Origin of the sequence: Streptomyces sp. NPDC001502 (genome assembly GCF_042894785.1) — a bacterium.
Taxonomy (GTDB): Bacteria; Actinomycetota; Actinomycetes; order Streptomycetales; family Streptomycetaceae; genus Streptomyces; species Streptomyces kutzneri.
Genome location: NZ_JBIAVW010000017.1, coordinates 109,522 through 164,441, shown reverse-complemented (window position 1 = coordinate 164,441; position 54,920 = coordinate 109,522). Strand labels below are relative to the sequence as shown.

The following is a 54,920-nucleotide window of genomic DNA, read 5'->3' as shown; positions in this document are numbered from 1 at the left end:
CGGCAATGGGCGTTGCGGCAGGTGGCGGGATCACCGGCAGGTGATCGACGGGATTCTCAACCGGCTCAGGCAACGCCGAGTACACCGCCCGGCTGGAGACGGCCCTCCGACGCACGTCCTGCCGGTGTGCGGCGTTCGCGCACCTGACCACGGGCGCCCCGCCAAGGCCCTGTCGCGGATGGCACCGGTCGGCGGCGCGAAAGGCGTCGGGGACGGGTCGGCGGGCCCGCATCGCGGTCGGCGCCGCCGGGGCGAATCGCCGATCGTGCCGCTGGTCGAGGGGCCTTCTCGCGGCGGTCCTGTTGCCGTCAACCCGAGCTCCGTCAGGCCCCGTTGCGCCGCGCATCCGGTCGTCCGGGGTTCCGGGATCACGCGCTGATTTCTTAGCAACAGGGGCCAATAATTCTCTTGATCGCTGCCCGGACGGCTAGAAAGGAGCGCATCGGACCGAACCCGGCACCGACGGGGTGATGAACCCGTCGTCGGATTATGGCGAAGGTGGTGATGTGCATGCGTGAGTGCAGCAGGATCCAAGCGGTTGCGGTCAGATCGCTCACGGGAAGTCCGAGTTCCGGACCTCTCCCCCGATAGGCCGGCCATGCTGATACCGATGCTGTTTTCCCCGGCACTCGCCTCTGCCGACGAGTATCGAACCCTGACGTCGACCATCCGGTCGAAGGCGCAAGATGCGCAGGGATTCTTCGGCGGAGCCGGGCGCAAGCAGGGCGAGATGCCCTATCTTCCGCTCCACGTCCAGCTGCGCGGTCTGTTCATCGAGCTCTACATCGAGCTCCGCCCACGCAATACGAGCCTCCGGATCGCCGGCTTCCGGAACATCTTCGAGAACGGCCAGGCCCCGCCTGAAGCGTACGTACGCCACGTGCGGGACTCGGTCGCGCCGCCGGGTCTCCGCCGAACGGAAGCCCTGCCGTTCGGCGGAGGCCGCGCCGACCTGGAGAGGGCCGCCGCCGTACGGCGTTCGGGGATCCTGCTCGGGCGCCGGCCCTTGAGCGACGCGGTCATCCGGCTGCACCAGAACCGCGATCCGCGGAGCACCGCTCACGGAATGCTCGTGCTCTCGGAAATGCTCTGCGAGGCCGCCCGATACCCCGCCCTGGCGGATGCGATGTCGCGGATCTGGATGACCGGAGGGCGACTGTAAGTCCGTAACAGTCGCCGGGAATTCCCGCACGCCACCCATCCAAAGGTGTTGGGGCACCGAATAAGGCCGAGCATCTGTTGAGAGGGCTCGTAAGAATGCCCGCACGGGCTGGGGCGGGGCGGTCGCTGGATGTCCGAGGGCGCACGGTGAGCACGCGCGCCAGGTGGCCGTGAGCAGCCACGGCGACATCGCCCTCACCCGGCAGCGGACGGATGCGGTCCAGCACCGCGTCCGTGCATGCGGCCACCTGCGTGAGCTCCTCGCCGGGGTGGTCGGCGGCGCCCGCTTCGGTCAGAGCAACGTCGGTCCGTCCAGCGTGCCAGGCCCGACAGGACGCTGTCCTGTTCGGCCTGGCCTTTCCGCCGAGGGACCGCCGATCGGCGGTTCCCGCCGCTCCCAGCGGGTGCACTCGCCGACCGCGGATGTGGGGTAGGGCACCCCCGTACGGCCGATGGGGCCGATGGGGCCGATGGGCAGCCTGACGCAGCCGACCGTCCCGAGGCGCCGTTCCCCATGCCGGTGCGGGGTCACCCAGAGCCGGCCGCAGGGCCCACCCGTGCCTGGCGTCGTACGGGACACTGAGCCGAACAGCCCGGAATCATCGCCTCCAACTCAGCACGAGCCCTGCCTGGTCACTCGCCTGGCCAGGCAGGACCGACCGACCCACTCGCACACACCTCGGGAGTTCAGCGAATGCCGGAACGGCCGACCCTCGCGGTGGTCAGCGGACCGCCCGCCACCGGTAAGACCACCCTCGCCCACGGCCTCGCCCGTGAAATCGGCTGCCCCGCGATCATCCGCGACGAGATCAAACAGGGCCTGGTCATGAACGCCGCGGCCCACCGGGCCGGTCGCGACGACCCCCTCGACATCGCGGCGATGCACGCCTTCTTCGACACCCTCGGCGTGCTCCTCCGAGCCGGCGTCACCGTCGTCGCCGAGGCCGCCTACCAGGACCGGCTCTGGCGCCCCGGCCTCGAACCCCTCATCGAGATCGCCGACCTCAGGGTCATCCGCTGCACCACCCCCACCCCGACCGTCGTCGCACGCGTCACCGAGCGTGCCGGGTCCGACAGGCACCGCGCGGCACACGGCGACCGACAGCTCCTCGCCGACATCGCCACCGGTGCCTACAGTCCCGAGGCGTTCGTCGGCATCTCCCTCGACGCGCCTGCCCTGCTCGTGGACACGTCCGACGGCTACCGTCCCGGGGTGGCCGAGATCGGAGCCTTCGTCCGAGCGCGCTGACCTCCGAAGCGTCAGGCAAGGACGCGGCCGTGTTCACACGTCGGCGGGCGTCGCAACCCGGTGAACCTTGCCGGTCACAGCACCAGCCGCCTCTCAGGGCGACGAGGACCGTGCCGGTGGACGGGTCGATGTCGAGCGCGGTCGCGGTGCGGTCGACGCGGAACACCCGCCGAGGGGTGCCCGAGGAGTCCTCGCCGACCGGACGCCGGGGCACGAACCCTTGCTTCGGAGGCGTTCGGTGCCGGGCCGTACGAGGTGTGCCGGGTCGGTGGTGCGGTCGGCGTCGACCACGGTCCACCACTCCACTTCGTCCACGACGTTGCACTCGGGGCAGTCGCAGCCGCACGTGCAGTCCTCGTGGCCGCCCGCAGGGCAGTCGCAGGCACAGGGGGTCGTGGCAGGTACCGGAAGACCGCGTCGGGGCCGTGCCGGAACAGGCTCCAGGCCCGTGCGGCCGAGCCGGGGGTGGTGTGCCGTTCGAGCCCGGTGGCGTCGGTCAGGGCGACTCGGAGGAACGCCCCGACGGGCCCGCCCGAAGGGTCGGGGGCCTCCACCCAGGCGCAGGACCCGTCGGGGCCCCGGCTTCGCCCCTCCGGATCGAACAGGAAAGGCCTGAGCGTCCGGCTGCGGCCGGCCCGCACCAGCAGGGCGGCGTGGGCGATCCGCCTCAGGTGTGGGTGCCGAGCCCGAACCCCAGTGTTCGCCGGGCCGTTACGGGCTCGGCCTCGGGCGGGTCGGCCGGGGTCGGGTCCTCGATGGCCCGCTCGGCAGCCGTGCGGCCGCGTGCGACGCGCTGCTCCTGATCCTCGCGGAGGGGAACCGGTCCTTGCCCGAGAGGGCGGCGCCTTGTGCTCATCACCCAAGTCTCGCAGCCTGCCTGACGGACCCTCCGGGGAGGGGCCCCGGTCTCCGTGGTGACCATCCGCGGAGCCCAGCACCGTCAAGCTCCCTGAGCACGGCAGCAGCCGCTCGTCACCGCACCCCGAGGTCGCTCGCGGCGGAGGGCTGCCCGGCGGTGCGGACGCGTCGCCGCCTGAAGGCAGGGACACCCAACAGCCCGAAGCCGAGGACCGCCGCTATGAGATGGCCGACCGTGGTGAAGTCCGGCAGCGGCCCGGTCGTCCAGTCGGCACCGCCGAGGGGCCATGCGAGAACGAATACGGCCCAAGGGAGACGGCCCCAGCGCGGCAGGGCGAGTGTGGCGACCGCCAGCACGGTCTGGGCTCCGTAACTGACCCCGTAGTCCAAGGACTGCCGCACGACCGTCGGATACCAACCGTGCTGCAGCGCAACGGTGATGACGGCGGCGGTGAGCAGGGTGGCCGCGACATGGCCGCCGAGGAACACGGCTGCGGCGCGTCGCTTCCCCCACCGGTACTCCACCCAGGCCAGGAAACAGCAGACGCCGAGGCCCAGGGTGATCAAGGTGCCGATGAAGTCGGTCGAGGTGACATCCGTGAGGGTACCGTCGAAGAACAGCGCGCTGCCGAGCAGCGCGGGCAACGGATGGTCCTGCAGGTTGTCCAGGTTGGTGCTGAGGTAGCCCAACACGGTGTCCGCCCGGTCGGCGGACAACCCGTAGACGACCCACGCATGGCTCGCCAGGAGCAGGCAGACGTAGGCGAGGGTCAGCGGCGCACGGCGCGGGTACGCCCGCACGGCGCGCAGTGGTCCGTCCCAAGGGCGCGGCAGTGACTGAGAGTTCATACCGTGGCATTCTCCAGGTCGAGCCGAGGGCGGGGACCGGCGGGTGACGGCAGCCGTCCCGGCCGGGGCCGCGCCACCGGCCCGCGCCGCCCGGTCGGCCCGTCGACCGCCTTCCATGACCTCACGAGGGGAGCCCTCCTCCGCGTCAGTCCTCCAGACGGGACAGCCAGGTGGCGAGCAGCGTTTCGAGCACGGCGGCCTCCTCGGGCGTCACGAGGTCCAGCAGGCGGCGTTCGTTGCGCATGTGCTCGGTGAACGCCCGGTCCACGAGGTCGCACCCGGCCGAGGTGAGGGCGACGATCCGGCCGCGCTGGTCGTCGGCCGAGCGTCGGCGGGTGACGAGCCCGGACCGTTCCAGGCGGTCGATCCGCTTCGTCATCGCGCCGGTGGTGACCATGGTGTGCGCGGCGAGCTCGCCCGGCGCCCGTTCGAAGGGCTCACCTGCGCGGCGCAGTGCGCACAGGACGTCGAACTCCCCTTCGCCGAGGCCGTAGCGGTCGTAGACGAGGCGGAGTTCTGCGCCGAGCCGGTCGGCGAGGCGGTGCAGTCGGCCGATCACGCCCTGGGGCCCGACATCGAGGTCGGGCCTTTCGCGGCGCCAGTCGGCCTGGATCCGGGCCACCCGGTCCAGGTCCCGGGGTGGGTCGTGCTCCTCGGACGAGACGTTTGCTTCCATGGAAGCTATATTACCTTCCATGGAAGCAAATATGCGCTGGGTGGCGCTCACGGCCGTGGCGCCGGTGGCCTGGGGGGCCAACTACTTCGTCACCCACGAGTTCCTGCCTGCGGACCACCCGCTGTACGGGGCCGCCCTGCGAGCGCTGCCGGCCGGCCTGGTGCTGCTGGCGTTGTGCCGCCAGCGGCCGCACGGCGCATGGTGGGGGCGGTCCGCCGTGCTCGGGCTGCTCAACGTGAGCGTGTTCTTCTTCCTCGTCTTCACCGCCTCCCAGCTGCTGCCGACGAGCGTGGCCTCGACCGTCATGGCGGTCTCCCCCTTGATCATGATGCTCGCCGCCTGGCCGCTGGTGGCCGAGCGGCCCAGCGTCGCTCACCTGGCGGGCGCCGTGATCGGGCTGGGCGGGGTGTGCCTCATGCTGCTCGGAGGCGCGGGCGGAATCAGCACGCCGGGCGTCCTGGCCTCGGCCGCAGCGGTGCTGGTGTCGTCCGTCGGCCACGTCCTGGCCAAACGGTGGAACACCGCCACCGCCGGCGCCGGTGTGCTCGCCTCGACCGCTTGGCAGCTCACCGCCGGAGGCCTGCTCCTGCTGCCGGTGGCCGTAGCCGTGGAGGGCGCCCCGCCACCGGTGTCACCGTCGGCGCTCCTCGCGTTCTGCTACGTCGCCCTGGTCGCCACCGCGCTGGCCTTCGCCGTCTGGTTCGCCGGGCTTCGCCGTCTGCCCGCCGGGACGGTCGGCCTGATAGGGCTGCTCAACCCGGTCACCGGGGTACTGCTCGGGACGGCGGTCGCCGGGGAGGTACTGACGGGCCGGCAGCTGTGCGGGCTGGCACTCGTGCTGGGCGGAGTCGCTCTGGGCCGGCCCCCGGGCACAGGCTGGCGGGCAAGCCGCCCGGACCGGGCGGCTTCCCGCCGGACCGACTGCCCACGGCGAACATCCGGGCACTCCGGGCACTCCGAACGCAGCGTGTGACCCGGACGCCAAGAGCCTCAGTCCCCGAGCTGGATCGATCTCCGCGCGGCGTCGGAGTCCGGGCACGAGGAGGGGCAGGCGCAGGAGGGCGGCAAGGACCGGGAGTACCGGTAGCCGGAGCGGCTGTCGCTGCCCGCGCCACCCGCAGCCGCCGAGCTCGCCGGCCGGGTGGGCGTTCACCAAGTGGTCTTGGCTATCGTTTCGATTGCCGGGTTGAGGATGGTGACACTGCCGTGGTCCTGGAATTGTTCGGTACGCCAGGCGGTGAATGTCTTGGCCAGCCGATCCGCTTTCTCCTTGTCCGGGGAGTCCGGGCCACGCAGCTCACGGTCCAGCCCGGTGACGATCTGTACGTCCAATGGGGAATCAGTGCCCTGCACCAACACATCGAAGAAGATTGCCGTGAGATCTTTGGCGGCCTCGTTCCCCGGCAGGAATGTGTGGAATTCCTTCGTGCGTTGATTGGGTTCCTTTCCCTGCTGCAGGGCGCGGGGCGTATCCAGATAGGACGCCGAAGGTTTGCCGCCCGGTTCGCCCTCGGCGGCGTCGCAGCCGAGCAGAGCCACGAAGAAGAGGGTTTCCTTTCGTCGACGGCTGCTCCCGGAGGAGGACCGCAGCCGCCCTCAGGGGGTTCCCATCCTGTTTCACCTGTCGCTCGACGCCCTCCCGCACGACCTGCCGCAATCCTCACCACCTGACGTCAACTCACACCGACTATCAGACAGGCCATTTCGGGCCATGGGGTCACCATATTTTGCAGCGGGAACCCATAATGCGCCGCTACGATTCGATTATGGGACCCCTGAAACCGAATCTCATCGAGCTCATAGTCGGCCTCATCACCTTCTTCGCCGTCTTCACCGTTCTGGCCAAGGTCCTCCTTCCGAGGATCGACATGACCCTCGCCGAGCGGGAAGAGGTCACCGCGGGCACGTTCGAGCGGGCCGAGGCAGTCCAGGTGGAGGCGAAGCGCGTGCGGACCGCGTACCAGGCGGAGTTGAGCGCCGCTCGTCACGAGGCCGCTCGGATTCGCCAGGCCGCACACGAAGAGGGCCTCGCCCTCGTCGCCGCCGTTCGCTCGGAGGGGCAAAAGGCGCGCGAGGACATGATCGCCGCGGCCAGCGTGCAACTGGAGGCCGACCGGGTGATCGCCGAGGCAGAGCTCCGCGAGCACGTGCTCGGACTGGCGACCGAGCTGGCCGGGCGCATCCTCGGTGAGCCGCTCACCGACATGGACCGTGCCCGCGCCGTCGCCGACGCGTTCTTCGCCGACGCCGAGGCCGATACCACGAGCTGAGATCGAGGCGGCTGCCGCGCGGTGACGGCGGAGGTGGACGCGGGTGGACCCGGGTGGGTGCACGGGCGTCCGGGACGGGCGCGTGCTCCGTCACCCCGCCGCCCCAAGGGCTGTCCCGTAATCTCCGGTGGATCAGCGCGCGGCGCCAGATGCGGTGCCTCGCAAGGCGGAGGGGCGCCCGCGTACCGGGCGTATTCGGGTGCTCCGACAACGCGGCGAGGTGCCGTAGCCGGCGTCGCGCGCCCGCCGGGGATTACGGGACGGCCCTTAGAGTGGGGTGTCACCGGGCCCCGAACGGAGAGGTCGGCCATGACGAACCGTCATGCGGTGGTGGTCGGAGCCGGAATCGGCGGCCTCACGAGCGCCGTCGCACTGCACCGCCGGGGCTGGCGCGTCACCGTCTGCGAGCGCGCCCCCGAACCCCCCGTCACCGGCGCCGGGATCGGCCTCGCCCCCAACGCCCTGCGCGCGTTCGAGGCCGTCGGCGTCGATGTCTCCCGCGCGATCGGCGGCGCCGTACCCGCGACGATGGGTGTGCGCCGCCCCGACGGCCGGTGGCTCACCCGGGCGGCCACCGCGGACATGGCGGCCCGCTACGGCATGGCGCCCCTCGCCGTCCCGCGCCCGGCCCTGACCGCCGCCCTCGCCGCCGCGCTGCCGCCGCAGGCCCTGCGTTACGGCACCGAGGTGACCGGCGTCGACGATGCCGAGGGCCGCCGTCCGGCCGTTCGCACGGCGGCGGGCCCGGACCTTCCCGCCGATCTGGTCGTCGCCGCCGACGGGATCCACAGTCCGCTGCGCCGCGCGCACTTCCCCGCGCACCCCGGACTGCACTACCTCGGTGAGACGGCCTGGCGGACCATCGTGGACGCCCCGGACCTGCGGATACCGGCCATGAGCGAGACGTGGGGGCGGGGGCAGCGGTTCGGGGTGACCCCGCTCGTGGACGGCCGCTACTACCTCTACGCCACCGCGGTCGTCCCGCCGGACACCCGCTTCGCCGACCCGCGCACCGAACTACGGCAGCGCTTCGGATCGTGGCACGACCCCGTTCCGGCCCTGCTGGACCGCGTCGGGCGCCTCGACGCCGCCGATGTCCTGCGGAACGACCTCTACGACCTGGCGGCCCCGCTCCCGTACCTGCACCACGGCCGGATCGCCTGGCTGGGCGACGCGGCCCACGCCATGGCCCCGAACCTCGGCCAGGGCGGCTGCCAGGCCATCGAGGACGCGGTGATCCTCGCCCGTCTGCTGCCCGCCGGGGAGCGCGGCGACGGCAGGGAGGGCCACGACGGCGGCGACGCCGCTGTTCCGGCCGCCCTCGCCGCGTACACCGCCGCCCGCCTCGACCGCACCGACGCCGTGCGTCTTCGGGCCCGCCGCGTCGGACGTCTGGGCGTCGTGCGCAATCCGGTCGTGGTGGCCGTCCGTGATCTCGCGGTCCGTGTCACCCCGGCCCGTCTGGCCCTGCGCGGCATGGACGACCTCTTCGACGGATTCCGCCTCCCCGCCGCGTAGCGGAGAGGCCGGCCTGATCGGCAAGAGACCCTTCAGGGAGTGGTGCGGGCCGGGAAGGAGAAGCCGTAGCCCTGCTCCTTGAGCCAGGGCAGGTACTCCTTGAGCGCGGCGACGGTCTCGCTGCGGTCACCGCCCCCGTCGTGGAAGAGGACCGTCGGCTGCTGGGGGAGCTTGCCCTCCACGGTGGAGAGGATGGCCTCCAGGCCCGGGCGGCTCCAGTCCTTGGGATCGACGCTCCAGCCCAGCGGGCGCATGCCGCTCTCGGCGGCGATGGCGCGGCTGTCAGGGGTGAAGGCTCCGCCCGGCGCGCGGTAGTACGTGACGGGGACCCCGGGAACCGCCTTCTCGATCATGGCCTTGCCGTCGAGGATCTGCTGCCGCTGGTAGGCGACGGGCTTGTGGTCCATCGTGACGTCGTGGTCGACGGAGTGGTCGCACAGCTGGTGCCCGTCGGCGGCGACCGCACGCGCCAGCTCCGGGTACTTCTGCGCCTTGGTGCCGATCATGCAGAAGGTGGCCTTGACGTGGTTCTTCCGCAGCGTCTCCAGGACCTGGGGCGTCCAGCGGGGGTCCGGGCCGTCGTCGATGGTGATCGCGACCTGACGGCCGGCACCCTGCGCCAGCCGGGAGATCCCCAGCGGGACCCCGGAGGCGCTCAGGGCGGCCCCCTGGGCGGCGCCTGCGGTTCCGGCCGGTGCGGAGTGGCCGCCGGGGGGGCCGGGGGGCGCGTCCGGGGTGCGGCCCACCGAGCCGTCCGTGGCGGCGTACGCGGGAGTGCCGGCTGCCGCCAGGAGGCCGAGGAGGGCGGCCGCAGCGACGGACCCCGCCCGTCGACGACGTGCGGAAGTGGTGGTGATGCGCATGGACGTGCTCTTCCTTTGCCCTCAGCCCCCGGATCTCGCTGGTCGGTCCAGGCTAGGTCATCCGTTCGGACCCCTCCCTCGACCGAATGGCCCGTTTTGTGTGGTTCAGTGCACACGGGCCCTCCGGCGAGAGGCCGACAACCTCGAAGCGCCAACGGTTGTGGCCGCGTCCGTGGTGCCGCGCCGCCTGTGAGCAGTGTCACGGCCCGTAGACGCCGTGCGGCCGCGAGGAGCTTCTCCCGGTCGCGCCGTGCGGCGGGCAGCGGCGGCGGCCCCGGTCGGCCGGTCGGCCTACGGTGCCGTCGCGGCTCCGCAGTGCTTTCTGATGAGCGCGTACGAGGCGATGCGGTCACCGAGGTCGTAGACGGGGGTGGCCAGCATGAGCTCGTCCGCCCCGGTCTCGGCGGCCAGGTGCGCGAGCCGCCGCACGACGGTCTCGGGCGTGCCGACGGCCTGCTGGGCGCGGAAGCCGGCCAGCGCCTGCCGCTCCTGCTCCGTGAAGGGGTGGCCGGCCGCCTGCGCCGGGGTCGGGAAGGGCGTCTGGCTCTCTCCCTTCAGGAGGCCGGCCTTGACGACGTTCATCGGCCCCGCACGCCGGACGGCCTCCTCCTCCGTCTCCGCGCACACCGCCTCCACGCACAGCAGCACCCGGGGCCGCTCGCACCAGCGGGACGGGGTGAACGCCGACCGGTAACGCTCCAGAACCGCAAGGGTGTTGTCCGGCCGGATGTGGTGCGCGACCGCGACCGGCAGGCCGAGTTCCGCGGCGAGCGCGGCCCCCGCGGGGCTGGAGGCCAGCAGCCACGGCTCCGGCAGCGGACCCAGTGCCACCTCGTCCACCAGGAACGACAGGATCGCGGCCACGTCGTCCCGGTACTCGGCATCCGTCGCCGGGCCGGCGCCGCGGCGCAGCGCCCGCGCGGTGGCCTCGTCGAACGTGCCGGGACCGCGGCCGATGCCCAGGTCGATGCGGTCCTCGTGCAGGGCGGCCAGCGTGCCGAACTGCTCCGCCAGCGTGATGGGGGCGTGGTTGGGGGCCAGCACGCCGCCCGAGCCGATACGGATGGCCGAGGTCGACGCGGCCGCGTGCGCCGTCAGTACGACGGGTGGGAACGCGCCGATCGCGGGAGAGTGGTGATGCTCCGCGTACCAGATGCGGTGGTAGCCGAGGTCCTCCAGTCCTTGGGCGAAGGCCGTGGTGTCCCGCAGGGTGTCCGCGGCTCGGGTGCCCGTTTGCACCATCGCGACTTCCAGCGCTGAGAGAGGTATGTCGAGCAGCATGGCGTCAGCATAGGGATCGCGGGTGGCGGCGCGGGCGAGCGTGATCGTTTTCGCGCCACACCGCCGCGCCGCCACACCGCCACACCGCCGCGCCGCCGCGCCGCCTCCACCCCGCTGCAACCGGCGTCGCGACGACCGGAGTCGCCGCTGCGGCTCAGTGCCCCTTGAGCAGGGCGCAGACGAAGTCCTCCTGCACGGTGCGCAGTCGGGCCAGCAGTGCGGGCTTGTTGCCCTTGCTGGTCTGGGTGTTGATCGAGAAGGTCAGCGACCGGGTTCCGTCGGGCGTGGTGGCGGCGAGCTGGGTGTATCCGGGGAAGTTCCCGGTGTGGCCGTAGAGCACTCCGCAGCGGGTGGTGTACTGGAAGATCGCCAGTCCGGCGGCGTTGGTGCCGGGGCCGGCCGGCTCCGAGGAGTCGCCGGGACGGAAGGTCAGTTGCTCCTTGCGGGTCTGTGGCGACAGCAGGGCGGGACCGCCGTAGGCCCGGATGAAGGTGCCCAGTTCCCTGGGGGTGGAGACGATGCCGCCGGAGGCCCAGACACCGGAGGCACCCAGGGCCTCGCTGATGTCCTCCGGTTCGGCCGGCGGCTGGACGTCGTAGCCGTGCAGGTACGGCTGCGGGAGCCGGTAGCCCAGGGGCAGGCTGGTGCGGCGCAGCCCCAGCGGGCGGTACACGAGCTCCTTGAGGAGGTCCTCGTAGCGGCGGTCGGTGACGGCCTCGGCCATGAGGGCGACGGCGATGTTGTCCGAGTTGGAGTACTCGTACAGGGAGCCGGGGTCGAAGAGCAGCGGCTCGTCGGCCACGAAGTCGAGGAGGGTGCGCGGGTCGAACACGTGGCGCGGGTCGGCGGTGAGGATCTCCAGGAACCGTGGGTCGGCCGAGTAGTCCGGCAGACCGCTCGTGTGCTGGAGGAGCTGGCGCAGCGTCACCGCGTGCCAGGCCTCGGGCCGGCCGGGCAGGCGCTCGCCGATGGTGTCGTCGAGGGAGAGCAGGCCCTGGTCGACGAGCCGGAGGGCCACGGCCCCGCTGAACGCCTTGGCGATGCTGGCGATGCGCATGTGGTCGTCGGGGTGCGGTGGGCGGCCGGTGGCGATGTCGCCGACACCGGCCGTGTACACCTCCGTGCGGTCGCCGCGGGTGAGCATGGCGATGACTCCGGGAGGGCCGTCCTCCTGGGCGACCAGTCCGTCGAGCTGCCGCTGGAGGCGCTTGTCGTGGTGCGGGCGGCCGTCGCCCGGGCCCGGGTCACCGGCCGCCTGTGCGGGCTGCAGCAGCCCTCCGAGCGCGGCGGCGGTCAGGACGGTGGCGGACAGCCCGGTGCGGAGGCGGCTTCGGCGGGCTCGGGCTCGGGCGCGGGTCGGCATGTACGTGGCTCCTGGTGGGCTCGGGAACGGGCGGGACGGCCGGGACGACCGGGACGACCGGGGCGGGCGGCGCCCGGCCCGGCCCAGCAGTAGCAGCCCGAGCAACCCGCCGGGTCCGCGGCGCGCGCCGCGACCCCCCGGTTGGCCGCGCAAGTCGCCGTCGGATTCGGGTCGCCGCAGTGCCGGGCGGGCATCTGCCGTCCGTACCGCGCGGCGTGGTCCGAACAGGTCACCAGGAACGGCGTCGCGGTCGCGCTCCACCTGCCACGCCCCTGCTCCTGGTAGTCACGGGAGCGAGACCCCATCCTTCCGAGCGACGGAGAGAACATGCACGCACGCCGATTGGTCACTGTCCTCGCCTCCACGGCCGTCACCGTGCTTCTCGGCGCCGTCGGCGCACACGCCGAGGGGGTGACCGGATCCGATGGCCCGGTGCCCTCGGTTCCCGTACAGCACGGCGACAAGGGCGGATCCGGCATCTCCGGCTACGAGGTCGTGCGCCAGGAAGGCGCAGTCGTCGAGCCGAACGCGTTCGAGCAGGTCGTAGCCACATGCCCGGCCGGCAAGAAGGTGATCGGGGGCGGGTTCTTCGGCAACGGGGCCAAATTGCTCACGATCCGGTCGTTCCCCGGCAGCGGCAACACCTCGTGGATCGTCACCGTGCAGAACACCGACACCGTGCCCCTGGGGTTCAGCGCCTACGCCATCTGCGCGAACGTTCAGAGCTGAGACCGAAGGACCCTCCCCGGCATCGAGGCCGCCTTCGGCGGGGAACCGCCCTGTCAGTGCTCTCATGCATGCTCGTCCCATGACGCACGCTCCCGTCGAGGCTCTGCACGACCTGGCCCACCGCCACCTCCCGCCCGATGACGCCACACGGTGGATCGGCCTGCTCGCGCCGGGCCTGCGCCTGGCCCACGCGGGCGACGGACCGGTGGCCGGGCGGCTCGGCGGGCTCCCGGAACTGCCTCTCGACCTGCCGTGGCCCGCGTGGGAGGGCCACGGCCCGCTGTCCCACATCGCCTCGCTCGACTGCGCGGCCCTCGCGGCAGCCGGCAACTGTGGGCTCGCCCTGCCCGCCTCCGGAACCCTGCTGTTCTTCCTCCACGACGGGCGCCCCGACGACGGCGACTCCCTCGTCCACGCCTCGGACCCCGACACCCGGCCCGGCGCCCGGGTGTTGTACGTGCCCGCAGGCACCCCGACCCGCCCGCATCCCGCCCCGCCCGGGCTCCCTCCCTACCCCGAGGTGCCGCTGACCGCGCAGCCGGGGATGACCGTACCGGCCTACGACTCCCCCGGTGTCCGGGCCGCGTTCGGCGAGGTCGTGGACTCCCGTGAGTGGCGCCACCACCCGGTCAACGCCAGGGCGTTCACCACCGCCCTCATCGACCTCGACGTCGCTCCGGGCGACGTGAGACACCGGCTCGGTGGCCACCCCGTGCCCGTACAGGGGGCCGTGGAGCGGGAGATCGCCCAGGCGGTGCTCGGCCTCGGCGCCTCCTGGCGCGACCCCCGCCTGGACGAGGAGGCCTCCCGGTGGGTGCTGCTCGCGCAGATCGACACCGACTACGAGGCGGACATGATGTGGGGTGACGTCGGCACCCTCTACTGGCTGATCCGCCCCGCCGACCTCGCCGCAGGCCGCTTCGACGAGGCGAGCTTCGCCTGGCAGTGCTGCTGACCCCACCGGCAGGGAGGCGGCGTCCAGGTCGTCGGGCAGCGCTCGAAGGCAGGCTTCAGCGTGCTTCCCCCGCAGGGACCGTCGGCATGGAACCCGCGCTCCGGGCGGCCTGCTCAGGCCGTACCGGCGGCTCGGCCCGGAGGTGCTGGGCGGCGTCGGCGGCGGTGTAGGCGGAGGCGAAGGTGAACGCGCGCGGGGACGGCCCGTGGGCCCGCAGGTCGGCCAGCCGCTCCAGGGCCTCGCCGACGGTCGGCAAGTGCCCGGCGGGGACCCACCAGAGCACCAGGTGTGCCTCGACATGCCGCTCGAACCATTCGCGGCGCCGGCGCATCGCTTCCAGGTGCCCGCTGCGGTAGGCGAAGTCCCACAGGGCCTCCTGGGTCTGCCACACCGACAGGTTGACGATGACGTCCTCCCCCGCCGGGCGCATGCCGGTGGCGTCGGCCTCCCCCTCCTCCACGAGCCGCCACACGAAGCCGGGCGCACGGTCGGCGGCGGCGTTGACCGGATCGAGCATCTCGACGAACGGTGCGATGCGAGGGTCGTCGAAGGGGTGGAGGAGCGTGGCGACGTTGAGCTGGGCGAGGTGGGTGGCGTGAGCCGATGCGGTCATGGCCTCATCCCAGCATGACCGCCCCTTCTATGTCAACGATCGTTGTTTTTAGAAGTCTCGATCACTACGCAGCACTCCCCCGGCCGGGCCTCCATACGGGCGCGGACGGGACCGTCCGCGCCGAACAGCCCCTCCAGCAGCGCGAGATTCATGCCGCAAACAAGGGGCGGGAAGTGTTCGGCGACGGCGTGGAAGGGGCAGTTGCGCATGCGGACGACCCGCTCGGCCACCCCGGTCACCGTCACAGCGCCTCCGGCATCCTGGACGCCCTCCGCACCCTCCGCACCCTCCGCGCCCTCGCCGCCTTCCAGGTACGGTTCGTAGCCTCGGCCGGCCAGCATCTCCATGGCCTCTTCCAGTCCGCCACAGGGCGCCGCCGAGCCTCGCAGGGCCTCGCCCCTGCGGCCCGCGGCCGCACACAGCGCCGCGTCCAGACCCGCCTGCTCGGCGGCCTCGGCAAGCAACTCGGCGGCGGTGAGGTAGTCACGGGCGGGCAGTGACACCGACCGCTCGCCCCGCGCCCTCGTGTACACCTTGGCCGGCCGGCCGGCTCCCGGGCCCGAGCGGCCCGTCAGGCGCCGGCTGCCGCTCTCCAGCAGCCCGGCCTCGGTCAGCCTGTCCAGATGGTGCGCGGCGAGCGTGCGCGCCACCCCGGCCGCCTCGGCGGCCTCGTTGCGGCCGACCTCGCGACCCTGTGCCGCCACGTACTCGTACAGGCGGCGCCGCACCGGATCCTGCAACATCGCGATCGCATCGATATCCTTCACACGGCCATTCTAGGAACAACGCAGATTGGAAATAGAAAGGCGAAGGCCGCCTCCGCCGGGCCGCCGCCCCGCAGGAGAGCTGGCACTCGGCCCGGCGGAATCACCGGTCGTGGTCCGGCCGGCCCGTGCCGGGTCAACCGCCGACGGTCAGCCGGACCGGCGCCGTCGCCGGCGGCCGCGGCAGGCGCAGGCCCGGACCGCCGGGCGTGATCGAGCCGAGGACGCTCGCGCGCCGGGCGCCCGTGCACGAGGGGACGGTGCCCGGCAGACCGTGCGCCGTGAGCCAGCCCAGCACGGCGAAGGCGTACGCCTCCTTCGCCCCCGCAGGCAGGCCGAGTTCGTCCGAGGACCGCACCACGCACCCGCCGGCCCCGCCGGCCCCGCCGGCCGCACCGGCCCGACCCAGTTCCTCCCGCAGCCAGTCCATCAGCACCGGGTTGCGCGTCCCCCCGCCCGATGCGATCACCTCGGTGGCCCCGAAGGGCCGGATCGCGTCGGCGACGGTCCGGGCCGTGAGCCGGGTCAGCGTGGCGACGACGTCCTCGGCGGGCAGCGGCCCGCACGGGCCCAGTGCCGCGCGCAGATAGGGCAGGTGGAAGAGTTCCTTGCCCGTCGTCTTCGGCGCGGGACGGGCGTAGTACGGATCGTCCAGCAGCCTTCGCAGCAGCGGCGGGTGGACCGCGCCCCGCGCCGCGAGAGCTCCGCCCGTGTCCATCGTGTACGCCTCGCCCGACGCGTCGCGCCCCGCCAGCGCGCGCACCGCCGCGTCGATCAGCGCGTTGGCGGGGCCGGTGTCGAAGGCCAGCGGTTCACCCCCGGTCCCCTCCGCCCCGCCCGGTACGACCGTCACGTTCCCGATCCCGCCCAGGTTGAGTGCGACCGGTACCCCGGGCCGCCCCCGCAGCCACATCACGTCGACGATGCTGACCAGCGGCGCGCCCTGTCCCCCGGCCGCCACGTCGCGGGTACGGAAGCCGGAGACGACGGGCCGGCCGGTCGCCTCGGCGATCCAGGCCGCCTCGCCGATCTGGAGCGTGCCGTGCACCCGGCCGTCCTCGGCCCAGTGGAAGACCGTCTGCCCGTGCGACGCCACCAGGTCGGCCCGGCCGCCGCACAGCTCCTCGTCCGCTCGCACCGCCGCAGCGGCGAAGGCCCGTCCGATGCGGGTGTCGAGCCGGCACACCGTGGCGAGGTCCGCCCCGGCGGGGGGCAGGGCCCCGGCCAGGTCCGCCCGCAGATCGTCGTCGTAGACCGTGCTGACCATCCCCAGGGGCGTGAGCACCAGCGTGTCGCCGTCGAGGGAGAGGTCGGCGGCGGCCGCGTCGATCGCGTCGTACGACGTGCCGGACATCAGCCCGACCACGCGCAGGGCGCTCACCGCAGCGCCCGCTCGTGGTCGTCGCCGCGCAGCGTCAGCAGCGCGGCGACGCTCACCGCGCAGGTCGCCGCTGCGTAGTACCCGGGGACGTCGGGATTCCCGGTCCGCTCGACCACCTCGGTGATGATCAGTCCCGCACAGCCCGAGAACACGGCGTTGGACAGCGCGTACGCCAGCCCGAGCCCGGTACAGCGCACCCTGGCCGGGAACATCTCGGCCAGCATGGCGGGCCCCGGACCCGCCATCAGGCCGACGCCGGCCCCCGCGGCGAACAGCGCCGCTGCCTTCGCGTACGCCGGCCCGCCGGGGTCCTGCACCACGTGCAGAAGCGGGAGCGCGAGCACGGCCACCAGCAGGGCCCCCGCCACCATCACCGTCCGCCGCCCGATACGGTCGCTCAGTCTGCCGGCGGGCAGGATCGCCGCGGCGAACCCCAGGTTCGCCAGGACGGTGCCGAGCAGTGCCCGCTGGAAGGTGGTGCCGAGCGTGCTCTGCAGGTAGGAGGGCATGACCACCAGGAAGGTGTAGCCGGCCGCCGACCAGCCCATCATCCGGCCGACGCCCAGCACCACGGCCCGGACCGTCTCGCCGGGACGACGCGGCCGGGGCCAGCCTCGGGTCCCGGCGCCGCCCGGCGTGCAACCACCCGGCGCGACGGCGGGTGGCTCGTCCGGGGGCAGCCGCAACCGCAGCCGCAGCGCGACGAGTCCCAGCGGCAGGGTCAGCAGGAACGGCACCCGCCAGCCCCACCCGTGCAGCTGTGACGCGGTCAGTACGCTCGCCAGGGCCACCGCCACGCAGGCGCCCGCGAGCAGGCCGAGCGCGACCGTGAACGACTGCCAGGCCCCGTACAGGCCCCGCCTGCCGGGTGGCGCGCATTCCGTCATGACCGAGACCGCCCCGCCGAACTCCCCGCCCGCCGACAGTCCTTGCAGGATCCGCAGCAGGGTCAGGAGCCACGGCGCGGCCGCGCCGATCGAGGCGTACGTGGGCAGCAGGCCGATCATGGCCGTGGCACCGGTCATCAGGCAGACGACCAGGACGAGCGCGGGCCGCCTGCCCACACGGTCACCGAACCGCCCGAACACCGCGGCCCCGACCGGCCGGAAGAAGAACGCCAGGGCGAACGACGCGTACGCCTTGACGAGCCCCTCCACCTCGCTGCCGCCCGCCGGAGTGAAGAACTGCGCCGCGATGACGGTGGCGAAGTAGCCGTAGATCCCGAACTCGTACCACTCGATGAAGTTGCCGACGGATCCCGCCACCAGCGCCCGGCGCGCGTCCTTCGGCCGGACCGTCGCAGGAGGCCGCACCGGACCGGGGACGGGTGTGGTCATGGATCAAGCGTGCTGACCCTCGGCCGGCTCCACAAGTGCCGTCCGCCATCTGCCGTACGCCGCCCCGGCCGGGGGGTCAGGCGCGCCGTGCGCCGACCAGCCGGAAGGCGGCGTACAGGGCGACGCCGGCCAGGGCCAGGACCAGCGAGCTCTCGATGAGCTGCGTCGGCCAGTAGTGCGAGACCGGGTGGAACTCCACGTACCAGCCGGTCACGTCCATGTCCGCCGGGCAGACGCGCAGGTTCTGGGTCCGCTCGAAGCAGGCGTACTCGGGCAGGCGCTCACCGGTGGAAGTGAGCAGCCCCGTGTCCATCATCAGGGCGGAGGTCGGCATCGCGTCCATGAGGTTCCCCTTCAGCGGCATCGTGCGGGTCTCCATGGGGAGGAACGACCATCGCAGCGCTCCGACGCCCAGCAGCACCAAGCCGGTGAGCACCCCGGTGAGGGCCATGGAGACCAGCGTCCGCCGGACCAGCTGGCCGACGGTCACGCCGAGGGCCACGCCGAGCAGGCAGTAGGCGGCGAGCACCGGGCCGGCGGCCACGTACGTCCCGGGGTCCGCCCAGAAGAGCTGGTACGTGCCGGGCACCTTCACCCAGCCGAGGCGGTAGACCCCGGCGACTGCGGCGGAGCCGAGCACCGACACCACTGCCGCCACCAGGACTTTCGAGCCGAGCCAGGTCCTCGGGGTGGTCGACTGGGTGAGGGCGAGCCGCCAGGTGCCGCTCTCCAGCTCGCGGGCCGTCATCGGGCCGGCCACGAAGGCCCCCACCAGCAACGGCAGGAACAACAGGCCCGTACCTGCGTACTCCATGAGGAAGTACAGCAGCTCGTGGCCGTGGTTCGGCAACGGTGCGCCCAGCCGCCCGGAGGACAGGCCCGCGCCCCAGGAGCGCAGGGCGATCACGGCGACGAGACCGGTGGCCACGACGGCGGGCAGCACCCACAGCGCGCGCCGGTGCTGGCGGGCGGCGACCCAGTACGGGCCTTTCAGCGTCAGGCCGTTCATGCCCGCACCCCCGTCGTGGTGAGGGAGTCCTCGGTGGTGAAGGACGGGGCGTCGGGGGAACGCAGATGGGCGAGCAGGAGTTCCTCCAGGGTCGGGTGGGCCGTCTGCCAGACCCGGTGGTCGACCGGCCCCCGCGGCCGCACGAGGGCGGTGAGCTGTCGGCCGGTCGTACGGGCCTCGACGACGGTGTGGCCGGTCAGCCGGGCGGAGGCTGAGGCGGGGCCGGTGAGCAGTCGGTGAGCCGCGACGACCTCGTCGACCGGGCCGGACAGGCGGATCCGGCCGCCGTCGACGAGCAGGAGGTGGTCGCAGGCGCCCTCCAGCTCGGTGAGGATGTGCGAGGACATCACCAGAGAGGTGCCGTTGTCGGCGGCATCGGCCATCAGAGTGCCCATGAGCTCGCGCCGGGCGAGCGGGTCGAGATCGGCCATCGGCTCGTCGAGGAGCAGCAGGCCGGGGCGCTTGCCGAGGGCCAGGGCCAGGGCGACGCGGGTGCGCTGCCCGCCGGAGAGGGTACGGACCTTGGTACGCGGGTCGAGCCCCCCGGCCTCGACGATCCGCTCCGCCGTCGCCGCGTCCCAGCGCCCCGGGTTGAGCTCACGGCCCATCCGCAAGGTCTCGCCGACGGTGAACTGCGGGTAGAGGGGCTTGTTCTGCCCGACGTACGCGAGCGTCTCGCGCGGCACGGTGCGCAGGGTGCCTTCCGTGGGGAGCACGAGGCCGGCGGCGAGGCTCAACAGGGTGGATTTCCCGGCGCCGTTGGGCCCGACGAGCGCGCAGACCCGGCCTGCGGGGAGACGGAAGGAGCAGTCGCGCAGCGCCCAGCCTCCCCTGCGTCCGTGGCGCAGCCCGAGGCCCTCCGCCTCCAACACGGTTTCCGTCATGCTTCGCCGTCCCCCTCGAAGTGTCGTTCCAGTACGGATGTGAAGAGCGCGGCCACGTCGTCGCGCTCCAGGCCGGCCTCGCGGGCCCGCCGGGCCCAGTCGGCGAGTTCGTCGTGCAGCGGAGAACCGGCCGCGGCACTGCCCAGGGACTTCCGGATGAAGGTGCCCAGCCCCCGCTTCGCCTCGACGAGGCCTTCGCGTTCCAGTTCGCGGTAGGCCTTGAGGACGGTGTTCGGGTTGATCGCGGTGGCTTCCACGACCTCCCGCGCCGTCGGCAGCTTGTCGCCCGGCTCCAGCAGGCCCAGGCGCAGGGCCTGCTTGGTCTGCTGGACGATCTGCACGTACGTGGCGATGCCGCTGCGCCGGTCGATGCGGTATTCCAGCACGCCAACACCACCCTTTCACTAAGGAAGTAGTGAAAGGGTGGTGCAGGGGTGGGACGGTTGTCAACTCGCGCTGGAATCAAGGGGGACGGCACACGCAGTCGCCAAGCTTCGCTCAGCCGGCCTCTGTGCCCTCCTCCGGCCGTTCGGCGTGCTGGTCCGCGGGCTCGTTCCTCAGCCACAGCGGGTGCTCCCGCTCCGCCCAGGGCCGCTCGACGGACCCGGTGCGCATCCCCCTGCGTGCCTCCGGATCGGCGAGCGCCATCCTGATGTGCCCGGCCAGGACCACCCCTATGGCCAGGGCCAGCCAGTCGTGCACGAAGGTGGCACTGGTGCGCCACACCAGCGGTGTCAGGTGCGTGAACCACATCAGCACACCGGTCGCCAGCATCACCAGGACAGCGCCCGCGATCCACGACGCATAGATCTTCTGGCCGGCGTTGAACTTCCCCGCGGGCCGCGATGCGCGCCGGCGGTCGCGTCGCCGCACCGCGCGCAGCCACCTCCTGTCGTGCGGTCCGAAGCGGTTCAGCCTGCGCAGATCGGCCCGGAAGGCGGCAGAGGCGAGACCGGCCAGGAACGGCGCGGGCAGCAGGATCCCGGCCCATTCGTGGACCGTCACCACGAGGTCCCTGCGGCCGACCAGCTCGGCGAGCTGCGGTACGTACAGAGCGGCCGCGGTCGCCACGCACAGCAGGGTCAGCGCGGCGGTCACGCGGTGGACCCAGCGCTCGGCACGGGTGAACCTGGCGACCCGTCGGGTCGGTTCAGACGGTGGGGGTGTCACTGCGCCCGTTGGACCCGCCGACCCAGGCGTCGACGTCATAGCCCCGCTCCTCCCAGTAGCCGGGTCGCACCTCGGACGTGACGGTGATCCCGGAGAGCCATTTCGCCGACTTGTAGAAGTACATCGGTGCGACGTAGAGCCGGACCGGGCCGCCGTGCGAGTGGCTGACCGGCTTGTCCTGCATCTGCAGACAGACCAGCACGTCGTCCCGTCGGGCCTGCGGCAGCGTGAGGCTCTCGCTGTACGTGCCGTCGAAGCAGGTGAAGCGGATCGCCTTGGCCTCGGGGCTGACACCGGCGGCGTCCAGCAACAGGGACAGCCTGACGCCGGCGAAGGGGGTCTCCGGGACCCGCCAGCCGGTGACGCACTGCACGTCCCTCACGACACGGTTCTGCGGCAGCGCGCGCAGGGCGTCGAGGGTGTACGTCGCAGGGCGCTCGACCAGGCCGTCCACGGTGAGCCGGTAGTTCTGCTCGTCCTTGCGCGGTACGGAGGTGGCGACGGAGTAGTAGCGGAAGCCGCCCCCGTTGGGAAGCAGCCCGGTGAGCCCGGTCGGGTCCTTGTCCGAGGCGGCCCCGAGGAAGGCCTCGATCCCGCGCTGCACGTACGGAGCGGCGACGAGGCCCCCGGCGCCGAGCCCGAGCATGCCGAGCACGAGACGGCGACCGACGGGGGTTCCCTCGAAGTCGGGGTGGTCTGTCGTCACCCCTTGATTCCAGCACCCCGGGGTGCTGGACACCAGGGAGACCGGCGCGACGTCAGACTTCCGTCACAGATCCTTCCGGTCTCCCGGCAGGCGCCCTACCGGGCCGGGCGCATTTCGGGCAGGATGACCCGGCGCACCCGAGGTCACCCACGGCGGTGACCCCGGCCCGGTCCCGCCCGCGATCCGGAGGTCCCAGTGGCTCGGCACGACGACCAGGCGCGGCGTGACGAGCTGTACCGCGACCCCTATCCGCTCTACGAGCGTGCCCGCCGGGCCGAGGGGCTGACGTACGTGCCCGAGTTCGACGCGTGGCTGGTGGCGCGCGACCGGGACGTACGGGAGGTGCTGCTGCGTGCGGAGGACTTCTCCTCGGCCCATGCGCTGCTCCCGGACATCCCGCTCTCGGAAGCGGCCCTCGGCGTCCTGCCACGCGGGTTCGGCCCCCGGCCCACCGTCGTGTCCAGCGACGGCGCGGCCCACCGGCGGCACCGGGCCCCGCTGAACCGGGGGCTGTCCGCCGCCCGGGTGGCAGCGCTGCTGCCGTACGCCCGGACGTGCGCCAGCGAGCTGGTGGACGGCTTCGCGGCGGGCGGGTCGACGGAGCTGGTGGAGGCGTACGCCCGGCGGCTGCCCGGGATGGTGGTCGGACGGCTGATCGGCCTGGACCCCGCCGACGTGCCCGCGGCCGTGCACGGCGGCTACCGGGCCGAGGAGCTGCTGTTCCGCCCGCTGTCGCCGGAGGGGCAGGTGGCCGCCGCCGAGGACGTGGTCGCGCTCCAGCACCTGCTGGACGGGTACGTCCGCGACCGGCGCGAGCGGCCCCGGGACGACATGTGCTCGACCATGGTGGCGGCCCTGGCTCCCGGTGACGCCGAGCTCACCCTCGAACAGCGCCACGAACTGGTGACCAGCCTGCAGAACCTGCTGATCGCCGGATTCCTCACCACGAGCGCCCTCATCGGCACGATGCTGCTGCACCTGCTCGGCGACCGGCGGCAGTGGCGGATGCTCCGCGCCGATCCGTCCCTGATCCCGGCGGCGGTGGAGGAGGCCGTCCGCCACGACACCGCCATCCAGGCCTTCCGGCGGACCACCACCCGGCCGGTGACGCTCGCCGGGACCGAACTGCCCGCGGCGGCCACGGTGCTGGTGGCGTACGGCTCGGCCAACCGCGATGAGCAACGGTACGAGCGAGCGGGGGAGTTCGACATCACCCGGCCCGCGAACCGGCAGCACCTCGCCTTCGGGTACGGGACCCACGGCTGCCCCGGTTCGCAACTGGCCCGCGATCAGCTCCGCCTGACCCTCGACCTGTTCATCCGCCGCATGCCGGAGCTGCGGCTGGACCGGGACCGTCCACGGCCGCAGATGCGGCCCACGCTGATCCACCGCTCACCGCAGGCCCTGTACGTCACCTGGTGACACGGCGGCCGTTCACTCGTCCGAGTTGCGCGGAACGCGGGGCGCGGGTGTGGGTGTGGCGCCGACCGGGCCGTGGCCTGCCCGCCCCTTGTCTCCCGCCGCTCGTCTCCTGCCTGCCCGCCGCCGTTCGTTTCCGGTTGTTTCCGGTTGTTGCCGGCATGTGGCGGTCCCGTGGCAGGGTTCGCCGGCCCCTGGCCGGGCCGTCCCCCGGTACCTAACATCCCCGGCATGGCAACGGCGTCGCTCGCCGCGCCGAACCCCTCCCCCTCTGCCAAGGACCAGGTCCGCCATGAGTGTCCCCACCCTCCTCGACGTCAGCCAGGCGCAACCACGGCTGTCCGAGCTGACCGTCGTCGACGTCCGGACTCCGGGCGAGTTCGCTTCCGGCCACCTGCCGGACGCCGTCAACGTCCCCCTCGACCGGCTCACACGGAGCCTGCCGGAGCTGCGGCGGGCCGCCGAAAGCAAGCCCCTGCTCGTGGTGTGCGCCTCCGGTGCCCGTTCTACGAGCGCCGCCGATACCCTGGCCTCCCGCGGCATCCCCGCATCGAGCCTCACGGGCGGCACCCAGGCCTGGACCGCCGAGGGCCATGTCCTTCAGCATCCCGACGGCTCCCGGAAGCGGGCCGTCTGGGCGATGGAGCGCCAGGTCCGCTTCGCCGCGGGCGTCTGCGTACTGCTCGGCCTGGCGCTCGGGCTGCTCCTGCACCCCTCCCTCGCGCTGCTGTCCGCGGCGGTCGGGGGCGGGCTGGTGTTCTCCGCGCTCACCAACACCTGCGGGATGGCGGTCGTACTCGGCAGGCTGCCCTTCAACCGCCGGGGGGCCGGGATTCATCCCTGAGCACGCCCGGCCCCGCCGAAACCGGCACCGGCGGGGCAACCCCTCAGGGATCCACGACGTCCTCAGGTACAGGACGCGCCGCCCGCGGGGCGGTGCGTGTACCGCTGAGAGGACCACGTGATGAGTGAGAAGGCCCGGCGCCTGTTCGACGCCCTCGACCTCGACCAGGACGGCACGCTGACCCGCGCCGAGGTCATCGGTGCCCTGCGCTCCAAGGGTCCGACCCTCGCGGCGCAGGGAGCCATCCCCGTCTGGGGTGTCGGGGGCACCGACGACTCCTCGGCGCTCTTCGACGCGGCCGACCAGAACGGCGACCGCGTGCTGACGTTCGAGGAGTTCGCGGCCGTGGTCGACCGGCGCTTCGGCTGGTAGCGGCGGATCCGCCGAGCCGGCCTCCACCGTTCGACGACCGCGGCCTGCGCCGCCAACTCCCGGAGTCGGCGCGACGGTCCGGGACGGGGCGGGGCGGGGCGAGGCCGGTCCGGGCATTGGGTACGCTCTCGGTTGACTTACGGGCGCCGGCAGGTGCTGGATCGCCGCAATCAGAGATGAGTCCCCATGGGCAGCGCACCTTCCGCCGACTTCTTCCAGCCGCTCACGGCGGACGACCCGGCCGTCGTGGGCGGCTACCGCCTGGCGGCCGTGCTGGGCGCGGGCGGCATGGGCAAGGTCTACCTCTCCTACACGCCGGGCGGCCGGCCCATCGCCATCAAGGTGATCCGGCCCGAGTTCAGCGAGGACCCCGAGTTCCGGCGGCGCTTCCAGCAGGAGGTGCGGGCCGCGGAGCGGGTCCAGGGGCTCTACACCGCGCCGGTCATCGACTCGGACACCGAGGGCGCCCAGCCCTGGCTGGCCACGGCCTACGTGCCGGGTCCCTCGCTCGCCCACGCCGTGGCCCGGCACGGCGCGCTGCCGGTGCGCAGCGTGCTGCTGCTTACCGTCGGGGTCGCCGAGGCGCTGCACGTCATCCACGGCGCGGGCATCGTCCACCGGGACCTGAAGCCCGCCAACGTGCTGCTCGCCTCCGACGGCCCGCGCGTCATCGACTTCGGCATCGCCCGGGCCGCCGACTCCACCGCCCTGACGAGTACCGGCGTCAGCGTCGGCACCCCGGCGTTCATGGCGCCCGAACAGGCCTCGGCCGGGACGGTCACCCCGGCCACCGACGTCTTCGCCCTCGGGCAGATCGCGGCCTTCACCGCGATCGGGGCGTCCGTCTTCGGCGACGGGCCCTCGCACGCGGTGCTCTACCGGATCGTGCACGAGGACCCCGACCTCAGCGCCCTGCCCGAGGAGCTGCGGCCGGTGGTGACCCGCTGCCTCAGCCGCGACCCGGCCGACCGGCCGACCCTGACCGAGATCATCGAGCTGTGCAACGCGGCCTCCCAGGCCCCGCTGCGCCAGGGCGAGGACTGGCTGCCGCAGGCCGTCGCCGGTTCCATCACCGAGCGGCTTCGGCTGCCCGCACCGGCGCCTACTCCGGCACCGGCACCGACTCCGACCGAGGTCTCGGCGCCGCAGTCGCCGGCCCCGGCGGTACCCGCCGCGCCCGGGTACACACCGACCGATGTGGCTGCCGCGGCGCCGACGCAGACAGCTCCGGCGGCGGGGACTCCCGGGGCCGTGCCCCCGGGCTACCGGACGCCGCCCCCGTACGCGCAGCCTTCGTACCCGCAGCCGCAGCAGCCCCCGTACACGCAGCCCTCGTACGCCCCGGGCCACAGCACGCCGCCGCCGTTCCACGCCCAGGGCTTCGTTCCCGGTCCGCCCGGTCCGACCGCTCCGCCGCGCCCCAAGCGGACGGGACTGATCGTCGTCGGGGCGGTCGCGGCGGCGGTCATCGGGCTCGCTGTCCTCGGGTCCCTGCTGCCTGACGGCTCCGAGAAGGGCGGCGGCGACAAGGCGTCCGGCGGCGGCAGTGCCTCTTCGGGTGCCGCGCAGAAGCGGCCCGACCCGCAGCCGGTCTCGTACCAGGGCATCGAGGTGCCCCAGAACCACCAGTTGATGTTCGCCGACAACCCGCCGCGCCCGGCCGAGGAACCGACCGGCGCCGGGGTGCTCTACGGGGACGGGGACCTCTTCTACTTCCGGGACACCTTGTTCGGGGACGAGAAGTTCGGTACCGCGAACGGCAAACTCGTCCTGCTGAACAACTCCGAGAAGGGCTCCCTGGAGACCTGCCGCGCCGTGACCCGCTTCACCGAGAAGATCGGCCTCGACCAGCTCACGGACGGGTCGCAGGTCTGCGTGCTGAGCAAGGCCGGCCACATCACGCTGGCGACCTTCCGCGGCAGGTCGGGCGTGAAGGAAGAGACCAGGTTCATCACCGTCGACCTGACGGTCTGGCGCAACGCCGAGGCCGCGGCGAAGAACTAGGCCGTCTCTTCCGGCTCTTCCGGCCGTTCACGGGTTCGGCCGGTCGGGCATGATGCCCGGGTGAGCATCATCGTCGAGTTCTTCGTGGCACCGGACGACACCACGGCAGCTCTGGTCCTGCAGACCGGCCCGGGACGGGCCGGCGAGTCGCTCTCCTTCGGCAACTTCGACCCCGAGGAGGCCGTCGTCGAGTGGGAATGCCTTCTCACCGGCGCCGGCTTCGAGGAACTCGTCGAAGCCGGCGAGCCGCGTATCGTCGCCGGCCTGGACAACGGCGGATGTGTCGTCTTCGCCATCTCGCCCGGCCTGTCCGTCGCACTCGCGGACACCGGACCGTCCGGGCTGCGTGACGTCGCCGCCTCGTGGGTTCGGCTCCGAGCGGAGGACGGCGAGATCATCGACGCGGAGACCGCCGACTCGATCGTGGGCGACCTGGCGGCGCTCGTCAGGGGTGCCCGCCGTCAGGGCCAGGGCGTCTACTGCTGGGTCGCGTAGGAGTTCACGTCCGCGGCCGGCCGCGCACAGCAGGCCGCCGTATCGGAGAACATGGCTCCTTGAAGATCGGCGACGAGGGCGGCAGGGTCTCTGCCGGCCTGGTCCGACGGGGAGGACGGCATCCATGCGGGAAGTAGCGCGTCATGAGGTCGGCGAGGACCGGACGAGTCGAGCCCTGGAGGGCATCGGCAGCCGGACCTTCGGCCGCTGGCACAGCCTGCGCTACGACAGCCTGTCCATCAAGGGAATACAGGAGACGGGCGACGAACTCCTCGACCACGTCGGCGCCCTCACCCAACAGGATCCACCACTGGAAAGCGCGGCCGGCCGGCTGGCCCTGCGGACAGCGGCGGAGTGCGCGCTCGGTGTTCTGACGCTCGGAACATGCCCGGGAGGGGACTTCGAGGTCTTCTTCCCCCTCATCGACGAGGAGCTCAGCAGCGAGGACTTCGCCTTCGGCGACGCGGTCGACCAGGCTCCCACGGCGCAGGTCTGGGTGGACACCTTCGCGCTGAGCGTGATCACCGGACTGCTCTGGGAACCGGCCAGGATGATCGGTCCTCTGCTGAAGACGGACTACGCTCCGATGTTCCACGCCGGGCTTCCTCACTCGTCCCTGAGCTCGGTCTCCGAGCCCGCCGAGCTCGCCGAGATGGACGCGCTCTGCGCCTACCTCCACCTGGTCGAGACGCCCTGGTCACCTTGGGTCGCGTCCGGGGTGCCGCCCCTGCGCACACCGGACGCGGAGGAGCGCGCCGCGGCCGCCGCGCGGCTCGACGAGGCGGGCACACCGACCGCCGACCAGCGGCTGCTGCGCGTACTCCTCGACGACGACCAGCCGGCGTTCGAGCAGGCCCTGGCCGGCCGTCTCCTGGAACACCGCGACGGCGCCGGTGCGGATGCCGCCCCGAGGACGCTGCTGCCGGTCACAGCCGTCGCCCTGGCGGCCCTCGCCGTACAGGCACACGGCTGGGAGCTGAACGTGCGCTCCGGTTACCTTCCGACGGGCCTGCTGCGCGCCCCGAGCCAGTAGGCCGTCGCCTCCAGTTCCTGGAGCTGGTCCTCGCCCATGACGGGACCGAGGGGAGAGCCGTCAGGCGTGGCGGACGGCCGCCACGGGGGCCGGGAGGAGGGCGGGGCGGTCGAGGAATGCGAGCACGGCCCGCTTCTCCGGGAGGTACACCTCGGGCAGGTCGATCTCCGGGAGGGTGATCTCGCCCTCCCGGACGAAGCCGAGCCGGTTCAGCAGGGCGAGCGCCTTGTCGTTGGAGGCGTCGGGCTCGGCCACCGCGCGCAGGACGGCCGGATCGCGGAAGGTGAACCGGATGAGCGACCCGATCAGGGTCCTGCTGAATCCGGGCCGGGGCCGTCCGGTCACCGGGGCCAGCATCAAATGGACGCCGATGTCGCCTTTCCGCACCGTGTAGCAGTCGCTGACCCGGTCCTCGGTGGGCTCGTACGTCTGGAAGAGCGCCACCGGCTCGTCGTTCAGCCGGACCATGAACGCGTGGTGCGTATCGCGGCGGTCCACGTCCTCGTAGATCTCCTGGACCAGTTCCCGGCTGACGCCGTTCATGCCCCAGAACCGCGCCCGCTCCTCGACGACCCAGGCGTGCAGCACGGCGGAGTCCGCGACGGGGTCGACCGGGGTGAAACGGACCGTGCCGAAGCCTTCGACGGTCTCGGTCAGGACGTCCGCGCGCGGGGCGACGAGGGCAGAGCACTCGGGTCTCATACAGGTTCCGTTTCTGCTCGGTCGGCAAGGGCGTGCGAGGGCGGGGAGCCCTCGCACGACACGAAGGTTAGGCTGCCCTAACTATAGACACCCCTAGAAAGCGTTCCCGAGGGGGCCGGGCCGTGGAGGGTGTCGGCGCCCTGGACGAGGCGGAGCTGATCGTCATTTAAGATTCAAGACGGCCGTTGGGCTGCGGCTCGTCGCTCTGCGCGGCGACTGCGGAACGGTCAGGCCGACCGGTCGAGGAGAGCAGCCTGAGTCAGGGCCCTGGTCCGGACGGCGACCACATGACGCTGATCATGAAGATCCCGGGGAATCGCGTGACCGCCGGCGTGCGTCTCAGTGGTGTGGGGCGCACAGCCCACCCGCCCACGAACAGAAGACCCCCAGGGAGAAGTGAGGTATGCCAGTGATCTGCGTCGGAGGCATGATCGGCATCGGCAAGACGAGTGTGGCCGAGCTGCTCGCCAAGGAGCTGGGCAGCGACGTCTTCTACGAGAGCGTGGAAGACAATCCGATCCTTCCGCTCTTCTACACGGCGAGCCCCGAAGAGATCCAGGCGAAGCGCTACCCCTTCCTGCTGCAGCTCTACTTCCTGCAGACCCGGTTCGCCTCGATCAAGGAGGCGTACAAGCAGGGGGACAACGTCCTCGACCGGTCCATCTACGAGGACTGGTACTTCGCCAAGGTCAATCACGACCTGGGCCGGATCAGCTCCCTCGAGATGCAGGTGTACGAGGGGCTGCTGAGCGAGATGATGCGCGAGATCGACGGCCTGCCGTACCGCAAGGCGCCCGACCTCATGGTCTACCTCAAGGCGGACTTCGAGACGGTGCTGCACCGTATCGGTCTGCGGGGCCGCGGTTTCGAACAGGACGAGAGCCTCGTCGAGTACTACCGGACGCTGTGGTCCGGCTACGACGACTGGGTGCACAAGCACTACTCGGCCAGCGATGTCCTCGTCATCGACATGAACCACACGGACGTGGTGAACAACCCCGAGGACGCGGCCCGCGTGGTGCAGGAAGTCAAGGACGCCCTGGCGACGGTGGCGCACCGGGTCTGAACCGCCCCGGTTCTGATCCTTCCGCCAGGGTCGCTGCGACCCGGAGGCCGTGGCCGGACGGGTGTGTCACCGTCCGGGCGCAGGCCTTGCGGCGGCCCCGGGCGCCGTCGGCCCTCCGGGCCCTGCGTTCCCTCCGCAGCCGCCCGTCCCCATGCGCCCAGACCGCCAGACTGCCAGGGTCCCGGCTCTCGCCCGGGGTCCGCCGAGGGTCCGCCGACGGGCCCGCGTACGGGGTGAGCGCGCCCACTGCCTCCAAGTCCTTGCCGGGGCGGTCGAACTCGTCGACGATGCTTCCAAGCCACGGCCTTCCGGATCCCACCGGGCCCGGCCGGGGCAGGGGAGAACAGGGGAAACAGTGACAACGAACAGCAATCCGAAGAAGCGCCCGATGGCCGCAGCGGCACTCATCCCGCTCTTCGTGCTCGCAGGGCTGCTGCTGGGCCCTTCGGCGACCGCCTCGGCAGCCGCTCCGGCGGCCCGGCAGGCTCCTGCCGCCGCAGCACTTGCGCACAGTGGTCTCCGCGCCGGGGCCGGCGTGGCAACCGGTCTCCACGCACCGGCGTCGTCCCAGGTCAAGGCCACCACCGGGAGCAAGAAGGGCAAGAAGACCAAGAAGAAGAGCGGGCTGTTCAAGAAGCTCTTGATCGTCGTGGTCGTCGTCATCGTGCTGCTCGTCGTCCTGTACGTGGTCCGCCGGGCTCTGCGCCGCAGGTCCGCCTAGGAACCGGCGCCGGCTCCGGCGTCGGCGCCGGCTGCCCGAACCGTCCGGACCCGGCCGAGACCGTCCCGTGCGGGTGTAGGGAGTCGCGCACGGGCGGCGGCGGCACTACGGCAGCGCGAGCAACCTGTCGATCCGTGCGCGGATCTCCTCGTCCTGGAGGACCGCCCGGTAGTCGCCGTACTCCGAGAGCCGGCGGTCCGCGGCCCCCAGTGCGGTGAGGGCTTCCCGGACCGGTGGGGTGAGGGTTCCGTGGTGCGTGAGCGCGTCGAGGGCAGGGGGGAACGTCCAGTGCCACTGCCCGCCGGCGGCGAATGCCAGCACCGTTGCCTCTGCCTGCGCCGGTTCCGGCAACGGCGGTTCCCACGGCTGCGGGTACGGCGCGGGCTCACCGGGCAGCAGCGGGTTCTCCCCCCACGCGTGGAGCACCTTGCGTAGGTCCTCGACCAGCCACCCCGCGCGGGAGACCTCGTCCCGAAGGGCTTCTCGTACCGCGGGCAGAAGCACTCCGGCGTATGCGCGCAGCGGCCGGAGGACGTCGGCGACGTCCGGCTGCCGGGGTTCACCCGGGAAGAAGCCGTGGCCCTGCACGTCCCGGTAGGGCGCGACGAGCCGCTCGACGAGCCCGGGCAGTGCGCGAGGGTCCCCGATCCGGGTCAGGGCCCACCGCGCGTGGTCACCGATGCGGCCCTCGAAGAACGTCGATTCCCCGGGGTCGTCGAGGAGCGCCGCGAGCCGGTCGGCGTGCGGTGCCGCCCTGTGGCCGAGCACCGCCATCAGATGTGCGGCCTGGTAGCGCACGTCGTCGTCCGGGTCGGCCAGCAGCCCGGCAGCCAGCGGCAGCACGGCCGCTTCCACGGAAGGCCGGGCCACCAGCAGTCGCCACGCCTCGTCCAGCGCGCACCGGCGCAGCTCCGCGTCGCCGATCCGGCTCCCGGTCTCGGCCAGCCCGGCCACGAACGAGGTCGCCACCGTCATGTCGAGCTCCAGCAGTTCCACGACGCAGGCGGCGACGTCATTGCGCTCGTACGGGACTTCGCGGTCCAGGGTGTACCAGACCTTCCCGAACTCCGGGGCGAGCGCGGGGTCGGCGAGGATCTCCAGCAGCATGGGGAGGGCACGCAGCGCCGCCCGCGGATCCAAAGGTGCTGCGGCGATCACGGACGCCACCCGCAGCACCGGATTCTCGCCGTGCAGGAGACCGTCCAGCACGGCCCGTACCTCGGCGTTCGTCGACTCCGTGCGGTCCTCGTCGGCCGCGGCCCGGCCCAGCGCCAGCAACAGGGCCACCCGGACCGGGAGTTCCCTCTCCTCCTGCCACCGCTCCAGCAGGGGCCCGGTCCGGTCGGCGATCAGCCGCAGCGCGGTCCGCCGCACCACAGGATCCCCGTCGTCGAGCAGCCTCCGGATGCGGGGCCACTGCCGCCTCCAGGCCGCCGCCGGTGCGGAGTCGGCCTCCCCGCCCCCGTCCCCACGGCCCCCGTCCTCACCGTCGCAGACCAGGCACGTCAGCAGATCGACCAGGTCCGGCCGTCGGATCGTGTCCGGGTCGAGGGCGAGATCCACCAGGAACGGCAGCGCGGCCGTGCCCACGTCGGTGAACCGCCCCGGGGACCACAGGAGGTCCTGTAGGTCGGCGTACGCCCGCTCCACGGCCTCCGGCCTGGTGGTGGCGTCCGCCCGGGCTATGCGGCGCAGCACCTTCGGTACGTCGGTGGCCGGATGGTCGGGTCCCACCGGCTCCAGCGCCCGCCAGTCCACCGCGTCCAGCGCCTCCCACATGTCCCCCGCCTCGCTCCCGAGCGTCCGTCCCCCGTCCGGGGGATCCTGCCATTGCGGGAGAGGGTGCGGCCAGGCGATTCCTCAGGCCGACGGCCCGGTCGGATCACCGGGGCCGGGCAGCCGACGGAGTTCGAGCAGGACCATCGCGATCTTCACTGCGGTGGAAATCGTCAGGGCCTGGAGGAACGGCATACCCGTCAGCCACAGGGCCACCATCATGACCGTGAGCACCAGGAACGCCGGGAGCAGGTTGGTCCGCCTGATCGCGGTCCGCAGGTGTTCGGCTCGGCCCCGAGGCCGGTCGACCGTACCGATCGGGCGCGCGGCGACACCCTCTTCTTCTTTGGCATGCGGCATGGACTGCTGCCCCTTCCTCGTGCTCGTCCCCGGGAACGAGCCTCGGGTCCGTCCCGGCGGGCTGCCACCGCTGCCACCCGCCCCGCCGCCATCCGACGTACAGGTTCACCTCACCGGCCCAGGTCCGCGGCGCCCCGCCCCCGGCCGACCCGGGCCCCTTGGTGAGGAGCCGACGCGCGCCGAGTAGCCTTGGCGGTCATGATCGCGAATCAGTGCCGTGCGGCGACGAAGAAGGGCGAACGGTGCCTGGTCGACGCGCGACCGTCGGGTTTGTGCCACACGCATGATCCGGTGGTGCGGTGCCGGGTACCGAACGCCAAGGGCAAGCCGTGCGTGATCGCGACGGGTGGCGGTCCGTGCCACCGGCACGAGGGACAGCAGCAGGCCTCCGTCGAGGCGGCCATGAAGCTGGTCAGGTTCTACGAACTGACCGGAACCGATCCCCTCTTCGCGGTCGAGGAGCCCTCGGTCGAGGAGTACTGCTCGCCTCCCGGAGCCGCGAGCGCCGGCGAACCGGGTGGGACTCCGCTGTCGCTGGCGTTCGTGGCCCGCACCCTCAACCTCGGCTGAGCGAGCGGCTCTTGGCCATGACCGGGCCGGCCGCGCCCCTCCGGCGGACGTTCCGTGGAGCGGCGTAGTGTCGTTGACGCGTACTGCTGTCGAACGGGGGTTCGCGCAGGGGGAAGTGGGTCAGCGGACCCACGGCGAAGAGGCGGGGTATACGGACATGGTGCTGGACATGACGGAACAGCCGGAGGAGGCGGCCCGTGCCCGGGCCCGGGCCCGGTACGAGTGGACGCTCGCGGCGGCCTGGGCGCTGCTGGGACTGGTACTGCTCGGACTCAGCGCTGCAGCAGGCAGTCTGAGCACAGGTCAGATAGCCGACGAAGAGGCGTTCCTGGGAGCTCGGCCGTGTGTCGAGGCGGAGGTGGTGCGGGGCACGGAGGACTGCCTGCGCACGATCCGTGCCACCGTCCTCTCCGCCCAGGACGCCAAGAGCGGCCCCAAGGGTGCGGGCGTCTTCCAGGTACGGTTGAAGGCCCCCGTTCCGGCTCCCGCCGATCGGCCGTTCAACCTCCGTTCGAATGGCGAGCTGTCCCAACTCGTCAAGCCGGGCGAAGAGGTGGAGGTCACCGCCTGGCGGGACGTCCAGGTCTCCGTACGCCACGACGGAGCCGTCGAGACGCTCCCCGGGCTGCCCGACGAGGCCACCATGTACGTCGGGCTCGCGCTGGTCTGCGTCTGGACGACGGCGCTGGCCTTCATCGCCGCGTTCGGCAGTGCCCGCAGGGCCCGCTGCCACACCACCGGGCGCCCCGTCACACCGCGGGTCGGCTTCGGCTGGGCGAAAGGCCTGTCCGTGGTCGTCGTACCCCTGGTCGTGTCGTACCTTTCCCTCACGCTCTGGGACGCTTGGACGGCAGCGGGCATGGCGGTGGCCATCTGGGCACTCATCGCGTTCCCTGCCACGTACGCCGCGCTGCGGTGGGATCGTGAACGGTGAAGCGATGCGTTCGTCGAGGACCCCGAGCCGCTCCATCGCGACCCGGAGACCGTGGTGGCAAGGTCAAACCGCCGGTCGGCCAACGCCCCACGGCAGCTGACATGATGGCCGGATGCCCACTTCGCCCTCTGCCCTCACAGATCTGTGGTTGCGCGGGGTCGCGGCCAACACGGGAGCCCCGGCCGGCGTCCTGCTGCGACTGCTGGACCCGGCAGCCGGGGAGGCCCGGCAGATCCTGTGCGAGAAGCGCCCGCTTCCCCAGGAGGTCATGGACGCGGCGGTCACGCACCCGGACCACAAGGTACGCCGGGCCTTCGCCCGCAACCCCCACGTCCCACCGGCCCAGCGCGCCCGTCTCATCAAGGACCCCCACTGCCTCGTCCGCGCGGATGTCGCCGGTGGACCCCGCCCGCGCCCACGCCAACCCCGACCGCTGCCCGACGACGCCCTCATGTTCCTGCTGACCGCCGAGGAAGCCGGCGACTCCGGACTGCTCACGGCGAACGAGATCGCGTCCGAGCTCGTGGCCTCGTTCCAGATACCCGGTTCCTTCATGCGCAGGATGCTCGGTCACGAACAGCCCGCTCTGCGGGCCTACGCGTCGCAGCCGTGGTCCTGGCTCACCTCCGAGCAGCGACAGGCCCTGCTGGCCGACCCCCATCCGGACGTCCGGGCGTCCGCCGAACGCGGCGCGCGGAGGGAGGACCCCGCGGCCATGGAGGCGGAACTTCCGGAGCACGCCTGCCACCACCGGTGGGCGATCCTCGTCAACTACGCACTGTCGGACGCCGTCGTCGAGGCGTCCCTGGCCGATCCGGAGTGCCGGTGGGCCCTCGCCGGCAACCCGTACACGCCCCCCGACGCCTGCGCCCGGCTCGCCCGTGACGTCGACCCCGGGATCCGCGAACGCGTCGCCGGACGGGCCGACCTCGGTGCCGCGCTGTGGGCGGAGCTCGCCGAGGACCCCGACGAGCGGGTGCGTACCCGTGCCCGGGTACAGCCGCTCCCCCGCACCCGGGCACAGTGCGTGGCCGTCGACCACGAGATGAGCGAGGCCGCGTACGACTGCGGCTGCCCGGTCCTGGAACCGTACGACGAGCCGGACCTGGACTGGTACCGGGCGTGCGCGGCGTCCGGGGAAGTGATGCTGCGCCGGGCGGCCGCCAAATGCGCCACGCTGCCCATCGACCTGGTGCGACGGCTGGCGGAGGACCCGGACGAGGAAGTACGTCACCGGCTGGCCTCCTGGCACCCTCTGGCCCCGGCCGCGATCGTCCTCGCGGCCTTCGTCGCCCGCCCCCGGCAACGCCCCCACCTGCTCATGCAGTCCCGGCTGCCGCGGACCGGCCTGACCCACCTGCTCGGGCACGAGGACCCGGAGGTACGGGCGCTGGCGGCCGCCGACCCGACCGGGCGGGCCCCCGTGGAACTGCTGACGGACCCGGACGAGCACGTCCGCCGGGCGGCCGCTGCCAACCCGCTCTTCTCCCGGGACACCGTGGAGACCCTGCTCCGGGACCCGGCGACGGCCGAAGGAGCGGCGGCCAACCCCGGGCTGCCGGCCGTACGGCTGCACGCCCTGCTGGACTCAGCCCGCCTGCCGCGCTGACCGGCACGACGACGGCGGGCGGCGGCGTGGCCGGGGACGGGAACAGGAACGGGAACGGGAACGGGACGGTGGGGCGCAGGAGAACCTGCCGCCAGGTGGGTGCACCGTGTCCGCTTCGTTGTCCGTCCGGTCGTCCGTTCGTCCGTTCGTCCGCCGTCAGGAGGGCGCCGGCCCGTGGGCGGGCGCGCCGAGAGCCGCGACGGCGGCGACCATGCGGTCCCAGAACCGGCCGGTCTCCAGGGTCACGGCGACGCGCGCGTTGTCGGGGAGGCCCATGGAGCGGTGCAGGTCCACGACGGTGGCGCCGCGCGTGTACCGGCCGTACAGCTCCACGGCGACGTGGGCGTCCACGCAGTGCACCAGCCCGGGATCGATGACCCGGGCCACCGCCACGGGGTCGTGCAGGGGTGGGCTGGGGAACCCCCACAGCTCGCGGTACGTGGACCCGAAGAAGGTCAGCAGGTCGGCGCAGGTCCGCCCGAGGGGCGTGCCCAGGGCCACGAAGCGGGCCACCACTTCGGGGGTGGCCAGTGCCTGGTGCGTGACGTTGAGCCCGCACATGGTGACCGGCACCCCCGAGCGGAAGACGATGTCGGCGGCCTCCGGGTCGGTGAGGATGTTGAACTCGGCGGCCGGGGTCCGGTTGCCGCGCTCCGTCGAACCGCCCATCAGGACGATCTCGCGGATGCGGGAGGCGTCCTGCGGGTACCGCGTCAGCAGCAGGGCGATGTTGGTCAGCGGCGCGGTCGGGACGAGGGTGACGGGCTCGGGATGCTCGGCCAGCAGCCGGTGGATGAGGTCCACGGCGTGCTCCGGGACCACGTCCACCGTGGGAGGCGGGAACATCGGCCCGTCCAGTCCGGTGACCCCGTGCACGTCGGCGGCCACGCCGAGCGGCTGGACGAGCGGCCGGTCGCAACCGGCCGCGATGGGGACGTCCGTGATCCCGGCGACCGTGCAGACCCGGCGGGCGTTGAGCGTGGTCTTGTCGAGGGTCTGGTTGCCCGCGACCGTGGTGACGGCCAGCAGGTCCACCGCCGGGTCCCCGGCGGCCAGCATGATCGCGAGGGCGTCGTCGTGGCCGGGATCGCAGTCGATGATGATCGGGACGGGCACGTCACTCCTGGCGCTGCGGGGCGTGGAACTCCAGTGTGCCGCCGGGCCGGTGCCCTGACCACACCGCCTCGCCCGGACCGCGCGCGGTCGGTCGACCGCGCGCGCCCACCGGACGGGGAGCGGGACGCCCCCTCGCCCCTCGGACCCGCCCGCGGGGGTCAGATCTCGAAGCGCGCAGGTTCTTGGGGCACGGAGGGGGAAGCTGCGGATGGCTGAGGTGTCCTCGCCTGCGGAGCCGACGGTGCGAGAGCGCTGCGGCGAACCCACAGAAGGGATCCCGCCAGCAGTGCGGTGCCTCCCAGCAGCCAGGGCGCCGGGCCTGGCCGGAGGACCCCGACGACCAGGCCGGTGAGTGCTCCCACCAGTTGCAGGGCGAGTGACTGGACGGACAGCGCGGTGGCCCGGCCGGCACGGGTGACGCGGCGGTGCAGGATGTCGTTCTGATTGGGTCCCGCCGCGCCGAGTCCGAGGTAGAGCAGGCCGTAGCCGGTGGCCGAGAGCGCCAGGGCGCCCGCTCCGGTGGACGCCGCGGTGGCGGCGAGCAGAAGCAGCCCGCTCGCGCCGGCGCCGAGGCTCACCATGACCGCACGCTCGCCGCTGCCCGCCAGTCGGGCGGTCAGCGGCGCGAGGTGGCTGCCGAAGCCGGAGCAGATGAATCCGGCGCAGGCCAGTACGGCGAAGAGCACCGCCCCCGACTCCGGTGCGCCGGTGACGGCCGCGGCGCGTCCCGGCATGAGCAGTTCGATCGTGACCAGCGCGCTGCCGGCCGCACCCGCGCTGAGGAACACCCGGCGGACCAGCATGTCCCGACCACCCAGACGCAGTCCGCCCACGACGGTGGCCGGGATGTCTCGGAGTACGTCGCGCAGGGCGACGGCCGACCGGGGAGGCTCGGGCAGAGCGGTCACGACGTACAGCACGAAGGCGATCTCGACCGCGGCGCCCAGCAACAGCGGGACGGAAAGGGGCAGTAGCAGCCCGGAGGAGACTTCGCGCAGCCGGGCGCCGAGGTCCGGGCCGACTCCGAGCAGCCAGGGAAGGGCGCCGCCGAGCAGGGTTCCCGCGGCGAGCGCGGCGGAGGTCGCGGAGGAGCCGCCGGCCAGGCCGGGGCGCAGATCGGCGTCGGGCCCCGAGTCAGCGTGGACGGTGTCGACGTACCAGGCTTCGGCCGGCCCGCTGGACAGGGCCCGGCCCGCCCCCATCAGCACCATGCCCAGGGCGAGCAGCCAGGGAGCGGAGCCCAGGCCTACGAGGACCAGGGCGATCAGGTTCAGCAGGCCGGCGGCGATCAGGACGGCGCGGCGTCCCAGGACGTCGGCCAGTCCTCCGGTGGGCAGTTCCAGTGCGGCGGCCGTCAGCGAGTGCGCGGCGAACAGGCCCGCGATCGTCGCCGTGGTCATGCCGCGCTCGGTGAGCAGCAGGATCAGGGGGGCGAGGCTCAGGCCAAGTGGCAGCCAGAAGAGCGCGCAGACCGTGATGTAGCGGCGGCGTGCGGTGGATATGTCCAGCGGCCTGGTCATGACGGCTTCTCGGCGTCCGAGGCCGTCGCCGTAGCCGTAACCGTCGCCGTCGCCGTCGCCGTCGGGCCCGAGACGTCCGGCTCTGCGGCGGGGTCGCGTGGCGCGAGGGGCAGTCCTGCCGTGAGGAGTACGACCTGCGCCGCGCGAGGATCCCCCGTATCACGGGCGGTCAGTTCCCCGAGTTTCCGGGCGAACACCTCCCAGAGTTCGGTGAGCGATTCGGGCGTCAGACGGGGCATCAAGTCGCTGATCCCGGAGGGTTCCACCCACTCCGGCGGCAGCCGTCCGTCGGCGATGTCGGCCTCGTGCCGGACGAGAGAAGCCTCCAGGTGCTCGATCTGGGCCCTGCGGGACAGGCTGAGCAAGGCACGGCTGCCCGGTGAGGATTCCATCGACTTGTTGCTCCAGGCGGTCACGGAGTGCACCGCCTGCCACCGTCGCTCCCGGCCGTCCCGGTGCTCGGCCTCGGCGACGAACGCGTACTTCGCCAGGACGCGCAGGTGATAGCTGGTGGAAGCGGACGACTCCCCGGTCCTGACCCCGAGCTCGCTCGCGGTGGCCGGGCCGTCCTGCCGCAGCAGCCCGAGCAGCCGGATGCGCAACGGGTGCGTGAGGGCTTTCAGGGCTGCGGAGTCCCGCTCAGGATCGAGTACGCGTCTCTGTTCTTCGCTGACCATGCAGGAAGGCTAGAGTCCTCGAAAGCTTTCCAAAAGTATTTCTGCAGAACTTCTTTGGGGAAATCGCTGCCGACCGCAGCCGCAGATGCCCCGGCGGACGAGAAGGGGCCGCCACCCCGTCTGGGAGGTGGCGGCGGGACGCTACTTGCCGATGATGTTGCCCGTCCACTGACCGGCGGCACGCTGCATCAGGGCCTCGTTGCTCAGGATCCGGGTCCCGGGGACGGCCGCCATGCCGACGTCACCGGCCGGCGCCGTGCCGTTGTGGGAGCCGACCGTGTTGTCGTGGCCGGCGTTGAAGACGTCGTCGCCGGCCACCTGGCTCAGGTCACCGAAGACGATCGAGTACGTGTTGCTGACCGGTGCGTAGATGGTGAAGTCGTCGGCGGAGGCGGCGGACGCGCCCGCCAGGAGGATGCCACCGGCGGCGAGAGCGGTCAGGGCGCAACGGATCGATCGCACGAGTACTGCCTTTCGTGGAGGGGTGGTCGAGCAGTGCGAAGGTAGGCCGCTCTGCGCGGCGAGGCCCCGTACCGGCCGCCGTACGGCCCGAGTCCATCCGTACGGCGCAGCAGGCAGGGCGACCGGGGCCAGGCCGCGCGGTCCGGCGGATCAGGCTTCGGGGTCGAGGGTCCGGATCCGGAGGTCGTAGAGGTAGGAGCGGTCGTTCTTGAAGCTGCGCCACACGGTGGCCGGGGGTTCGGGTCCGTCGGCGCGGCCGCCCAGCGGATGGGCGGTGACGAGGCCGTCGGAGATCTCGCAATGCCAGCCGTCGGACGGCGACCAGACACACCACACATTCCCGTCCGTCCGGCGGAAGGCGGGCCGGCTGTTGCGCTCGCCGTCCCGCGCGAAGTGGTGGCGGAGCCCGTCGATGTGGCGCACGAAGGTGAAGGATGAAAGTGCCGTCATGGCTTCCGATCATCGCCGACAGCGCGCCGGTTCCTGCCCGGTGACGCTCGATCAACCCTGTGCCGGACGCGAGCGGCGCCCGCGGGAAGGCGGACGGGAAACCGACGCTGCTCAGGGTCGCGTACTCGGCGCAGAACGAGTACTCCGTGTCCGTGAACGCGGTTCTCGACGGCTCCCGTCCGGCTGCACCGCATGTCTCGTCGCAGTTCGTGCGTACCGGCGCATCGCCGGCCGGGCCCTTCGCGGGTCTTCAGTACAGCAGGATGCGGGTCACGATCACCTGCGGTGGGACCGCCTCCTTGGCGATCACGTACTCGATGATGCCCAGCGCCCCGTCCTCACCGAGCGGCAGAAGTCGGCACTCCGGCCAGTCCTCCGCCGCAGTGCTGCCGGCGACGAGTCCCCGGGTCTCGCCGATCTCCACCATCGCGGCCACGATCGGACCCATCGCCCAGGGCGGCAGCGCAGGGTCGATCATGAAGGCGGTGACGTCCTCGGACAGCACGCACGGCAAGCCCTCGGATCCGTCGTCGAAGCTCTCACTCAACGGGCAGTCCCGCCGCCCGTCGCCGGTCGAGCATGTCCTGCACGGCGATCGTCGGTGTCGTTCCCGCGAGCGCGGCCTCGACCCGCCGCTGCCGGCCCGGATCGGATTCGAGCATCGCGCGTCCCCACCAGCGCAGCAGTACGCCCTTCGCCTCTTCCGGCTGGGCGGCCAGGAGTTCGACGTAGAACTCCTTCGCGGCCTCCGGCGTCAGCGCGTCGGCGATGCCCCTCGCATTGCGCGGAACTCGCTCCGGCTCGTGCCGGTGAATCGGCTGTGCGGTCATCGCCCGCCCCTTTCCTTCTGCTCCGAGTCTGCCCTGCCGGCACCCTCACGGTCGACCGCCTGGGCCGGATCGGGGCCTTCCGGCAGATCCCGGTCACCGCCGGCCCGGCGCGGCCGGCCCGGCGCCGGCACCACAGCGCCGGCACCACACCCTGAGCACGGAGATGTTGTATGTGGTCCACCGGCGCCGCCTCCGTATGATCCTCCGTATGTCCTGGATACGCCGCCACCTGCGCCGCACCGAGCCCCGCGCGGGCCGACTGCCCGATCTCGACTTCCTCGCCCTGGTCCGCGACGCCTTGGAGGAGGTCGCCCCCGGCTGTACGGCGGGCGCCGAACTCAAGGGCAACTCACTCCTCAGCCCGCAGGGTTGGGCCGTCAGTGTCGGACCGGCGGGGCACGGGGACGACCGGCACTACGACCTGATCGCCTTCCCGGACGTGAGCATCCAGCCCGACGTGCCCTGCTTCATGGACTGCGTGGTGGTGGTCACCACTGCGCGCGACGCGGCCGGCCTCTGGGCCCGTTCCGCCGGCGCCTGCCTGCTGGAGCTGCTCTACGGGCGTGAGGAGCTCGCCGGGCATTGGGGCCCGGATGACGAGCACGGTGTGCCGGGGTGGCGGTCCATCACCTCGGGCGTGCTGGCCTATGGGCTTTCCGACCGGGAGAACCTCCGTCTCCAGAGCGCACTGATGGAGGCGGACGTACTCCGCGAGATCGCCGACACCTTCACGGCCGACCTGGAGTCGCCCTGGTTCAACGGTGTGCGGGTCTTCTACGGCGGCGCCCCAGGAGCCATGGAAGCCGAGGTCCGGGTCAACGGCGAGCGGCACGAGGCCGCTTCCGCCGCGCTGGCCGCGCTCGGCCTGCCCGAGCCGGCCGTCTTCACCGTCGCCCGGTCCTTCACCCTGGTGCTGCCCGTCGGCTCCGGTCAGGAGGGGCACGGCCACGGGTCCGACGGGTGCGGGTGCGACTGCGGCGGCACCTTGGACCCGGAGCATCCCGGATTCGCCCACCCCCTCCCCCACCTGATCGGCGAACTCTCCCCGGCCGAGCGGGCGGAGCGGGTCACCGCCGACACCGGCGCGGTGATGGTCGCCCAAGGTGTCGGCAACTTCCTCAAGGTCCGGCTGCCGATCCGCCTCGACGACGGCCGCACCGTGGTCCACCTGGCCTGGGTGTGCCTGGCCGCCGAGGTGATCGAGGACTACACCCGCCGGGTGCACGACGGCACCTTGGAGGGTCACCGCTTCGAGGGCCTGTTCGGCAACGCCATCGAGCCGTGGGGCGAGGAGCTGCTCCAGGCACCCGTCCTCCTCGGCGGGCAGCGGGAAGCGGCGGACGGCTCGATCCGGCCCAGCGAGGTTCTCGGCTCCGAGCACCCGCTGCTGGCCCGGATCCTGCGCGAGAGCTGGCCGGCCGAGTTCGTACTCGGCGACCGCGACCCCAGGCCGGCCCGCTCCTGACCGTCCACCAGGCGCGCACTCGGTGCCCCCTGGTGCCGTCCACCCGACCGCTCAGCAGTCGGACCAGGTCGGCAGGGCCGCACTGAACCGCCCCCGGACCGCTGCGGTGCGTATCGCGTCCGGCGAGGACAGGACGCCGGGCGGAGGGATTGCGGGACGTCGGCCGGCGGCGCCGGTCTCGGCCGGACCAGTCGAACGGCCTTGGGTCACCTGGCGCCCGCCGAACCGGCAACGCCGCAGCCCTCCGGCCCCGCCCTGGCTCGGCCCGTCCCGCTCGGCGAGTGCGTGCGCCGACCAGGCGTCGCGTCGCGGACGTTCGTCCACAGAGACCGGTGGGAGGGCCGAGTCCGGCGTACGGTCGACCGAGCGGCCGAGCCTCACCCGGCGGGGCCGGTCCTCCTCGACGTCCGACCCGAACGGGAGCCCGCCGATGCGCCTCTACGCACAGACTCCAGCACGTCGGAACCGCCAGATCCTCGCGGACCTGATCGCGGTGGTCCTGATGGCCGCGGCCGTGAGGTTCGCCCTGGCCGTCCACGATGCCATCATGTTGCTGGCCGAGCCGGGCCGGAGGGTCGAAAGCTCGGGCGACAGCCTCGCCACCGAGCTCGGCAACGCCGGCGACGCGGCCTCGAACGTGCCGTTCGTCGGCGACCTCCTGAAGAAGCCGCTCCAGTCCGCCGCCGACGCCAGTACCGGGATCGCCGACGCCGGACAGTCGCTCCAGGACGCCGTCAGCCAGGTGGCCAACCTGACCACACTGGCTCTGATCGTTGTCCCGGTGGCCGTCGTACTGCTGCTGTGGCTCCCCGCACGCCTGCGCTGGATCCGTCGCAGCATCACCATGCGGCGCCTCCTCGACGCGCCCGGAGGCGCCGACCTGCTCGCCCTGCGCGCCCTCACCGGCCGGCTGGGCGACCTCGCGGCGCTCCCCACGCCTCCAGGCGGTCTCGCGGACGCTTGGCGGCGCGGGGACCGGCAAGTCATCGCCGACCTCTCCGAGATCGCACTCAGGCGGGCCGGCTTGCGTCCCTGACGGACGAAGAAGCCGGCCGTCAGGCGCGGGTGTGGCCCGACAGGGAGTGGAGGCGGCGGTGTTCAAGGGCTGCGGCGAGGGCGTAGGCCCCGCCGCCCGCGACGGCGAGGACCCAGTAGAGGCCGGGGGCGGTGAGCGAGAGGGCCGCGGTGGAGGTCAGGGCGAGCCAGATGCCGAGGCCGTAGTGCAGCAGGTTGCGGCGTACGGCGCCCTCGGCGAGATAGAGGAGACCGACGATCAGACCGGAGCCGGCGGGCCAGAGGACGGACTGGAGTTCCGGCTGGTCGAGCACGGATGTGAGGCCGGTGATGGCGAGGAACAGGGCGGTGAAGGCGGCGATCCAGGCGGCGCCGAGCAGCTTGCCGGACAGGATCTCCGCTGGGGTGGCACCTCGTTGCGCCCGCAGGGCGGCGACGGTGGTCAGGACGATGCCGGCCACGAGCCCGCCTCCGAGGAGCGTCATGGGCAGCCAGTCGGGGACGTCGAGCAAGGGGGCGGCGCCCTGGGAGGCTGCGGCGGCGCCGTGGCCGAGTACGTAGGCCAGCCCGAAGCTGAGGTAGGCCGCGCGGTTGTCGACCTCGCGCGGGCGACCGGAGGGGTCGGCATGGGCGACGGGCGGCGAAACGGTTGCGGGGCTGGACAAGGTGGAGACCTCCATCTGGGACGGCGGGACGAGGGGTGGGCGGACCTGCGGGTGGGAAGCGCCGCACGGCGACGGGCGGCGTGGAAGGAGAGTGATCGGCGCGTCGGCAAGCGACTGGCCGCTGAGCGAGCGGGCGTCGGCGCGGGACCTTAGGTCGGGTGCTCCCGCGGTCTCCGGTCGACTGCTCGGCACGTGCCGTGCGGAAGTCGAGCCGGCTCCGGAGGGATCGGCCACCGTCATGAGGCTGACGATGACGGGGGCCGGGCCGTCGGGTGCTGGATCAGGGGGTGGGTGCGCGCTTGGCCGCCTGTCCCTGTGGGGACGGCGCCGCGGGGGCGGCGTGAGCGGCGGGACGCACAGGTGAGGAACAGTGCGAGGAGTGCGGTGGTGGCGAGGACGGCGGCGGAGACGGTGAAGGCGGCCCGGTATCCGGCGGTGAGGGCTTCCAGGGGAGGCAGGCCGGTGGACGCGTGGGTGGTGACGGAGCCGGCGAGGGTGGCCAGGGCGGCGAGGCCGATCGCGCCGCCGACCTGCCGGGTGGTGTTCACCAGTCCGCCGGCCAGCCCCGCGTCCTGCCGCGGTACGCCGTCCACGGCGAGCGCGGTGAGCTGGACGAAGGCGATGCTCAGGCCCAGACCGACCAGGATGCTCGGCCCCAGGACATCGACGAGATAGCTCCCGTCCGCCCGCATCCACGACAGCCACAGCAGACCGGCCGCCTCGGCGAGCAGGCCGGCGGTGAGGGTCGCCGTGGCACCGATGCGGCCCGCGATACGGGGTGCCACGACCGCGCCGAGCATGTTCGCCACAGCGAGCGGGAGTTGGCCCGCCCCGGTGGCCAGCGGGCTCATGCCGAGGACCTGTTGCTGGTAGAGCGGCATGAAGAAGAACAGGGCGATCCATACGGAACCCAGCAGTGCCATCAGCAGATTGCCCGCGGCGACCCGGCCGGTCGTGAACAGCCTGGGCGGGATCAGGGCGTCGGGTCGGCGGCGTTCGACCCGGGCGAAGAGCACGAGCAGCACGGCGGCCCCCAGGAGGGCGGTCAGCACCCCGGCGTTCGTCCAGCCGGCGCCGCGTGCGGTGGTCAGCCCCCACACCAGGCAGGTCAGGGCGAGGGTGACGGTCGCGGTACCCAGCAGATCGAACCGCCCGGATGCACGGTCGGCGGCCCGGGGCACGAGCGTCGCCACGGCGAGGAGGACCAGCGTCGTCCCGAGCGCGACGGCGTGGAAGACCCAGGGCCAGCCCCACGCCTGGGTGAGCACACCTCCCAGCAGCACTCCACCCGCTCCCCCGGCGCCGGAGACGGCGCCCCACACGCCCAGGGCCCTGCCCCGGCCGGGGCCGGGAGGGAACAGGTCCATCGTGAGGGCGAGCGCGGCGGGGGCGATGGCTGCGGCGCCGACGCCCTGCAGGGCGCGGGCGGTGATCAGCAGGCCCGGAGAGCCGGCCAGCCCCGCCGCCAGCGAGGCTCCCGCGAACACCGCGAGGCCGGCGAGCAGTACCCGGCGACGGCCGAGCAGGTCACCTGCCCGGCCCCCGGCCAGCAGCAGCGCGCCGAACGCCAGGCCGTAGGCGTTGACCACCCAGGTGGTGCTGCCGTCCGACAGGCCCACTCCGGAGCGGATCTGCGGGAGCGCCACGTTCACGATCGAGGTGGCCAGCATCACGGTGAACTGCGCGGCGGCCAGGGCCGCGAGTGCGGCCCCCTGGCGGGGTGGGGCGTCGGGCCCGTCCTTCGTGCGTCCAAGGTTCATGGCGCACAGACTCGGTGCGGACGGTGTCCACTATCCAGGCCCGGCGGGGGCGATCACGGTTCAGTGCTGTCCGCCCCTGTCCACTCGGCCGAACTCCGCGTCGGGCTCGGTGGAGTCGGCCGCCGAGGCTACGGCGGGGACGGCATGCGCCGTGCCCCGCCGTAGCCTCGGCGGCCCGAACGGGCTCCGGTCGCTCAGCCCACGCGTTCGATGCGTGCCCGCCGGATCAGGTTCTTGCCCGGTTCCCGCACCGTCTCGAACGCGGCGTTGTTCAGCAGGACGCAACTGCCCGACGGGCCGTTCACCGTCACGGTCGTCGACTGACCGTTGTCCAGGTTGGTCACCTTCAGCTTCGTTCCCACCGGGAACGTCCCACTCGACGCCGCAGGCGCACCCGCCTCGCCCGACAACGTCACCGTCGACCCCGGGCACACCACCTCACCGGTCGCCGGCGGCACCTGCGCACCCGCCCCACCGGACGCACCCGCCGCAGGAGCGGCAGGAGCCGCGGGAGCCGCCGCGTCACCGCCACCACCCACCCGCTCGATACGCGCCCGCCGGATCAGGTTCTTGCCCGGCTCCCGCACCTTCTCGAACGCGGCGTTGTTCAGCAGCACACAACTGCCCGACGGACCGTTCACCGCCACCGTCGTCGACTGACCGTTGTCCAGATTCGTCACCTTCAACTTCGTCCCCACCGGGAACGTCCCACTCGACGCCGCAGGCGCACCCGCCTCACCCGACAACGTCACCGTCGACCCCGGGCACACCACCTCACCGGTCGCCGGCGGCACCTGCGCACCCGCCCCACCGGACGCACCCGCCGCAGGAGCGGCAGGAGCCGCGGGAGCCGCCGCGTCACCGCCACCACCCACCCGCTCGATACGCGCCCGCCGGATCAAGTTCTTGCCCGGCTCCCGCACCTTCTCGAACGCCGCATTGTTCAGCAACACACAACTGCCCGACGGACCGTTCACCGCCACCGTCGTCGACTGACCGTTGTCCAGATTCGTCACCTTCAGCTTCGTCCCCACCGGGAACGTCCCACTCGACGCCGCAGGCGCACCCGCCTCGCCCGACAACGTCACCGTCGACCCCTGGCACACGACGTCGGGGACAGCGGCATTGCCGATCGCCACCGTGGCGGCGACCCCGCCGATCACCATGGCTCCCGCGACAGCAGAGAGCACGAGCTTCTTCTTGAGACTCATGGTCCGTTTCCTGGACACGTGACACTCCTCGATCCGATGGACGTTGCCCCCCTGACGTCCTGCATACGGCCGACTTCCCGAGCGAGTTCAGTCCTGTTGCCTTTTTACGAAAGAGGCCGCGAGGAGGTTTGGGGCGCTGCGAGGCGGTCCGGCACGGGGCTCGTGACGCACGGGACGACATGCGAAGAAGCAGGTCACGGCCCCAAAGCCCATGAGGGTCGACAGGTGTGCGGCACGCGTGCCGACGGTCTTGATCGACGCGGAGCGAGGAGAACGCAGGCACCTTTAAGGTTCAGTTGATCTGCCCTTAACCATTCCCGGGCGCCGCTGAACTCAGGGGCTCCGCGGCAGCGACCACGGGCGACGCCGGCGCGAAGCTGTGCCGTCAGGGGTGTTCGGCACGTCGCGCGGTGGCAATGGATCGGGGGCCGCGCCGGGAGAACGCCGGTACCGCCTGCCGGGAAGCAGCGGGTGTCATCGATGACCGCTGGCCGCAGGCCGCAGGCGATGAGGGGCGAAGACGCGCGGGTCGTCGGGGAACCGCTGCGGCAACACTCGACCTCACGCAGAGTAATCAGTCACGTTTCACGCAAGGCAGGCAGAGGCCCCCTTCGCGGCCTGGGCCGCACCTCGCGCACTTGGGGATAATTGGGCGATATGAGCCTTACGTTCTTCGATGACAGACGTCTGGCGTGTGACCTCCATGCCGCGGCGAGCCAGAACACCGGCCCCGAACAGGTCGGAGCGGGGATCTCGCGCGTGCTCGCCCCATCGTGGCCCACGACGCGCTGAGCCTGGTGGGAACCGACCCGGCAACCGGTCCCGGGCTGGGCAGTTTCAGTTTCTGGCACCAGTACGACCCCGCACTGGTCAGAGAACTCGTCCTGCACCGGCATCTGGGGGGCGACCCGCAACAGTCGGCGATTGCGACTCTCCTGCGGACCCCCGCTGTCGTCGTGGGCGCGGGCACCGACAGGTCGCCCGTGCCCGACCCGCGTATGCGGGAGATTCTCACCGGCCACGGGGCGAGTTCCGAGCTGCGCCTGCTTCTCCAGGACAGGCGCGGCGTGTGGGGGGCTCTCGGGCTGCTCCGCTGCGAGGGTGTCGCGCCGTTCAGCCCGGACGACGCCCAGCGGGCGGCCCGACTCGTACCGGCGCTGCTGACCGCCCTGCGCCGGTACGCGACGGCCGGCCCTCTCTGCCCCGAGGTTCCCCCGCTGTCGGCCGGAGTGATCACCGTCGGTTCCGACCACCGGATCAAGGCTGTCAGCCCGCAGGCACAGCTGTGGCTGGACCAGTGGTCGGCGCACGGCATCCCCTCGTGGGTACCGGGAGCCTTCTTCGTCTCGCTCTCCCTCGTCGCCCGGGCGGAAGCCCGCCGTCAGGACGGGTCGATTCCCCTGGTGTGCGCACCCCCGGCCGCGTCCGGCCGCTGGACCACCTGTCAGGGCCAGGTGCTCACCGCGGATGCCACGGGCGATGTCGCCCTCGTCATCCAGGGGGCCACATGGGACCTGGTCCTGCCGTCGTTGTGCGAGTGGTACTGCATCACCCCCCGAGAACGCGACGTCGTCACGCAGCTCCGCACGGGGGCGTCCGTCAAGCAGATCGCCCGCCGCCTCGACCTGTCCGCGTACACGGTCAACGACCATCTCAAGGCGGTCTTCCGCAAGACCGGAGCAGACGGGCGCGACGAGCTCAGCGCCGCGCTGACCCGTTGATGCGCTGACCCGCTGACCCGCTGACCCGCTGACCCGCTGCCTTCCGATCCGAGATTCGTACATCCCCAGTTTCAGGGGGACGCAGCGACACGGATCCAGCCCACCCTGAGGAAGGAGACCGGAACATGCACGGTCGGTTCGCACAGCGAGGCCGAAACGTCCTCCTTCGTCGAGCCGCCGGTACACACGGTCCGGCCTTCCGGAGATCCCCGTACAGACACGGTGTGCGGACACCTACACGTCCGTGCATGTCGGGATCTCCTCCTCACCGAAGGGAACGGACATGCCCCACAGCGATCTTCGTGACCCCGCGACCGGGAACACGGCAAGCGGCAGCGCGGTGAAGGCCGCGCCCGGGCAGGCGATCCCGTCCACGGGCGGAAACGAGGGCAAGGCGCAGTTCAATCCGGAGATGGCCGCCCAAACCTTCGACTTCCGGGGCCACGGTGTCTTCGACAGGGAGGTGAAGCTGCCCGGCTTCGGCGGAGCCTTCGCCATGGTGATCGCCAGCGTCACGGAGTTCAGCCCCGTCACCGACAAGCCCATCATGGGATCCGCGGTCATCAACCTGCACAGCGTGGTGCCCCTGGACGGGGGACGCGTGATGGTCCGCGTGGAATCGCGCTGGCCCGAGGACCTCGACATCAGGGTCCAGTTCCTGTGGTTCCTCTGAGCCCGCTCACCGACCCGGCACAACCCCAGGGGGCGCGGGCAACCGCGCCCCCGTCCGCATCCTTGCGGGAACGTGTCGGGCCGGCATCATCGTTTCTTCCCTTGCACCCCTGTGACCTGCAAGGAAGCCGTGTTCCACGTACGAGTGACATGGTCGGGATTCGGTGGTTTTGGGGCGCCGGCTTCGGGACCATGGTTCCGGTTCCGCACATGACGACGGCATGAGGCCTTTGTCATTTGCAGGCCGTCCCCATGCCCGTTTAACGCCGAGCCCGGGGACGGCCCCCGCCGCGTCCCCCGTGCCGGGGGCGGGTGGGTACCGCACACCGGACGCAGGGTCGTGCCGCCGGTTCCAGGTCTGTGCCGTCAGTCGCAGCCTCACCGGTGACGCGGCTCGACCGCACCACGAGACAGAGGAGCAGGACTACATGTCCATGCCTGTTGTGAGCATCTGGGACAACACCATCCCGGGCGCCCAGCCCCACCACCCCAGGGCATCCGCGTGGGACACCGTCTGGCCCCTCACAGGGGGAACCGCCTGGGTGTTCTACAGCAGCCCGGGCCAGACCCAGGTCAGGAAGCCGGTGATCCTCGCCGACGGCTTCTCGTCCGGGAAGAGCGATCCCGACGCCCTGTGGAACGGCCTGGAGAACGGCGAGTACCCCTTCATCACCAAGCTGAAGGAGGCCGGCTTCGACCTGGTGCTCCTGGGCTTCGACGAGCGGTCCGCGTCCATCACCGACAACGCCGCCGTGGCGATCCAGTGCATCGAGAAGGCGATCGCCGACCGCGAAGGGACCGCCAAGCTGACGGTCGGCGGTTTCAGCATGGGAGGGCTGGTCACCCGTTACGCCCTCGCCAAGATGCACCACGACGGTGACGAGCACGAGACCGCGACCTACCTCTCCTACGACACCCCGCACAACGGAGCCTGGCTGCCCATCTCGGTACAGGCGTTCGCGCACTTCGTGAAGGACAACTGGGGCGAACTCCCCGGGTTCGGCGAACTCCTCGGCAGCTTCTCGCGGATGGTCAACAGCCAGGCCGCCCGGCAGTTGCTGCGCTGGCACATCGAGACCGTCACCGCGGAGGCCCGCCAGGACCGGGCCCGCACCGACTTCCTCGCAGAACTGGAGCGGGTGGGCAGCTGGCCCCCCGGCGTGCGGCGGCTCGGGGTCGCCAACGGCACGGGCACCGGTGCCGGGAACAACATCCCGGCCGGCGTGACGGCGATGCGCACCACCGGTGCGGAGCTGACGGGCACCCGCCTCGACACGCAGAACACGGGAGAGCAGGTCGTCGCGATCCTGAAGAAGACCGCGGACCCCGAGATCCGGATCACCACCAGCGGTCTGCCCGACATCGACGGCGCTCCCGGTGGGCTGTTCCCCGAAGCCCTGAATCTGCCGGGCCGGCCCGCGAACTTCGGCACCGCCGCCATGCTGGCCGGACTCCTCGAAGGCGAGCAGGCGGAACTCACGTACAACGCGACCACGTTCGTTCCGAGCGTCAGTGCCGTGGCGGCCGGCGAGATCGACGACCGCGACGCGCTCTACAGCAAGATCGACCCCGCCGACAGCGAGCTCGACCACTTCATGTGCGCGAGCGAGAACCAGGGACACACGGTCATCACCGTGGAACTCGGCGAGTGGATCCTGGACAAGCTCCAGACCCCCTGACCCCTGACCCGCCGCCGCGCCGGTGACCCCGGATCCCGGTCCCGCCTACCCGGCGGGGCCGGGAGGGTCACCGGCGTCTGCGTTCCCCGCCGGGGCCGAGCGGCCGCTCGTAGTACCGCCGAGGGAACCGGCATGTGGACACGTGAGACCCGGCGCCGCCGCCCGCCCTCGCTCCGGCTTTCGTCGGACCAAATGGTCTCCGCACGGCGGCTTGACCGATGGACCTGCGGCAACGTAACTTCGAGCGGACCGGACCGTGAACTGATGGAAGGAGGCGAAGTCGGATGTCGATCATCTCCGAACTGAACCGCCTCGCCCATCAGATCGCCTGGGCTCCGGGTCTTGTAGCACACGGCTGCTGAACAGCCCTCTTCTCCGGTGTGCCCTTCTGTGGCCCCGGCATCTTTCGATTTCTCACACCGCCTGCGGCACGTCGTCGCGTGCCGAGTCGCGCTCCGGGTTCTCCCGGGCTGCGCCAGCGAAATAGAAAGCCCCTGAAATGGCCACTAGCATAATCAGCTCGACCATGCACCGAAATGAGGATGTGCCATGGTAGCGGCGCGGATCACGGTCAACGGGAAAGAGACACCGCTTTCACCGGCTGCACCCCACACCACGGTGCTGGATCTCCTGCGCGAGCGCGGCCTCACCGGTACCAAGGAGGGCTGCGCCGAGGGTGAGTGCGGCGCCTGTTCGGTCCTGGTGGCCCGTCCCGGCGTGAACAAGCCCACCGACTGGGTGGCGGTCAACGCCTGTCTGGTGCCGGCCGCGGCACTCGACGGCCAGGAGATCATCACCTCCGAAGGTCTCGCCACGGTCGGCGAACCCGGTACGCGTCCCACGCTGCACCCCGTGCAGGAGGAGATGGCGGTCCGCGGCGGTTCCCAATGCGGTTACTGCACGCCGGGGTTCATCTGCAGCATGGCCTCCGAGTACTACCGACCCGACCGCTGCGCGCACGCGGAGCCCGCCGACGGCGCCCACGCCGACGCGCACGCCGACGCCGAGCACGGTCCGAACGGCTTCGATCTGCACGCGCTGAGCGGCAACCTGTGCCGCTGCACCGGCTACCGGCCGATTCGCGATGCCGCCTTCGCCGTCGGCGCGCCCGCCGAGGACGACCCCCTGGCGCAGCGTCGCGAGCAGTCCCCGCCCGAACCCGCCGCCACCGTCTACACCCAGGACGACAGCACGTTCCTGCGGCCCGGCACCCTCACCGAAGCGCTGCGGCTGCTGCGCGAGCGGCCCGAGGCCGTAGTGGTCGCCGGCAGCACCGACTGGGGCGTAGAGGTCAACATCCGTTCCCGCCGCGCCAATTGTGTGGTCGCCGTCGACCGGCTGCCCGAACTGCGGGCGCTGCAGGTCGCATCCGACCACATCGAGATCGGGGCGGCGCAGACGCTCACCGAGATCGAACGCCGCCTCGACGGCAGCGTCCCGCTGCTGGCGGAGCTGTTCCCGCAGTTCGCCTCCCGGCTCATCCGCAACAGTGCGACCCTCGGCGGCAATCTGGGTACCGGCTCCCCCATCGGTGACAGCCCGCCGGTGCTGCTCGCCCTGGAGGCGTCGCTGCTGCTCGCCGATGCCGACGGTGAGCGCGAGGTCCCGCTGGCCGACTACTTCACGGGCTACCGGCAGAGCGTGCGCCGTCCCGGCGAGCTGATCCGCGCGGTGCGCATCCCGTTGCCGCTGTCGCCGGTCACGGCCTTCCACAAGATCGCCAAGCGGCGCTTCGACGACATCTCCAGCGTGGCGATCGCTTTCGCGCTCGACATCGAGGGCGGGATCGTCCGCAAGGCGCGCATCGGTCTCGGCGGCGTGGCCGCCACCCCGATCCGCGCCCTGAGCACCGAGGCCGCCCTGGAAGGCAGGGCATGGACGGCGGAGACCGTCGAGGCCGCGGCCCGGGTGCTGCGGGGTGAGGGCACGCCGATGAGCGATCACCGCGCCAGTTCCGTCTACCGTTCCGCCATGCTCGGCCAGAGCCTGCTGAAGCTGCACGCGCAAACCACCGAGGCGGTGTCTTCATGAGCCATTTGTCCGAGCGTCCCGAGAAGCCTGTGGTCGGCGTCTCCATGCCGCACGAGAGTGCCGTGCTGCACGTCACCGGCACCGCGCTCTACACCGATGACCTGGTGTACCGCACCAAGGACACGCTGCACGCGTATCCGGTCCAGGTCATGAAGACCCGGGGCAGGATCACCGCGCTGCGTACGGAGGCCGCGCTCGCCGTGCCCGGCGTGGTCCGTGTACTGACCGTTGCCGACGTGCCCGGCGTCAACGACGCCGGCATGAAGCACGACGAGCCGCTGTTCCCCGACGAGGTCATGTTCCACGGCCATGCGGTCGCCTGGGTGCTCGGTGAGACCCTGGAGGCGGCCCGGCTCGGTGCGGCGGCCGTCGAGGTCGAACTTGAGGAACTGCCCTCCGTGATCACGCTGGAGGAAGCGATCGCGGCCGGGAGCTTCCACGGTGCGCGGCCCGTGATGGTGACCGGTGACATCGACGCCGGCTTCGCCGACTCGGCGCACGTGTTCACCGGCGAGTTCCAGTTCTCCGACCAGGAGCACTTCTACCTGGAGACGCACGCCGCGCTCGCCTACATCGACGAGGCCGAGCAGGTGTTCATCCAGAGCAGCACCCAGCACCCCTCGGAGACCCAGGAGATCGTCGCGCACGTCCTGGGTCTGCACAGCCACGAGGTGACCGTGCAGTGCCTGCGGATGGGCGGCGGCTTCGGCGGCAAGGAGATGCAGCCGCACGGCTTCGCAGCCATCGCCGCGCTCGGCGCCAAGCTGACCGGCCGGCCGGTCCGGGTGCGGCTCAACCGCACCCAGGACCTGACCATGTCCGGCAAGCGGCACGGGTTCCACGCCGACTGGAAGATCGGCTTCGACGCCGACGGCCGCATCCAGGCGCTGGATGCCACGCTGACCGCGGACGGCGGCTGGAGCCTGGACCTGTCGGAGCCGGTCTGCGCCCGTGCGCTGTGCCACATCGACAACACCTACTGGATTCCCAACGCGCGGGTCGCCGGTCGCATCGCCAAGACCAACAAGGTCTCCAACACGGCCTTCCGGGGCTTCGGCGGACCGCAGGGCATGCTGGTGATCGAGGACATCCTGGGCCGGGTCGCGCCACTGCTCGGCCTGGACCCGATGGAGCTGCGGAAGCGCAACTTCTACCAGCCGGGTCTGGGTCAGTCGACGCCGTACGGCCAGCCGGTCCCGCAGGCGGAACGGATCGCCGCCGTCTGGCAGCAGGTCGAGGAGAACGGCGGCATCGCCGACCGCAAGCGCGAGATCGCCGCCTTCAACGCCGCGCACCCGCACTCCAAGCGGGCGCTCGCGATCACCGGCATCAAGTTCGGCATCTCGTTCAACCTCACGGCCTTCAACCAGGCCGGCGCGCTGGTGCTGATCTACAAGGACGGCTCCGTCCTGATCAACCACGGCGGCACCGAGATGGGCCAGGGGCTGCACACCAAGATGCTGCAGGTGGCCGCGACCACGCTGGGTATCCCGCTGCACAAGGTGCGGCTGGCCCCCACGCGCACCGACAAGGTGCCCAACACGTCTGCCACTGCCGCCAGTTCCGGGGCCGACCTCAACGGTGGCGCCGTGAAGAACGCCTGCGAGCAGTTGCGCGCGCGGCTGCTGCAGGTGGCTGCCGGCCAGCTGGGTTCGAACGCCTCGGACGTGCGCATCGTCGATGGTGTCGCTCGTACGCTGGGCAGCGACAAGGAGCTGGCCTGGGACGACCTGGTGCACACCGCGTACTTCCAGCGCGTTCAGCTGTCGGCCTCCGGCTACTACCGGACCGAGGGGCTGCACTGGGACGCGAAGGCTTTCAGGGGCTCGCCGTTCAAGTACTTCTCGTACGGCGCCGCCGCGGCCGAGGTGGAGGTGGACGGCTTCACCGGCGGGTACCGCATCCGCCGGGTGGACATCGTGCACGACGTCGGCGACAGCCTGTCCCCGATGATCGACATCGGTCAGGTCGAGGGCGGTTTCGTGCAGGGCGCGGGCTGGCTGACGCTTGAGGACATGCGCTGGGACACCAGTGACGGGCCGAACCGCGGCCGGCTGCTGACCCAGGCCGCGAGCACCTACAAGCTGCCGAGCTTCTCGGAGATGC

At 72.0% G+C, this 54,920-nt stretch carries 54 protein-coding genes and 1 pseudogene (1 of these 55 running past the window's edge); 25 read left to right on the top strand and 30 right to left on the bottom strand.

Going from position 1 to position 54,920, the window contains the following annotated elements:
• Nucleotides 1–610: 610 nt before the first annotated feature.
• Both ACFY0D_RS27540 and ACFY0D_RS27535 read left to right on the top strand, forming a co-directional pair.
• Nucleotides 611–1,162 carry a ribosome-inactivating family protein gene (locus ACFY0D_RS27540; protein WP_314251634.1) on the top strand — a complete coding sequence of 184 codons (552 nt, stop codon included), beginning with the start codon at nt 611–613 and terminating at the stop codon, nt 1,160–1,162.
• 693 nt (nt 1,163–1,855) lie between these two features.
• Entirely contained in the window at nt 1,856–2,410 is a 555-nt protein-coding gene (locus ACFY0D_RS27535) for an AAA family ATPase (protein WP_390800735.1), read from the top strand.
• Between the two features lie 667 nt (nt 2,411–3,077).
• Here the strand turns inward: ACFY0D_RS27535 and ACFY0D_RS27530 are convergent.
• The 3 genes from ACFY0D_RS27530 to ACFY0D_RS27520 form a co-directional block, all read right to left on the bottom strand.
• Nucleotides 3,078–3,266 carry a hypothetical protein gene (locus ACFY0D_RS27530; protein WP_390800734.1) on the bottom strand — a complete coding sequence of 63 codons (189 nt, stop codon included), beginning with the start codon at nt 3,264–3,266 and terminating at the stop codon, nt 3,078–3,080.
• 116 nt (nt 3,267–3,382) lie between these two features.
• On the bottom strand, nt 3,383–4,117 hold the full coding sequence (locus ACFY0D_RS27525) for a rhomboid-like protein (protein WP_390800733.1): 735 nt from the start codon (nt 4,115–4,117) through the stop codon (nt 3,383–3,385).
• Nucleotides 4,118–4,262: 145 nt separating this feature from the next.
• A complete protein-coding gene (locus tag ACFY0D_RS27520; protein WP_390800732.1) occupies nt 4,263–4,793 on the bottom strand; it encodes a MarR family winged helix-turn-helix transcriptional regulator in 531 nt (176 codons plus the stop codon).
• Nucleotides 4,794–4,824: 31 nt separating this feature from the next.
• Between ACFY0D_RS27520 and ACFY0D_RS27515 the strand changes: the two genes are divergently transcribed.
• On the top strand, nt 4,825–5,766 hold the full coding sequence (locus tag ACFY0D_RS27515; protein WP_390800764.1) for an EamA family transporter: 942 nt from the start codon (nt 4,825–4,827) through the stop codon (nt 5,764–5,766).
• A gap of 176 nt (nt 5,767–5,942) precedes the next feature.
• On the opposite strand, the gene ACFY0D_RS27510 is transcribed toward ACFY0D_RS27515, so the two are convergent.
• Nucleotides 5,943–6,332, bottom strand: a complete 390-nt coding sequence (locus tag ACFY0D_RS27510; protein WP_390800731.1) for a hypothetical protein — start codon at nt 6,330–6,332, stop codon at nt 5,943–5,945.
• 206 nt (nt 6,333–6,538) lie between these two features.
• On the opposite strand from ACFY0D_RS27510, the gene ACFY0D_RS27505 reads away from it, so the two are divergent.
• Both ACFY0D_RS27505 and ACFY0D_RS27500 read left to right on the top strand, forming a co-directional pair.
• Nucleotides 6,539–7,063 carry a hypothetical protein gene (locus ACFY0D_RS27505; protein WP_390800730.1) on the top strand — a complete coding sequence of 175 codons (525 nt, stop codon included), beginning with the start codon at nt 6,539–6,541 and terminating at the stop codon, nt 7,061–7,063.
• A gap of 309 nt (nt 7,064–7,372) precedes the next feature.
• The gene (locus ACFY0D_RS27500) at nt 7,373–8,581 is read left to right on the top strand and encodes an FAD-dependent oxidoreductase (RefSeq protein WP_390800729.1); all 1,209 of its coding nucleotides are present in this window, start codon (nt 7,373–7,375) and stop codon (nt 8,579–8,581) included.
• A gap of 32 nt (nt 8,582–8,613) precedes the next feature.
• Here the strand turns inward: ACFY0D_RS27500 and ACFY0D_RS27495 are convergent, their stop codons facing one another.
• The 3 genes from ACFY0D_RS27495 to ACFY0D_RS27485 all read right to left on the bottom strand — a co-directional run bounded on the left by ACFY0D_RS27495 (nt 8,614) and on the right by ACFY0D_RS27485 (nt 12,088).
• Entirely contained in the window at nt 8,614–9,444 is an 831-nt protein-coding gene (locus ACFY0D_RS27495; protein WP_390800728.1) for a polysaccharide deacetylase family protein, read from the bottom strand.
• A gap of 291 nt (nt 9,445–9,735) precedes the next feature.
• Entirely contained in the window at nt 9,736–10,722 is a 987-nt protein-coding gene (locus tag ACFY0D_RS27490; RefSeq protein ID WP_390800763.1) for an MsnO8 family LLM class oxidoreductase, read from the bottom strand.
• A gap of 157 nt (nt 10,723–10,879) precedes the next feature.
• Nucleotides 10,880–12,088 carry a serine hydrolase domain-containing protein gene (locus ACFY0D_RS27485; RefSeq protein ID WP_390800727.1) on the bottom strand — a complete coding sequence of 403 codons (1,209 nt, stop codon included), beginning with the start codon at nt 12,086–12,088 and terminating at the stop codon, nt 10,880–10,882.
• A gap of 327 nt (nt 12,089–12,415) precedes the next feature.
• Between ACFY0D_RS27485 and ACFY0D_RS27480 the strand changes: the two genes are divergently transcribed.
• The gene (locus ACFY0D_RS27480; RefSeq protein ID WP_390800726.1) at nt 12,416–12,817 is read left to right on the top strand and encodes a hypothetical protein; all 402 of its coding nucleotides are present in this window, start codon (nt 12,416–12,418) and stop codon (nt 12,815–12,817) included.
• A gap of 79 nt (nt 12,818–12,896) precedes the next feature.
• Nucleotides 12,897–13,772 (top strand): YwqG family protein, encoded by an 876-nt coding sequence (locus tag ACFY0D_RS27475; RefSeq protein ID WP_390800725.1) that lies wholly within the window; start codon nt 12,897–12,899, stop codon nt 13,770–13,772.
• 55 nt (nt 13,773–13,827) lie between these two features.
• Here ACFY0D_RS27475 and ACFY0D_RS27470 read toward each other — a convergent pair whose 3' ends face one another.
• The 9 genes from ACFY0D_RS27470 to ACFY0D_RS27430 all read right to left on the bottom strand — a co-directional run bounded on the left by ACFY0D_RS27470 (nt 13,828) and on the right by ACFY0D_RS27430 (nt 21,576).
• The gene (locus tag ACFY0D_RS27470) at nt 13,828–14,385 is read right to left on the bottom strand and encodes a DUF3291 domain-containing protein (RefSeq protein ID WP_390800724.1); all 558 of its coding nucleotides are present in this window, start codon (nt 14,383–14,385) and stop codon (nt 13,828–13,830) included.
• A gap of 32 nt (nt 14,386–14,417) precedes the next feature.
• Nucleotides 14,418–15,152: a helix-turn-helix transcriptional regulator gene (locus ACFY0D_RS27465; RefSeq protein ID WP_390800723.1), complete on the bottom strand. Its 735-nt coding sequence runs from the start codon at nt 15,150–15,152 to the stop codon at nt 14,418–14,420.
• Nucleotides 15,153–15,285: 133 nt separating this feature from the next.
• Nucleotides 15,286–16,521, bottom strand: a complete 1,236-nt coding sequence (locus ACFY0D_RS27460) for an anhydro-N-acetylmuramic acid kinase (protein WP_390800762.1) — start codon at nt 16,519–16,521, stop codon at nt 15,286–15,288.
• 5 nt (nt 16,522–16,526) lie between these two features.
• Nucleotides 16,527–17,867 (bottom strand): MFS transporter, encoded by a 1,341-nt coding sequence (locus tag ACFY0D_RS27455; protein ID WP_390800722.1) that lies wholly within the window; start codon nt 17,865–17,867, stop codon nt 16,527–16,529.
• A 76-nt stretch (nt 17,868–17,943) separates the two neighbouring features.
• Nucleotides 17,944–18,876 carry an ABC transporter permease gene (locus ACFY0D_RS27450; RefSeq protein WP_390800721.1) on the bottom strand — a complete coding sequence of 311 codons (933 nt, stop codon included), beginning with the start codon at nt 18,874–18,876 and terminating at the stop codon, nt 17,944–17,946.
• Nucleotides 18,873–19,760, bottom strand: coding sequence for an ABC transporter ATP-binding protein (locus ACFY0D_RS27445; RefSeq protein ID WP_390800720.1), 888 nt, complete (start codon nt 19,758–19,760; stop codon nt 18,873–18,875). Before ACFY0D_RS27445 ends, ACFY0D_RS27450 begins: the two co-directional genes overlap by 4 nt.
• Complete coding sequence (locus ACFY0D_RS27440) at nt 19,757–20,146, bottom strand: GntR family transcriptional regulator (protein ID WP_390800719.1); 390 nt, start codon at nt 20,144–20,146, stop codon at nt 19,757–19,759. The genes ACFY0D_RS27445 and ACFY0D_RS27440 overlap by 4 nt, the downstream gene beginning before the upstream one ends.
• A 112-nt stretch (nt 20,147–20,258) precedes the next feature.
• Nucleotides 20,259–20,969: a cytochrome b/b6 domain-containing protein gene (locus ACFY0D_RS27435; protein ID WP_390800718.1), complete on the bottom strand. Its 711-nt coding sequence runs from the start codon at nt 20,967–20,969 to the stop codon at nt 20,259–20,261.
• Entirely contained in the window at nt 20,911–21,576 is a 666-nt protein-coding gene (locus ACFY0D_RS27430; RefSeq protein ID WP_390800761.1) for a molybdopterin-dependent oxidoreductase, read from the bottom strand. Before ACFY0D_RS27430 ends, ACFY0D_RS27435 begins: the two co-directional genes overlap by 59 nt.
• 255 nt (nt 21,577–21,831) lie before the next feature.
• On the opposite strand from ACFY0D_RS27430, the gene ACFY0D_RS27425 reads away from it, so the two are divergent.
• From ACFY0D_RS27425 to ACFY0D_RS27400, 6 genes are all read left to right on the top strand, one after another.
• The gene (locus ACFY0D_RS27425) at nt 21,832–23,058 is read left to right on the top strand and encodes a cytochrome P450 (RefSeq protein WP_390800717.1); all 1,227 of its coding nucleotides are present in this window, start codon (nt 21,832–21,834) and stop codon (nt 23,056–23,058) included.
• 289 nt (nt 23,059–23,347) lie between these two features.
• Nucleotides 23,348–23,899 (top strand): rhodanese-like domain-containing protein, encoded by a 552-nt coding sequence (locus tag ACFY0D_RS27420; protein ID WP_390800716.1) that lies wholly within the window; start codon nt 23,348–23,350, stop codon nt 23,897–23,899.
• A 120-nt stretch (nt 23,900–24,019) separates the two neighbouring features.
• A complete protein-coding gene (locus ACFY0D_RS27415; RefSeq protein ID WP_301373710.1) occupies nt 24,020–24,271 on the top strand; it encodes an EF-hand domain-containing protein in 252 nt (83 codons plus the stop codon).
• 186 nt (nt 24,272–24,457) lie between these two features.
• A complete protein-coding gene (locus ACFY0D_RS27410; protein ID WP_390800715.1) occupies nt 24,458–26,275 on the top strand; it encodes a serine/threonine-protein kinase in 1,818 nt (605 codons plus the stop codon).
• Between the two features lie 60 nt (nt 26,276–26,335).
• A complete protein-coding gene (locus ACFY0D_RS27405) occupies nt 26,336–26,770 on the top strand; it encodes a hypothetical protein (protein WP_390800714.1) in 435 nt (144 codons plus the stop codon).
• Between the two features lie 124 nt (nt 26,771–26,894).
• Entirely contained in the window at nt 26,895–27,803 is a 909-nt protein-coding gene (locus ACFY0D_RS27400; RefSeq protein WP_390800713.1) for an Imm49 family immunity protein, read from the top strand.
• A gap of 60 nt (nt 27,804–27,863) precedes the next feature.
• Here the strand turns inward: ACFY0D_RS27400 and ACFY0D_RS27395 are convergent, their stop codons facing one another.
• The gene (locus tag ACFY0D_RS27395; protein ID WP_390800712.1) at nt 27,864–28,505 is read right to left on the bottom strand and encodes a GNAT family N-acetyltransferase; all 642 of its coding nucleotides are present in this window, start codon (nt 28,503–28,505) and stop codon (nt 27,864–27,866) included.
• A gap of 403 nt (nt 28,506–28,908) precedes the next feature.
• Here ACFY0D_RS27395 and ACFY0D_RS27390 point away from each other — a divergent pair, with 403 nt between their 5' ends.
• On the top strand, nt 28,909–29,571 hold the full coding sequence (locus tag ACFY0D_RS27390) for a deoxynucleoside kinase (RefSeq protein ID WP_390800711.1): 663 nt from the start codon (nt 28,909–28,911) through the stop codon (nt 29,569–29,571).
• Between the two features lie 388 nt (nt 29,572–29,959).
• Nucleotides 29,960–30,292, top strand: coding sequence for a DUF6480 family protein (locus ACFY0D_RS27385; RefSeq protein WP_390800710.1), 333 nt, complete (start codon nt 29,960–29,962; stop codon nt 30,290–30,292).
• 105 nt (nt 30,293–30,397) lie between these two features.
• Here the strand turns inward: ACFY0D_RS27385 and ACFY0D_RS27380 are convergent, their stop codons facing one another.
• Together ACFY0D_RS27380 and ACFY0D_RS27375 are read right to left on the bottom strand one after the other, a co-directional pair.
• Nucleotides 30,398–32,071 carry a HEAT repeat domain-containing protein gene (locus ACFY0D_RS27380; protein ID WP_390800709.1) on the bottom strand — a complete coding sequence of 558 codons (1,674 nt, stop codon included), beginning with the start codon at nt 32,069–32,071 and terminating at the stop codon, nt 30,398–30,400.
• A gap of 81 nt (nt 32,072–32,152) precedes the next feature.
• Nucleotides 32,153–32,428, bottom strand: a complete 276-nt coding sequence (locus ACFY0D_RS27375) for a hypothetical protein (protein ID WP_390800707.1) — start codon at nt 32,426–32,428, stop codon at nt 32,153–32,155.
• Between the two features lie 198 nt (nt 32,429–32,626).
• Between ACFY0D_RS27375 and ACFY0D_RS27370 the strand changes: the two genes are divergently transcribed.
• From ACFY0D_RS27370 to ACFY0D_RS27360, 3 genes are all read left to right on the top strand, one after another.
• Nucleotides 32,627–32,998: a hypothetical protein gene (locus tag ACFY0D_RS27370; RefSeq protein WP_390800706.1), complete on the top strand. Its 372-nt coding sequence runs from the start codon at nt 32,627–32,629 to the stop codon at nt 32,996–32,998.
• A 169-nt stretch (nt 32,999–33,167) separates the two neighbouring features.
• A complete protein-coding gene (locus ACFY0D_RS27365) occupies nt 33,168–33,932 on the top strand; it encodes a hypothetical protein (RefSeq protein WP_390800705.1) in 765 nt (254 codons plus the stop codon).
• A 112-nt stretch (nt 33,933–34,044) separates the two neighbouring features.
• Entirely contained in the window at nt 34,045–35,541 is a 1,497-nt protein-coding gene (locus tag ACFY0D_RS27360; RefSeq protein ID WP_390800704.1) for a hypothetical protein, read from the top strand.
• 156 nt (nt 35,542–35,697) lie between these two features.
• Here ACFY0D_RS27360 and ACFY0D_RS27355 read toward each other — a convergent pair whose 3' ends face one another.
• The 7 genes from ACFY0D_RS27355 to ACFY0D_RS27325 form a co-directional block, all read right to left on the bottom strand.
• A complete protein-coding gene (locus ACFY0D_RS27355; RefSeq protein WP_390800703.1) occupies nt 35,698–36,657 on the bottom strand; it encodes a nucleoside hydrolase in 960 nt (319 codons plus the stop codon).
• A gap of 158 nt (nt 36,658–36,815) precedes the next feature.
• Nucleotides 36,816–38,057: an MFS transporter gene (locus ACFY0D_RS27350; protein ID WP_390800760.1), complete on the bottom strand. Its 1,242-nt coding sequence runs from the start codon at nt 38,055–38,057 to the stop codon at nt 36,816–36,818.
• Nucleotides 38,058–38,173: 116 nt separating this feature from the next.
• Complete coding sequence (locus ACFY0D_RS27345; RefSeq protein ID WP_390800702.1) at nt 38,174–38,854, bottom strand: helix-turn-helix domain-containing protein; 681 nt, start codon at nt 38,852–38,854, stop codon at nt 38,174–38,176.
• A gap of 141 nt (nt 38,855–38,995) precedes the next feature.
• Entirely contained in the window at nt 38,996–39,316 is a 321-nt protein-coding gene (locus ACFY0D_RS27340; RefSeq protein ID WP_390800701.1) for a hypothetical protein, read from the bottom strand.
• A gap of 150 nt (nt 39,317–39,466) precedes the next feature.
• Nucleotides 39,467–39,766 carry a hypothetical protein gene (locus ACFY0D_RS27335; protein WP_390800700.1) on the bottom strand — a complete coding sequence of 100 codons (300 nt, stop codon included), beginning with the start codon at nt 39,764–39,766 and terminating at the stop codon, nt 39,467–39,469.
• Nucleotides 39,767–40,016: 250 nt separating this feature from the next.
• Nucleotides 40,017–40,313: a hypothetical protein gene (locus ACFY0D_RS27330; protein WP_390800699.1), complete on the bottom strand. Its 297-nt coding sequence runs from the start codon at nt 40,311–40,313 to the stop codon at nt 40,017–40,019.
• Nucleotides 40,306–40,596, bottom strand: coding sequence for a hypothetical protein (locus ACFY0D_RS27325; RefSeq protein ID WP_390800698.1), 291 nt, complete (start codon nt 40,594–40,596; stop codon nt 40,306–40,308). Before ACFY0D_RS27325 ends, ACFY0D_RS27330 begins: the two co-directional genes overlap by 8 nt.
• 208 nt (nt 40,597–40,804) lie before the next feature.
• Here ACFY0D_RS27325 and ACFY0D_RS27320 point away from each other — a divergent pair, with 208 nt between their 5' ends.
• Nucleotides 40,805–42,061 carry a DUF6348 family protein gene (locus tag ACFY0D_RS27320; protein WP_390800697.1) on the top strand — a complete coding sequence of 419 codons (1,257 nt, stop codon included), beginning with the start codon at nt 40,805–40,807 and terminating at the stop codon, nt 42,059–42,061.
• Between the two features lie 430 nt (nt 42,062–42,491).
• Nucleotides 42,492–43,097, top strand: a complete 606-nt coding sequence (locus ACFY0D_RS27315; RefSeq protein WP_390800696.1) for a hypothetical protein — start codon at nt 42,492–42,494, stop codon at nt 43,095–43,097.
• A gap of 19 nt (nt 43,098–43,116) precedes the next feature.
• Here ACFY0D_RS27315 and ACFY0D_RS27310 read toward each other — a convergent pair whose 3' ends face one another.
• The 4 genes and pseudogenes from ACFY0D_RS27310 to ACFY0D_RS27295 all read right to left on the bottom strand — a co-directional run.
• Nucleotides 43,117–43,740: an ABC transporter permease gene (locus ACFY0D_RS27310; protein ID WP_390800695.1), complete on the bottom strand. Its 624-nt coding sequence runs from the start codon at nt 43,738–43,740 to the stop codon at nt 43,117–43,119.
• Between the two features lie 236 nt (nt 43,741–43,976).
• Nucleotides 43,977–45,500 carry an MFS transporter gene (locus ACFY0D_RS27305; protein WP_390800694.1) on the bottom strand — a complete coding sequence of 508 codons (1,524 nt, stop codon included), beginning with the start codon at nt 45,498–45,500 and terminating at the stop codon, nt 43,977–43,979.
• A gap of 194 nt (nt 45,501–45,694) precedes the next feature.
• Complete coding sequence (locus tag ACFY0D_RS27300) at nt 45,695–46,384, bottom strand: hypothetical protein (protein WP_390800759.1); 690 nt, start codon at nt 46,382–46,384, stop codon at nt 45,695–45,697.
• Nucleotides 46,370–46,615: pseudogene (locus ACFY0D_RS27295) on the bottom strand (hypothetical protein); the annotation flags it as partial. The gene ACFY0D_RS27300 and the pseudogene ACFY0D_RS27295, both read right to left, overlap by 15 nt.
• An 869-nt stretch (nt 46,616–47,484) precedes the next feature.
• On the opposite strand from ACFY0D_RS27295, the gene ACFY0D_RS27290 reads away from it, so the two are divergent.
• From ACFY0D_RS27290 to xdhB, 5 genes are all read left to right on the top strand, one after another.
• Entirely contained in the window at nt 47,485–48,432 is a 948-nt protein-coding gene (locus ACFY0D_RS27290; protein WP_390800693.1) for a LuxR C-terminal-related transcriptional regulator, read from the top strand.
• 283 nt (nt 48,433–48,715) lie between these two features.
• The gene (locus ACFY0D_RS27285) at nt 48,716–49,105 is read left to right on the top strand and encodes a hypothetical protein (RefSeq protein WP_390800692.1); all 390 of its coding nucleotides are present in this window, start codon (nt 48,716–48,718) and stop codon (nt 49,103–49,105) included.
• 427 nt (nt 49,106–49,532) lie between these two features.
• Nucleotides 49,533–50,783 (top strand): esterase/lipase family protein, encoded by a 1,251-nt coding sequence (locus ACFY0D_RS27280; protein WP_390800691.1) that lies wholly within the window; start codon nt 49,533–49,535, stop codon nt 50,781–50,783.
• A 549-nt stretch (nt 50,784–51,332) separates the two neighbouring features.
• Nucleotides 51,333–52,814 (top strand): xanthine dehydrogenase small subunit, encoded by a 1,482-nt coding sequence (locus tag ACFY0D_RS27275; RefSeq protein ID WP_390800690.1) that lies wholly within the window; start codon nt 51,333–51,335, stop codon nt 52,812–52,814.
• Nucleotides 52,811–54,920, top strand: the 5' portion of a protein-coding gene (gene xdhB, locus ACFY0D_RS27270) for a xanthine dehydrogenase molybdopterin binding subunit (protein WP_390800689.1). It continues 302 nt past the right edge of the window; only the first 2,110 of its 2,412 coding nucleotides appear in the window; the start codon lies at nt 52,811–52,813; its stop codon lies off the right edge, out of view. The genes ACFY0D_RS27275 and xdhB overlap by 4 nt, the downstream gene beginning before the upstream one ends.

Excerpts from the sequence above, each read along its gene's own strand:
- ACFY0D_RS27530 (WP_390800734.1), bottom strand. The coding sequence starts at position 3,266 with ATGAGCACAAGGCGCCGCCCTCTCGGGCAAGGACCGGTTCCCCTCCGC.
- ACFY0D_RS27415 (WP_301373710.1), top strand. The coding sequence starts at position 24,020 with ATGAGTGAGAAGGCCCGGCGCCTGTTCGACGCCCTCGACCTCGACCAG.
- ACFY0D_RS27500 (WP_390800729.1), top strand. The coding sequence starts at position 7,373 with ATGACGAACCGTCATGCGGTGGTGGTCGGAGCCGGAATCGGCGGCCTC.
- ACFY0D_RS27535 (WP_390800735.1), top strand. The coding sequence starts at position 1,856 with ATGCCGGAACGGCCGACCCTCGCGGTGGTCAGCGGACCGCCCGCCACC.
- ACFY0D_RS27445 (WP_390800720.1), bottom strand. The coding sequence starts at position 19,760 with ATGACGGAAACCGTGTTGGAGGCGGAGGGCCTCGGGCTGCGCCACGGA.
- ACFY0D_RS27525 (WP_390800733.1), bottom strand. The coding sequence starts at position 4,117 with ATGAACTCTCAGTCACTGCCGCGCCCTTGGGACGGACCACTGCGCGCC.
- ACFY0D_RS27345 (WP_390800702.1), bottom strand. The coding sequence starts at position 38,854 with ATGGTCAGCGAAGAACAGAGACGCGTACTCGATCCTGAGCGGGACTCC.
- ACFY0D_RS27395 (WP_390800712.1), bottom strand. The coding sequence starts at position 28,505 with ATGAGACCCGAGTGCTCTGCCCTCGTCGCCCCGCGCGCGGACGTCCTG.
- ACFY0D_RS27360 (WP_390800704.1), top strand. The coding sequence starts at position 34,045 with ATGCCCACTTCGCCCTCTGCCCTCACAGATCTGTGGTTGCGCGGGGTC.
- ACFY0D_RS27370 (WP_390800706.1), top strand. The coding sequence starts at position 32,627 with ATGATCGCGAATCAGTGCCGTGCGGCGACGAAGAAGGGCGAACGGTGC.
- ACFY0D_RS27420 (WP_390800716.1), top strand. The coding sequence starts at position 23,348 with ATGAGTGTCCCCACCCTCCTCGACGTCAGCCAGGCGCAACCACGGCTG.
- ACFY0D_RS27470 (WP_390800724.1), bottom strand. The coding sequence starts at position 14,385 with ATGACCGCATCGGCTCACGCCACCCACCTCGCCCAGCTCAACGTCGCC.
- ACFY0D_RS27430 (WP_390800761.1), bottom strand. The coding sequence starts at position 21,576 with ATGCTCGGGCTCGGCGCCGGGGGCCTCGTCGCCGCTCCGTACGTGCAG.
- ACFY0D_RS27400 (WP_390800713.1), top strand. The coding sequence starts at position 26,895 with ATGCGGGAAGTAGCGCGTCATGAGGTCGGCGAGGACCGGACGAGTCGA.
- ACFY0D_RS27390 (WP_390800711.1), top strand. The coding sequence starts at position 28,909 with ATGCCAGTGATCTGCGTCGGAGGCATGATCGGCATCGGCAAGACGAGT.
- ACFY0D_RS27280 (WP_390800691.1), top strand. The coding sequence starts at position 49,533 with ATGTCCATGCCTGTTGTGAGCATCTGGGACAACACCATCCCGGGCGCC.
- ACFY0D_RS27365 (WP_390800705.1), top strand. The coding sequence starts at position 33,168 with ATGACGGAACAGCCGGAGGAGGCGGCCCGTGCCCGGGCCCGGGCCCGG.
- ACFY0D_RS27335 (WP_390800700.1), bottom strand. The coding sequence starts at position 39,766 with ATGACGGCACTTTCATCCTTCACCTTCGTGCGCCACATCGACGGGCTC.
- ACFY0D_RS27350 (WP_390800760.1), bottom strand. The coding sequence starts at position 38,057 with ATGACCACGGCGACGATCGCGGGCCTGTTCGCCGCGCACTCGCTGACG.
- ACFY0D_RS27315 (WP_390800696.1), top strand. The coding sequence starts at position 42,492 with ATGCGCCTCTACGCACAGACTCCAGCACGTCGGAACCGCCAGATCCTC.
- ACFY0D_RS27485 (WP_390800727.1), bottom strand. The coding sequence starts at position 12,088 with ATGCCGACCCGCGCCCGAGCCCGAGCCCGCCGAAGCCGCCTCCGCACC.
- ACFY0D_RS27385 (WP_390800710.1), top strand. The coding sequence starts at position 29,960 with ATGGCCGCAGCGGCACTCATCCCGCTCTTCGTGCTCGCAGGGCTGCTG.
- ACFY0D_RS27305 (WP_390800694.1), bottom strand. The coding sequence starts at position 45,500 with ATGAACCTTGGACGCACGAAGGACGGGCCCGACGCCCCACCCCGCCAG.
- ACFY0D_RS27275 (WP_390800690.1), top strand. The coding sequence starts at position 51,333 with ATGGTAGCGGCGCGGATCACGGTCAACGGGAAAGAGACACCGCTTTCA.
- ACFY0D_RS27375 (WP_390800707.1), bottom strand. The coding sequence starts at position 32,428 with ATGCCGCATGCCAAAGAAGAAGAGGGTGTCGCCGCGCGCCCGATCGGT.
- ACFY0D_RS27380 (WP_390800709.1), bottom strand. The coding sequence starts at position 32,071 with ATGTGGGAGGCGCTGGACGCGGTGGACTGGCGGGCGCTGGAGCCGGTG.
- ACFY0D_RS27450 (WP_390800721.1), bottom strand. The coding sequence starts at position 18,876 with ATGAACGGCCTGACGCTGAAAGGCCCGTACTGGGTCGCCGCCCGCCAG.
- ACFY0D_RS27505 (WP_390800730.1), top strand. The coding sequence starts at position 6,539 with ATGCGCCGCTACGATTCGATTATGGGACCCCTGAAACCGAATCTCATC.
- ACFY0D_RS27475 (WP_390800725.1), top strand. The coding sequence starts at position 12,897 with ATGACGCACGCTCCCGTCGAGGCTCTGCACGACCTGGCCCACCGCCAC.
- ACFY0D_RS27480 (WP_390800726.1), top strand. The coding sequence starts at position 12,416 with ATGCACGCACGCCGATTGGTCACTGTCCTCGCCTCCACGGCCGTCACC.
- ACFY0D_RS27325 (WP_390800698.1), bottom strand. The coding sequence starts at position 40,596 with ATGACCGCACAGCCGATTCACCGGCACGAGCCGGAGCGAGTTCCGCGC.
- ACFY0D_RS27320 (WP_390800697.1), top strand. The coding sequence starts at position 40,805 with ATGTCCTGGATACGCCGCCACCTGCGCCGCACCGAGCCCCGCGCGGGC.
- ACFY0D_RS27515 (WP_390800764.1), top strand. The coding sequence starts at position 4,825 with ATGCGCTGGGTGGCGCTCACGGCCGTGGCGCCGGTGGCCTGGGGGGCC.
- ACFY0D_RS27410 (WP_390800715.1), top strand. The coding sequence starts at position 24,458 with ATGGGCAGCGCACCTTCCGCCGACTTCTTCCAGCCGCTCACGGCGGAC.
- ACFY0D_RS27455 (WP_390800722.1), bottom strand. The coding sequence starts at position 17,867 with ATGACCACACCCGTCCCCGGTCCGGTGCGGCCTCCTGCGACGGTCCGG.
- ACFY0D_RS27540 (WP_314251634.1), top strand. The coding sequence starts at position 611 with ATGCTGTTTTCCCCGGCACTCGCCTCTGCCGACGAGTATCGAACCCTG.
- ACFY0D_RS27495 (WP_390800728.1), bottom strand. The coding sequence starts at position 9,444 with ATGCGCATCACCACCACTTCCGCACGTCGTCGACGGGCGGGGTCCGTC.
- ACFY0D_RS27285 (WP_390800692.1), top strand. The coding sequence starts at position 48,716 with ATGCCCCACAGCGATCTTCGTGACCCCGCGACCGGGAACACGGCAAGC.
- ACFY0D_RS27435 (WP_390800718.1), bottom strand. The coding sequence starts at position 20,969 with ATGACGTCGACGCCTGGGTCGGCGGGTCCAACGGGCGCAGTGACACCC.
- ACFY0D_RS27520 (WP_390800732.1), bottom strand. The coding sequence starts at position 4,793 with ATGGAAGCAAACGTCTCGTCCGAGGAGCACGACCCACCCCGGGACCTG.